45 protein-coding genes, 1 tRNA gene and 1 other RNA gene (1 of these 47 only partly in view) are annotated in these 57671 nt (G+C 37.0%); 35 read left to right on the top strand and 12 right to left on the bottom strand.

All coding sequences use genetic code 11. From position 1 onward, the window contains the following. Positions 1–822 precede the first annotated feature (822 nt). Positions 823–1659 carry a DUF1460 domain-containing protein gene (locus ACFIKQ_RS06870; RefSeq protein WP_375644799.1) on the bottom strand — a complete coding sequence of 279 codons (837 nt, stop codon included), beginning with the start codon at positions 1657–1659 and terminating at the stop codon, positions 823–825. A 757-nt stretch (positions 1660–2416) separates the two neighbouring features. On the opposite strand from ACFIKQ_RS06870, the gene ACFIKQ_RS06865 reads away from it, so the two are divergent. Then, on the top strand, positions 2417–3637 hold the full coding sequence (locus ACFIKQ_RS06865; RefSeq protein WP_375636138.1) for an MFS transporter: 1221 nt from the start codon (positions 2417–2419) through the stop codon (positions 3635–3637). 971 nt (positions 3638–4608) lie between these two features. Here the strand turns inward: ACFIKQ_RS06865 and carA are convergent. Continuing rightward, positions 4609–5805 carry a glutamine-hydrolyzing carbamoyl-phosphate synthase small subunit gene (carA, locus tag ACFIKQ_RS06860; protein WP_375656175.1) on the bottom strand — a complete coding sequence of 399 codons (1197 nt, stop codon included), beginning with the start codon at positions 5803–5805 and terminating at the stop codon, positions 4609–4611. A 257-nt stretch (positions 5806–6062) separates the two neighbouring features. On the opposite strand from carA, the gene ACFIKQ_RS06855 reads away from it, so the two are divergent. Continuing rightward, positions 6063–6515 carry a GatB/YqeY domain-containing protein gene (locus ACFIKQ_RS06855; RefSeq protein ID WP_015856668.1) on the top strand — a complete coding sequence of 151 codons (453 nt, stop codon included), beginning with the start codon at positions 6063–6065 and terminating at the stop codon, positions 6513–6515. Between the two features lie 675 nt (positions 6516–7190). On the opposite strand, the gene ubiC is transcribed toward ACFIKQ_RS06855, so the two are convergent. The 4 genes from ubiC to ACFIKQ_RS06835 form a co-directional block, all read right to left on the bottom strand. Further along, positions 7191–7700: a chorismate lyase gene (ubiC, locus tag ACFIKQ_RS06850; protein WP_375636140.1), complete on the bottom strand. Its 510-nt coding sequence runs from the start codon at positions 7698–7700 to the stop codon at positions 7191–7193. A gap of 1079 nt (positions 7701–8779) precedes the next feature. Further along, entirely contained in the window at positions 8780–9031 is a 252-nt protein-coding gene (locus ACFIKQ_RS06845) for a GlsB/YeaQ/YmgE family stress response membrane protein (RefSeq protein WP_375636141.1), read from the bottom strand. Positions 9032–9899: 868 nt separating this feature from the next. Next, positions 9900–11591 carry a Na/Pi cotransporter family protein gene (locus ACFIKQ_RS06840; RefSeq protein WP_375636142.1) on the bottom strand — a complete coding sequence of 564 codons (1692 nt, stop codon included), beginning with the start codon at positions 11589–11591 and terminating at the stop codon, positions 9900–9902. 70 nt (positions 11592–11661) lie between these two features. Continuing rightward, on the bottom strand, positions 11662–12879 hold the full coding sequence (locus ACFIKQ_RS06835; protein ID WP_375636143.1) for a mechanosensitive ion channel family protein: 1218 nt from the start codon (positions 12877–12879) through the stop codon (positions 11662–11664). A gap of 135 nt (positions 12880–13014) precedes the next feature. Here ACFIKQ_RS06835 and dnaG point away from each other — a divergent pair, with 135 nt between their 5' ends. The 3 genes from dnaG (at position 13015) to ACFIKQ_RS06820 (ending at position 18410) form a co-directional block, all read left to right on the top strand. Further along, positions 13015–14952: a DNA primase gene (gene dnaG / locus ACFIKQ_RS06830; protein ID WP_375656174.1), complete on the top strand. Its 1938-nt coding sequence runs from the start codon at positions 13015–13017 to the stop codon at positions 14950–14952. Between the two features lie 390 nt (positions 14953–15342). Next, positions 15343–17358: an RNA polymerase sigma factor RpoD gene (rpoD, locus tag ACFIKQ_RS06825; RefSeq protein WP_375636232.1), complete on the top strand. Its 2016-nt coding sequence runs from the start codon at positions 15343–15345 to the stop codon at positions 17356–17358. Between the two features lie 590 nt (positions 17359–17948). After that, a complete protein-coding gene (locus ACFIKQ_RS06820; RefSeq protein ID WP_015856661.1) occupies positions 17949–18410 on the top strand; it encodes a YcgN family cysteine cluster protein in 462 nt (153 codons plus the stop codon). A gap of 28 nt (positions 18411–18438) precedes the next feature. Here the strand turns inward: ACFIKQ_RS06820 and ACFIKQ_RS06815 are convergent, their stop codons facing one another. Further along, entirely contained in the window at positions 18439–19182 is a 744-nt protein-coding gene (locus ACFIKQ_RS06815; RefSeq protein ID WP_015856660.1) for an SIMPL domain-containing protein, read from the bottom strand. A gap of 172 nt (positions 19183–19354) precedes the next feature. Here ACFIKQ_RS06815 and ACFIKQ_RS06810 point away from each other — a divergent pair. Next, positions 19355–19431 (top strand) — tRNA-Ile (locus tag ACFIKQ_RS06810). 1705 nt (positions 19432–21136) lie between these two features. Next, entirely contained in the window at positions 21137–21319 is a 183-nt protein-coding gene (locus ACFIKQ_RS06805; RefSeq protein ID WP_015856659.1) for a hypothetical protein, read from the top strand. Here ACFIKQ_RS06805 and ACFIKQ_RS06800 read toward each other — a convergent pair. Then, the gene (locus tag ACFIKQ_RS06800) at positions 21243–21557 is read right to left on the bottom strand and encodes a helix-turn-helix domain-containing protein (protein ID WP_007347852.1); all 315 of its coding nucleotides are present in this window, start codon (positions 21555–21557) and stop codon (positions 21243–21245) included. The genes ACFIKQ_RS06805 and ACFIKQ_RS06800 overlap by 77 nt on opposite strands. Before the next feature lie 758 nt (positions 21558–22315). Here ACFIKQ_RS06800 and ACFIKQ_RS06795 point away from each other — a divergent pair. The 3 genes from ACFIKQ_RS06795 to ACFIKQ_RS06785 all read left to right on the top strand — a co-directional run bounded on the left by ACFIKQ_RS06795 (position 22316) and on the right by ACFIKQ_RS06785 (position 23419). Beyond that, positions 22316–22564: a hypothetical protein gene (locus ACFIKQ_RS06795; protein WP_026500332.1), complete on the top strand. Its 249-nt coding sequence runs from the start codon at positions 22316–22318 to the stop codon at positions 22562–22564. Between the two features lie 307 nt (positions 22565–22871). After that, positions 22872–23183 carry a hypothetical protein gene (locus tag ACFIKQ_RS06790; protein ID WP_375636146.1) on the top strand — a complete coding sequence of 104 codons (312 nt, stop codon included), beginning with the start codon at positions 22872–22874 and terminating at the stop codon, positions 23181–23183. A 53-nt stretch (positions 23184–23236) separates the two neighbouring features. Next, the gene (locus ACFIKQ_RS06785) at positions 23237–23419 is read left to right on the top strand and encodes a hypothetical protein (protein WP_375636147.1); all 183 of its coding nucleotides are present in this window, start codon (positions 23237–23239) and stop codon (positions 23417–23419) included. 507 nt (positions 23420–23926) lie between these two features. Here the strand turns inward: ACFIKQ_RS06785 and ACFIKQ_RS06780 are convergent. Both ACFIKQ_RS06780 and ACFIKQ_RS06775 read right to left on the bottom strand, forming a co-directional pair. Then, complete coding sequence (locus ACFIKQ_RS06780) at positions 23927–24106, bottom strand: DUF1508 domain-containing protein (RefSeq protein ID WP_015856658.1); 180 nt, start codon at positions 24104–24106, stop codon at positions 23927–23929. Between the two features lie 392 nt (positions 24107–24498). Continuing rightward, the gene (locus ACFIKQ_RS06775) at positions 24499–25038 is read right to left on the bottom strand and encodes a helix-turn-helix domain-containing protein (RefSeq protein WP_375644795.1); all 540 of its coding nucleotides are present in this window, start codon (positions 25036–25038) and stop codon (positions 24499–24501) included. Between the two features lie 361 nt (positions 25039–25399). Here ACFIKQ_RS06775 and ACFIKQ_RS06770 point away from each other — a divergent pair, with 361 nt between their 5' ends. After that, positions 25400–26452: a DUF475 domain-containing protein gene (locus tag ACFIKQ_RS06770; RefSeq protein WP_375636148.1), complete on the top strand. Its 1053-nt coding sequence runs from the start codon at positions 25400–25402 to the stop codon at positions 26450–26452. Positions 26453–26912: 460 nt separating this feature from the next. On the opposite strand, the gene pncA is transcribed toward ACFIKQ_RS06770, so the two are convergent. Both pncA and ACFIKQ_RS06760 read right to left on the bottom strand, forming a co-directional pair. Continuing rightward, a complete protein-coding gene (gene pncA, locus ACFIKQ_RS06765; protein WP_375636149.1) occupies positions 26913–27521 on the bottom strand; it encodes a bifunctional nicotinamidase/pyrazinamidase in 609 nt (202 codons plus the stop codon). A 46-nt stretch (positions 27522–27567) separates the two neighbouring features. Next, on the bottom strand, positions 27568–28104 hold the full coding sequence (locus tag ACFIKQ_RS06760) for a hypothetical protein (protein ID WP_375636150.1): 537 nt from the start codon (positions 28102–28104) through the stop codon (positions 27568–27570). A 162-nt stretch (positions 28105–28266) separates the two neighbouring features. Between ACFIKQ_RS06760 and ettA the strand changes: the two genes are divergently transcribed. From ettA to recN, 24 genes are all read left to right on the top strand, one after another. Next, entirely contained in the window at positions 28267–29916 is a 1650-nt protein-coding gene (ettA, locus tag ACFIKQ_RS06755; RefSeq protein WP_375636151.1) for an energy-dependent translational throttle protein EttA, read from the top strand. A 676-nt stretch (positions 29917–30592) separates the two neighbouring features. Beyond that, the gene (locus ACFIKQ_RS06750; RefSeq protein WP_375636152.1) at positions 30593–31531 is read left to right on the top strand and encodes an ArsR/SmtB family transcription factor; all 939 of its coding nucleotides are present in this window, start codon (positions 30593–30595) and stop codon (positions 31529–31531) included. A gap of 651 nt (positions 31532–32182) precedes the next feature. Further along, a complete protein-coding gene (locus tag ACFIKQ_RS06745; RefSeq protein WP_375640432.1) occupies positions 32183–32443 on the top strand; it encodes a hypothetical protein in 261 nt (86 codons plus the stop codon). A gap of 1577 nt (positions 32444–34020) precedes the next feature. After that, on the top strand, positions 34021–34398 hold the full coding sequence (locus ACFIKQ_RS06740; RefSeq protein WP_375656173.1) for a hypothetical protein: 378 nt from the start codon (positions 34021–34023) through the stop codon (positions 34396–34398). Between the two features lie 1288 nt (positions 34399–35686). Next, complete coding sequence (locus ACFIKQ_RS06735; RefSeq protein ID WP_375636154.1) at positions 35687–36196, top strand: lytic transglycosylase domain-containing protein; 510 nt, start codon at positions 35687–35689, stop codon at positions 36194–36196. Between the two features lie 83 nt (positions 36197–36279). Next, positions 36280–36670: RNase P RNA component class A (rnpB, locus tag ACFIKQ_RS06730), an RNA gene on the top strand. A 262-nt stretch (positions 36671–36932) separates the two neighbouring features. Then, positions 36933–37931, top strand: a complete 999-nt coding sequence (gene rsmH, locus ACFIKQ_RS06725; RefSeq protein ID WP_375656172.1) for a 16S rRNA (cytosine(1402)-N(4))-methyltransferase RsmH — start codon at positions 36933–36935, stop codon at positions 37929–37931. Continuing rightward, positions 37928–38332 (top strand): hypothetical protein, encoded by a 405-nt coding sequence (locus ACFIKQ_RS06720; protein ID WP_015856648.1) that lies wholly within the window; start codon positions 37928–37930, stop codon positions 38330–38332. The genes rsmH and ACFIKQ_RS06720 overlap by 4 nt, the downstream gene beginning before the upstream one ends. Next, positions 38332–40074 (top strand): peptidoglycan D,D-transpeptidase FtsI family protein, encoded by a 1743-nt coding sequence (locus tag ACFIKQ_RS06715; protein ID WP_375656171.1) that lies wholly within the window; start codon positions 38332–38334, stop codon positions 40072–40074. Before ACFIKQ_RS06720 ends, ACFIKQ_RS06715 begins: the two co-directional genes overlap by 1 nt. A 22-nt stretch (positions 40075–40096) precedes the next feature. Further along, positions 40097–41548, top strand: a complete 1452-nt coding sequence (locus ACFIKQ_RS06710) for a UDP-N-acetylmuramoyl-L-alanyl-D-glutamate--2,6-diaminopimelate ligase (RefSeq protein ID WP_375656170.1) — start codon at positions 40097–40099, stop codon at positions 41546–41548. Then, positions 41545–42966 (top strand): UDP-N-acetylmuramoyl-tripeptide--D-alanyl-D-alanine ligase, encoded by a 1422-nt coding sequence (murF, locus tag ACFIKQ_RS06705; protein ID WP_375656169.1) that lies wholly within the window; start codon positions 41545–41547, stop codon positions 42964–42966. Before ACFIKQ_RS06710 ends, murF begins: the two co-directional genes overlap by 4 nt. Positions 42967–42987: 21 nt before the next feature. After that, on the top strand, positions 42988–44058 hold the full coding sequence (mraY, locus tag ACFIKQ_RS06700) for a phospho-N-acetylmuramoyl-pentapeptide-transferase (RefSeq protein ID WP_375656168.1): 1071 nt from the start codon (positions 42988–42990) through the stop codon (positions 44056–44058). Positions 44059–44062: 4 nt separating this feature from the next. Then, entirely contained in the window at positions 44063–45457 is a 1395-nt protein-coding gene (gene murD, locus ACFIKQ_RS06695; RefSeq protein WP_375656167.1) for a UDP-N-acetylmuramoyl-L-alanine--D-glutamate ligase, read from the top strand. A 143-nt stretch (positions 45458–45600) separates the two neighbouring features. After that, positions 45601–46755, top strand: coding sequence for an FtsW/RodA/SpoVE family cell cycle protein (locus ACFIKQ_RS06690; protein ID WP_375636160.1), 1155 nt, complete (start codon positions 45601–45603; stop codon positions 46753–46755). Continuing rightward, a complete protein-coding gene (locus ACFIKQ_RS06685; RefSeq protein ID WP_375636161.1) occupies positions 46748–47884 on the top strand; it encodes a UDP-N-acetylglucosamine--N-acetylmuramyl-(pentapeptide) pyrophosphoryl-undecaprenol N-acetylglucosamine transferase in 1137 nt (378 codons plus the stop codon). The genes ACFIKQ_RS06690 and ACFIKQ_RS06685 overlap by 8 nt, the downstream gene beginning before the upstream one ends. Further along, positions 47868–49295: a UDP-N-acetylmuramate--L-alanine ligase gene (murC, locus tag ACFIKQ_RS06680; RefSeq protein ID WP_015856640.1), complete on the top strand. Its 1428-nt coding sequence runs from the start codon at positions 47868–47870 to the stop codon at positions 49293–49295. Before ACFIKQ_RS06685 ends, murC begins: the two co-directional genes overlap by 17 nt. Continuing rightward, positions 49273–50250: a UDP-N-acetylmuramate dehydrogenase gene (gene murB / locus ACFIKQ_RS06675; protein ID WP_375647238.1), complete on the top strand. Its 978-nt coding sequence runs from the start codon at positions 49273–49275 to the stop codon at positions 50248–50250. The genes murC and murB overlap by 23 nt, the downstream gene beginning before the upstream one ends. 238 nt (positions 50251–50488) lie before the next feature. Beyond that, positions 50489–51409: a D-alanine--D-alanine ligase gene (locus tag ACFIKQ_RS06670; protein WP_375644782.1), complete on the top strand. Its 921-nt coding sequence runs from the start codon at positions 50489–50491 to the stop codon at positions 51407–51409. Next, the gene (locus ACFIKQ_RS06665; RefSeq protein ID WP_375644781.1) at positions 51397–52308 is read left to right on the top strand and encodes a cell division protein FtsQ/DivIB; all 912 of its coding nucleotides are present in this window, start codon (positions 51397–51399) and stop codon (positions 52306–52308) included. Before ACFIKQ_RS06670 ends, ACFIKQ_RS06665 begins: the two co-directional genes overlap by 13 nt. Beyond that, positions 52305–53606: a cell division protein FtsA gene (gene ftsA / locus ACFIKQ_RS06660; RefSeq protein ID WP_375636166.1), complete on the top strand. Its 1302-nt coding sequence runs from the start codon at positions 52305–52307 to the stop codon at positions 53604–53606. The genes ACFIKQ_RS06665 and ftsA overlap by 4 nt, the downstream gene beginning before the upstream one ends. Before the next feature lie 63 nt (positions 53607–53669). Further along, entirely contained in the window at positions 53670–55442 is a 1773-nt protein-coding gene (gene ftsZ / locus ACFIKQ_RS06655) for a cell division protein FtsZ (RefSeq protein ID WP_375636167.1), read from the top strand. A 211-nt stretch (positions 55443–55653) separates the two neighbouring features. Further along, positions 55654–56538 (top strand): UDP-3-O-acyl-N-acetylglucosamine deacetylase, encoded by an 885-nt coding sequence (gene lpxC, locus ACFIKQ_RS06650; protein WP_375636168.1) that lies wholly within the window; start codon positions 55654–55656, stop codon positions 56536–56538. Positions 56539–56696: 158 nt separating this feature from the next. Then, positions 56697–57590 (top strand): outer membrane protein assembly factor BamD, encoded by an 894-nt coding sequence (locus ACFIKQ_RS06645; protein WP_015856633.1) that lies wholly within the window; start codon positions 56697–56699, stop codon positions 57588–57590. Between the two features lie 6 nt (positions 57591–57596). After that, positions 57597–57671, top strand: the beginning of a protein-coding gene (recN, locus tag ACFIKQ_RS06640) for a DNA repair protein RecN (RefSeq protein WP_375636169.1). Its footprint extends 1587 nt past the window's final position; only the first 75 of its 1662 coding nucleotides appear in the window; the start codon lies at positions 57597–57599; the stop codon falls past the right edge of the window.

Raw genomic sequence — 57671 nt, 5'->3', positions numbered from 1 at the left:
GTTATTGTTGCTAATAAATGTGTTGTTTTATCGATAAAATGTGTTCTATTTTAAATGTTCTTTATTGCATGAAGGATAGGGGGCTCATTAAAGAATAAAAAAACAAAAAATAATGCTCATATCTCTACTCTTTAAAGGATATTATTGTCGTTGCTTTAGAAAATCGCAAAGCTGAACTAAAGAATGATGCTAAAGATAGATACTGGTTTTTAATTGATGCCTTCATATTTTCATTCCAATCTAGCATCAAAAATTTTACAATGACGCGTACAGTACTGGTGCATCCTAATCATAAATATGCTGCTATATCAGGGCTATTTTAATGTATAGACAACAAGAAAAAGCAAAGACTTTATGAGGAAAATAATGCTATAAAGTCAAAAATTTATACGCAATAAATTAGAGAGATAGATCGAATTTTTATAAAATACTTTATGAGACAACAACCAAACATATCTGGCTTTACTTTTACTTATTTTACAAACGTTCGTTTATGTCTTTTGTGTTATATTCGTAAAGATCAGATTAGCGGTAATCTATAGATAACTCTTGGTTGAGAATATGAAAGGAAAGTGTGATACTATAGTAGAGTTTTGCCTGTCTTTATCGTTTAACCAGTAAAAGTGATCACAAATCCGTGATTTCGTCACAAGTGATTTTATCATACCTATAAACGAAGTTAGATCAAAACGACTTTTTTCTCTTAAAACTGTAAACAAATATATTGTATCCGTATAGCTTGAACGAAGTTAGATGTTTACCTGAATAACTACAGTATTTATTTTAAGAATAGAGAAGATATTTCATATCACTATGATGTTATTAAAGAGCTCTTAAAACAATGATTCCTGGTGTTTTTGCAACATAATCCATAAAAGGAGAATCAACGACTTTTTCGTTTGCTTTTCGTGAAGAAGCATTTCTTAACATTGGACCTTTATCTGTCATGATAAAGAAGCCTACGTGTGTTACATCCAATCCAGCAAGTTTCGTATAAATACCAATAAAATCACCAGACTGTAAACGACCTATAACCTCCTCATTAATAAAGTTGCTTGGAATATATGTTATCGTGCGTTTCACAACTGGCAACCCAAGTAGATAGCTTTCACCATCAGCTTTTTTGTTGAGATATTTTTCTATTTTTACCGCAAGGGGACTTATTTCAGCGGTAATATCAGTGGCGAGTTTATATTCTCTATAAGCCCAGTCTGTAAAAAAATGTTTGCGATTTAAAAAATGAACATTACCGTTAATATAACGCGTTTTTATGACGTTATTTATGAATTCTGGTTGGGATGTTGATTTGCGCAATGCTTCAACATAATCCAGATAAGTGAAGCAATCTAAGCCTCTAAAATCAATAATCAGTTTTTCTGGTGTATTTTCTGAGCCATGTAACATATTTGCTTGGTAAGGTGTCCCTAAAAAAGCTTCAGAAAGAAAGCCAATTAGTGCCCCTTTTTCCTGATAATTTGTTTCTGAACGTTTTTTGAGAAGAGCATTTAATTTATTTAGAGTATAAGGATCTAAGTTTACGTTGGTTGTTTGTTGTGTTTTTATTTTATTTCCTAAAATACTCTCTTGTGAATCAGAATCCTGAACATCACATCCTGTTACCAATATTAAAATGAGAACTAATAGGGATATTTTTCGCATTCTATACACCATTTTTGCATTAACAATTCATGACTAACTGTTTCTAAAAGTGCTATTTTTAAAATGCGTATCATGATTATCATTAGATTTAACGGTAGCATATAATCATTAAGAGCATCAATGAATATAAAGATATAATCATGTTTTTTAAGGTTACACAAATTGCAAGCAATATGAATAGTTTTTAAGATTATAGAATCAAAGAATATTTCTCTATAATATACTTATTTTTTAAATAAAATGATTGTCAAATGAATATTTTTAAAAAATATGATGAGCTTTTTACGTTGTTAAGCTATTCGGGTGATGCTGCTTTAATCTTATAGCACATTCTGAGGGTAAGAAAATTTTTTAAGAGCTTATCTTTTAAAAGGTTTCAATTGCTAGAGGATATCTAACGTATCAAGTGGAATTGAGATTTCTGAAAACGTTGGTATGAGAAGGGGAAATGATGTCTGATAAAATCTATCATAATGTCTCTAAAATTATTGGAAATGCTCTGTGTTTCATGAAATTTTGTTTATGAGTTGGTCGCACAAATATTTTGTTCGTATAATGCAAAAAAATATTTTTTATGCTTTGACAAAGATATACTAATTAAAATGTAATTTTATATTTTTATCTTGACTCTTACTTAAATTTTTACTTTGTTATTATTTTATATGTGACAAGTATATGGTATAGAATACTTTTAAAAGGAAAAGGGAGTAAAAAGATAGCGGGGGAGTAATTGTATGCGTAAAATAGTGTGTATGTTATGCAAGACCAAATGCTTAACCCGAATTTTGTTCAGCGTGGGCTCGTTTTAGTGTTCATCACTTTATTGTTAGATATTCTTGGCATTGCGATTATTTGTCCTGTTTTGCCTGAATATTTTTCTCAATTAACTGGAAAAGATATCAGTACATCTTTTGTAGAAAGAGGAAAATTACTTGCAGCTTATTCAGTGATGCAGTTTTTGTTTGCTCCTGTTATTGGCAATCTTTCTGATCGTTATGGTCGTCGTCCTATTTTGCTTCTCTCTATTATCTGCTTTGCTCTTGATAACCTCATATGTGCTATAGCATGGAGTTATTCTATGTTATTTATCGGGCGTCTTTTGTCAGGGATGAGTGGTGCTAGTTTTGCAACTTGTACAGCTTATCTTGCGGATATATCCGATGATAAAACCCGTACACGCAATTTTGGTCTGTTAGGCGTTGCATCCGCATTGGGGTTTATTTTAGGATCGTTTATTGGTGGTTTTTTAGGTCAGTTTGGTCCGCGTATTCCGTTTTATTTTGCTGCTGGTTTTTCACTTATTAATTTTATTTTTTCTTGGGTTATGCTTCCAGAAACTCTTTCTCTATGGAATAGGCGCTTTTTTGATATTAAGCGGGCAAATCCCTTAGGTGCTTTTTGGCACCTGAAACAATATCCGATGGTTCTTTGGGTGTTATTGGTCTTTTTTCTTTATTGGTTTGCGGAATCTGTATGGTTAAGCATTTGGGCTTTCATTGCAAAAGAACGCTATGATTGGAGTTCTTTTTCTATTGGGCTCTCCTATAGTGTTTTTGGGATAGGCCAATTTATTGTAGTCGCTCTCATTTTGCCTTATTTTTCTAAACGATGGAGTGATTGGCATATTGTTATAGTAGGGCTTTTGTTTGCCTCCGTTGCTATGCTGGGCTATACATTTGCGACGCAGGGGTGGATGGTTTATATGGTTTGTGCGTGTACAATGCTTGAATATCTTGTTCATGCACCTATACGTGCTATTGCTTCAGCGCAGGTACCAACAAATGTACAAGGAGAACTGCAAGGAGCGATGACATCTGTTATTTCGTTAAGTTTAATATTTGGTTCTGTTTTTTATGTGTTTCTTTTTGAATGTTTTACAGATAAAAATGCACAGTTTTATTTTTCTGGTGCTCCTTTTGTTGGAGGCTTTTTTCTTCTTGTCGTTGCGACAGTTATTTTTGTCTTGCGGGTACGTTAATTTGTTGAGGAGAGCTGGTACGTACTATTTTGCTAGAGAATGCACAAGATAAACAAAATGCATCATTTTATAGGTAAAAAGTTTTTTGTGATATTGTTTGTATAGTAGAGTCCGTATTTTTTCTGTTGCTTGCAAATTAATATTCAGTGCTAATGCAGCAGCATATTGAAAACAAAGATTAAAACGTATCTGCGTTAGATGTATTAGTACTGTGCGAACAATTCCAAATTTTATATGGCAAATTGGAAGTAAAATATTGCGTATATTTGTTTGCATCACTTCTAGAATCGAAAAAAACTCATTTTGGAAGAATATAAAGTTGTAAAATTGAAAAACCGTTTCCTGTTTTGCCATCACTTTTTTATTCGGCTTTACAGCTTTCAAAACCATCTATGGTAATATCTTTTTAAAAGTAGAGATTTGTTGCATGGTCTCACACTTTAGTTTTTTATTCTTTAATAGGAATTATGCTTCTCATGCAAAATATAATGCTTAAAATTGTATTGTGAATCCAATACTTATTTGAAGGAATAGCTTTCAATGTGTTTGCGCCAATTTCATGATAGTGCCAATAAAGAATATAAGGTAAAAGTCACTGTCAATGGTATAAGATCTGCCGTACACTACTCACTTTACGTATATAAAAGATGCAGCACCAATCATTCACTTTGCCAGTTTCCAATGTTCCGATAGCTCTGAGCTCTTGGTACGGTTAGGTGCTTTACTCTTTTTAAAAATGGTTTTTATCGACACACTTATCTTGCTTAGGGGGAAGCCAATGATTTTGATGAATACAATTCTAAGAGGAGAGGTCATGAGAAAAATTCAAGTTATTCAGTGCTCTCATCTTAGTTGCAAAATGATAAATAATAACACTTATTCAATAAGTTGTAGGTATACAAATAATATAGTTGTGTATGGGAAGATAATATAATTTAAAGGAGAGAAGCTAGAAAGTGAGATATTTTATTTTAAGATATTTTTTTATAATTCATAATGAGATCACAGAAATGCTGAAAGAGGTAGTGGCTATCTTGTGGTCCAGGAGAAGCTTCGGGGTGATATTGAACAGAAAAAACTGGTTTTCCAATGATTCGAATACCACAGTTTGAACCATCAAAGAGAGAAATATGTGTTTCTTGAACATGTTGTGGTAAAGAGGCAGAATCTACGGCGAAACCGTGATTCATCGATACAATCTCAACTTTTCCAGTGTTGAGGTCTTTAACTGGGTGGTTGGCACCATGATGTCCTTGGTGCATTTTCACGGTTTTTGCACCAACCGTAAGAGCAAGAAGTTGGTGACCAAGACATATTCCAAAAATTGGTAAATTATGATCAATTAATGTTTTGATCGTTGGAACGGCATATTGAGCCGTAGCTGCGGGGTCCCCTGGTCCATTAGAAAGAAAAACGCCATCAGGGTTCATTGCTAGAATTTCTTTTGCAGTTGTGTGGGCAGGTACAACAGTAATGCGTGCTTTTTGTGTTGCCATAAGGCGAAGAATATTGCGTTTAATACCATAGTCAATTGCAATGATATGAAGATTGTGCACATTGTTTGTACTGTATCCTTTATTCCAACTCCATGGTTTTTCATCCCATTGCATTGATGATTGAGATGTCACGTCTTTCGTAAGGTCAAGATTGACGAGACCGTGCCATTTTTGCGCACGTTTCTTTAATGAAGGAATATCAAAAATTCCATTAGAATCATGTGCAATGACAGCATTTTGCGCACCTTTTTCACGAATAAGAATTGTGAGCGCACGTGTATCAATACCACAAAGTGCAATAATTTTACGCGTTTTAAGCCATTGATGAAGATTTTCATTGGCACGATAATTTGAGGGATGTGTAATGTCTGCCTTGAAAATAGCGCCAACAGCACCATGACAATTGAGAGGGGAGAGATCTTCAATATCTTCGCTATTTGCCCCTACATTTCCTATATGAGGAAAAGTAAAATTAACGATTTGTTGTGTGTATGACGGGTCTGTGAGGATTTCTTCATAGCCTGTGATGGCGGTGTTAAAACACACTTCAGCTTCAGCGATACCTGTAGCACCTGCTCCTTTGCCTTCAATAACGGTTCCATCTGCTAAGACTAAGAGGGCTGTAGGTTTTTTGATACTCCAAGGGTGGCTGGATGAAGTCGCTTGTATCATAGTATGTATCCACAATTTATTCTCTGAAAGGTATAATGATCAACTTTACACAAAAATCATACCTTTAACAGATGCTGTGTATATTATTCTGGTAATGTTTCGCTTGAAATAGGCAGTATAAGTACATTCCATGAAGAGGTAAAGTCTTGTTTTAGCTTTTCGAAGATCGAGTCCTTAATTATTTTTTTATCCTCCATTGCAAGATGGATAAAGATTGGTTAAAAGGCTTTTTTTCTTGAACAAAATTGGATAAATTTATGTTGCGTAACCAGATTGATGGGGCACTTAGGGCTGCTTTGAAAGCGCAAGATAGTGCGCGTCTTGCTACACTTCGTTTAATGAATGCTGCAGTTAGGGATCGTGATATTCTTTATTATGATCAAGGGAAGTTAGAAGTGGATGATCAGCAGATACAGTCTGTTTTCACTAAAATGCTTCAACAGCGTGAAGAATTGATGCGAGTCTATAAAGAGTCTGGTTGCCTAGAATTGGCAGAGAGAGGACAAGCAGAAATAGAAGTTATTCGTGAGTTTCTTCCTTATCAACTTAAGGAGATGGAAGTAGAACAGGTTCTCTGTGAAGCTTTAGCACAAACAAAAGCTGAAAAATTACGCGATATCGGTAAGGTGATGGCATGGCTTAAGGAACGGTATGCGGGGCAAATGAATTTTTCTAAAGTGTGCAATAGTCTTCGTAAGAAATTGCAATAGATCTTATTAATTCAAGGGGATTGGAAAATATTTTTTATTGTGCTTCGCCTTTGTAAGTCAGTAGGATGTTGATAAATATCATTTATCTTGTACATATATACTATTATCAAAAAATATTTTTTTAAAATAAACGAATCTTTTTTGGAGCTCATAGGGCAATAAAAACATCTTTATGTATTATATTTTCTGTTCTTCAAAGCTGTTAGATCATTAACACAATAAAAAAATTATAGAGTCTCTACTTAAAAAAAATCTATTGTCTGCACTGTTAAAAATTTTAAAATAGGATGATTAAGCTAATTGATACAGATTTCCAATTTTGGGGAGTGTGTTGTTATCTTTTTTGCTGTTTCAAAGCATTTTTTTGATAAAGAGTTGCCGTATTTTTTAGAGTGGTGATTATTCGGTAAGAAATTTAAATGTAGATGATATTTATCAATATGGTGCGTATCTTCTTAATTCAAGCGCTGGTTTTAATGATAAGAAAATCAGAACTTTAAAACGTTTTTTCTATAGAAGACATTATTAAGCTGAGTTGATGAAATGAAAAGATATTTTTAAAATAAGTCTTTGTTTGTAATGTGTTTTGAGCTGATTTTGAAATTCTTTTCTCTGATTAAATCCCTTATAAGCTATATAAAATCTATAAATTATGCAGAATAAAATGAGTAACCTCTATTTGTGGGGATACAGTGGTGAATCTGTTAAAAATAGTTCAGTTAGCAACAATGGCTTACCCGTTAACCGTAAACGGGAACGGCGTGCCCATAGCACACCTTGTTGACCAATATGAATGTAATCGCGGGTTAATTTGTCATGGTTAAATAAATAATGTCCTAGAGGTACAGTTCCCAAATGCATCAAGGCTTGATTGTGTAGGAGGGTTTCTTGTGGAATTACAGTGCGTCCAAAAAGCCAAGGTTTATTATCTCCCATCAATATGATTTCGCGTAGCCAATAACGCGCACTTTCGGGGAGATGCTCTGCTTCGTCTGTTAATTGATCTCGCGTAATAAAACATTCGCGTTGTGGTTGAACTTGGAGGCAGGTACAATATTTCTTTAATCGAAGCGTCATTGAACCCGATTCCATGAGCCAATCGCGAATATTTTCTGGTATTGGAGGATTTTGATCAGAGAGCCACTTTAGAGGTGGTAAGATGGAATCTTCAAGATCAGACATCATTTTACTCCACATTTAAAGTCTTATTCCATATGTTATGTTGGGCGAACTAAAATAAATAGCTCTATTGTAATACAAGGAGTATAAAAGCAGCAAGATTTTAACAGGAAGATATCAAAGGTCTTTAAAAGAAGATATGCGGAAAATACATATTATAGGATCATTTTCATTAAAAAAGCAAAATAAGGTATTATGTTTTATCCAAGATGCTTTCACACAATGCATTACGGAAATTTCTTTATCGCATGAGAGCAATGGGAAAAATGTTTTGTGCTTTAAAATTCGTTTGTAACGCATATAAAAAATCATCTATGTAAGATGATATAAAGAGAAAACTGTAAGAGAAATAAAACTTTATTTTATACTTTGGAAAGTGAAGAGATATTCAAACCTTTTGAATTGAGATGTAAAGAAGATCGTATTCTTTATAATAAATAATTTTATAGTAATACATATATTTTTGAAAACTTTAAAATATATTATATTATTTAAATTGTAATAAATTACTTCATATTACAGAATGTGTAGTCATTTTATAATAAAGTTATATTCATATGTATTTATAGTATATCTACTTTAGATATTCTTTTATTTCACAGATTAGAAAAAATTTCTTTATCATTTTTTGCTTACCTTCTCTCTTTACTTCTTAAGAATGCAAAAGAGCTCCTCGATTTTTTCGGTAAAAAGGGTATTGTTGATGAAGTGTATAGGCGTTAAGTGCTATGCGGTAGAGTCTTTAATCATCGTTAGTGATTTTTGTAACCTTATGGATTGTTATTACAGTAAGATGAGCTAGATTTGCGCGCACTGTACAAAAATAGGTTCGTATTGCGTTAAAATAACGCAACATATCTCTCCTGATATGCGTAAGTTTATATAGGTATGAAATGGGTGCGTTATAAAGGTCTTTACTGCATTTCGTTTTAAAATATGGTGATGGTGTATGCCCAAAATCGCAGCTTAAGCACCTCACCATCATATCAAAACTGGTAACAACGAGTTACTGGGAAATATTTCAAATTTTTCTAGTTGTTTCCCAGTTTTTTATTGAATCCCAAAAGGTATAAAAAATAAATGCTCTAGGATCGAATTTTTTGTACTATCCATATAAGAATACAGGCTCCTATAAAACCTGAAATAAGATAGCCAAGCCAACCAGCAAAATTTACACCTAAAAGACTAAAAAGAAAGCTTGCTAGCGCAGCGCCAATAATCCCTAAGATAATATTTAATAATATTCCTGTTTGGCTTTTCATAATATACTGTGCAGCCCAACCTGCAATCCCGCCGATAATAATAGCAGCAATCCAACCGATGTTTGCATTTTCCATGATACTCTCCTTTGCCTGAATTTAAATTGTAACTAGAGTAAACTTTTTAAAAATCAAGATTTATCCCCTTTTTATCCAGTGAAAAGGATATTTCTGTTAGAAATTTTACTTATTATTTTCCTTTATATTAAAATAATATTTACATTGATATCATAATAATACTTAATAAGTATAAACATATAACACATTTTAATTTATAAATAAATTAATTAATTGAGAAATATGAATAAAAGAAGAAAATATTAGTGAAAATGTTTTAAAAAGTCATAAAGTTTATTTATAAGCTTTTTTAATCTCTCTCTTAAGTTTAAAAAAACAATTGTGATTTGTGATTAAAGCAATAAGTAAAATAGATATTTAAAAGTTTGGAGCTTGCCAATTGATATCAATGATGTTTGAAATGAAATTAAAACTGTTTTGTTGACACGTTATAGAATGGCTGTATAGGTTGAGTCTCTACCAATCTTGATATAAATGTTGCATTTTTGTGGGGTTTTGCATTCCTTATAGAGTATTTCTGTTTTTGCTGCTACTGTGGGGCAATTCCTTTTTACAAGGAGAGTTTAGGTTGGAACCATTATACTCTTGACTTTCTCTTTATGTGTTTAACAGTCTTGGCTTTGAGATGATTAGGCATTTTTACGTCTTTCTTCAAGAGTTCTATTCTACATGCTGCTTTGTTTATAATGTGTAAGCAAATGACTTTGAGTAATTCATCATGAATAGATTTTAAATGAAAGAAATTTACGATGCAGAAAGCTCATTTAAATTGTCAAATAATAAAATATTTTGATTAAATCAGTATCTTGACCATATTCAAAATCGAGTAATCGATGTGATGTATTTCTTATTCAAGTTATTTAAAAGTTTAAGGTTTTTCTGTTTGTTCTTCAGCAGGGTTGCGTAGGCGAGAACTTTGAAGAAGTCCCTGTTCTTCTAAAATGGGGTAGATCATTGAGGTCAAAAGAGAGTTGATTTGTTTGAGGTCGCGGACAGTGTCGAGATGAAGACTGGATGATTCTACATTTTTGAGATCCCCTTCACGCAAACGTTTAAAATGTTTTAAACTCATCTCCTTTTCTAAGTTTCGTAGTTGATCTTTTTTTTGTACCAATAGGTGTGCAGTGTGTGTATCACGTGAGACAAGAACGTTAAATGCTATATGCGCGTTGGCTAGTACAATGGCGTGGAAACGAAGGAGATCATTCCAGCCCTCGCTGCTGAACTGTAAACCTTTTTGTTGTTTCTTTTTAACCAGCATCAGCATATTATGAATAATGATATCGCCTGCTTGGTCTAATTTTATACAGGCGCCTAGAAGTTCTTGCGTTTGAAGAGCTTCTTCGTCAGATAATTTTTGTCCCGCTAATCGTGCAAGATAAAGTTTGATGGCGATATGTTTTTTGTCCAATATGGTGTTGAGTTGGTTGAGTTCACGAATAATATTGGGATCAGGATTTTCATAAAGTCCCATGATTTTTTCTAGCATGATGTCTACAAGATCACAAATATGAATGACTTCACGCATGACATTCGAGAGAGCGAGAGAGGGGCGTTCAAGCACACTGTCATCAAGAGCTGTTTGATCCGATAAATTGAGCGTTTTGTCGGCTTGCGTTTTTTTTGCACTTATATGAACAATTTGAGTGGTTAATTTTAAAACCCATTTTGAAAGCGGTATTCCAGCAAGGAGAATGAAAACATTAAAAATAATGTGGGCGTTGATCACTTGAGTAGGGGCGTTATTGCCAAGCCATGTGATGGGAGGGCGGAAGGAGAGAAATAAGATAAGTACAAGGATTGAACCTGCCCCACGCATGAGTAAATTTCCTAAGGGAACGAGGCGGGTATTAGGAGAGGCGTTGCGCGTTAAAAGTGGTGCTATAAGAGAAGAGCCAAAGTTGACACCAAGAACCATGACAACACAGAGTTGCGTATGGATAAGATCGTAGTTGGCAAAATTGACCAGCAAAATGATTCCTGCAATAGATGAATGTAAGAGGTAGGTTAAGCCAGCAGCCAACAAAAAAGTGGAAACAGGATCGGTTGAAAGATAACGAATGATGCTAGGCAAAATTTCGCTTTCACGTAAAGGTTCTGTCGCTGTACTTATCATCTCTAAAGATAAAATTAACAGACCAATACCGATGACAATACGTCCTATTTGACGCCACTCACGTTTTTCTGTTGTCATGAAGATACAAGTGCCAATTAAAAGACAAAGGGGCACAACAAGTGTGAGATCATAGGTGAGAATTTTAACAACGATTGCTGATCCTAATTCTCCTCCGCGTACAGCCATAAGTCCCGCTACTCCAGAGACAAAACCAGATTCAACGAAAGAACCAACAAGGAGCGTTATTGCTGTAGAGCTTTGTAAAATCATTGCTGTAAAAAGCCCAAAACTTACCGCAAACAATGGTTTTGAAATGACGTGGCACATTTTATATTTAAGTCTGTCACCATAGGCGCGTTCAATTCCTGTGCGCACCATGCGTGTGGCCCAGAGAAGTAAAGAAATAGCGCCGGCAAGATGAAGGAGTACCAATGAACCATTCATGATACTTTATTCTTTCTCTGTTGTTATGAGTATGTTTGCCTCAAAATTGATAAATTAAAGTTTATCGTTTTTATTTCGTTTTTGCTTTTAATACTTGATTAAAATCATAACCGCTTGGATTTTGAAAAACCTTTAGACCAAAACAGGGAAGAATGGAATAAAGGTGATCAAAAATATCACCTTGAATTTGTTCGTAGTCTATCCAAACGGTGGTGTTCGTAAAGCAATAAATTTCCAATGGTAAACCATTTTCTGTAGGAGGTAATTGCCGTGCCATAAAGGTCATATTAGGGTTGATGTTTATATGTTGTTGTAGATAAGCAAAAACATAAGCACGAAAAGTTCCAATGTTGGTTAAACGGCGCGTATTGGCTAAGACATCATGATTTTTATCTAATTGAGCATTCCATTGGTCAATTTCTGCTAATTTTTGCGTGAAATAATTTTCTAATAAATTAAATCGGGAAAGATATTTTTGTTCTTCTTCTGTGAGAAAATGGATACTTGATTGATCAATAAAAAGGGAGCGTTTGATGCGTCTTCCACCCGATTCTTGCATTCCACGCCAATTTTTAAAAGGGTCGGTCACAAGTTTACGGATAGGAACTGAGGTGATGGTATTGTCGAAATTTTGAACTTTAACAGTATGCAGGGCAATTTCAATAACATCACCATCGGCACCGAGATTAGGGATTTCAATCCAATCACCAACGCGAACCATATCAGTGGATGAAATTTGAATACCGGCAACGAGAGAAAGAAGCGTATCTTGAAAAATTAACATGAGAACCGCGGCCATTGCACCAAGACCGGAGAAAAGAATAAGAGGGGAGCGGTCAATCAATGTAGCGACCATTAAAACTGTCGCAACAGCAAAAAGTGCAATTTTAGCAATTTGAATATAGCCTTTTATTGGTTTTAACCGTGCTGTTGGTCGTTGTTCGTAGAGGATGTTAATGACATTCAGACAGGCAGAAATTGTCAGAACAACAAAAAAGATAATGAAGGCGTTAGCAACATTACCGATGATAGTACTGAATGCATTGGGCAATGTTGGTATAAAATTAACACCAACCGAAATAATAAAGGCTGAAATGATATCCGCTATGTATTGAATAGCATTATTAATATCGATCGTTGTATTTTTGGGGAGAAAAGAAGAGAGTTTTTTGGCTCCGTGAATAAGTAATTTTCGTCCTAGAAAGTTGACTAAAAGGGCAAATATAGTAAGAATAATAAGCCAAGAAATAGCCTCTAACCACGGATATTGAACAATAAATTCGATCACTTTTCCACTCTCCATTTCTAAAGTTATATGCAGTTAAGAGTTTAAAATTTTACAACTACTTAAGAGGAAGTATTGGAATTATGCTCTAAAGTCGTTAAATATGCAAAAAAGAATTTTCAAACTCTGTGAGAGATAATGCGTTTCCCGCCCGATTTCCTTAATGAACTGCGTACTAGACTCCCAATTTCAACAGTGATTGGTCAACGGGTGGATTTTGATCCTCGAAAAAGTAAGCCTTCACGGGGAGACTTTTGGTGTTGTTGTCCATTTCATGGTGAAAAAACGCCAAGTTTTCATTGTGATGATCATAAAGGGCGCTATTATTGTTTTGGTTGTGGTGTAAGTGGAGATATTTTTACCTTTTTGTGTGAGCTTGATGGATTGCACTTTTCAGAAAGTGTAGAGCGTTTGGCTGATTTTGCGGGAATGAAACTCCCTATTTTGGATTCACAAAGTCATAAACGTCAACTGGAAAAAGCTGAGCTTTATGATGTAATGAAAATTGCTACAGATTTTTTTCAATATAATTTACGCGATAAAGGAGGTGTGCAAGCACGTCGTTATTTGGATGCACGTGGTGTGACACCAGAGCTCGTAGAGCGTTTCCGCATTGGTTTTGCACCGGTAAGGCGTACAGCTTTGAAAGAAGCTTTGAGTGCACGGGGCATTTCAATAAAGCAAATGGAAGAATGTGGACTTCTCACAGTGCGTGAGGGGAGTGCGGATTCTTATGACCGATTTAGAAATCGCATTATGTTTCCTATCGAAGATTTGCGCGGACGTGTGGTGGCTTTCGGAGGGCGTGCATTAGAGAAAGAGACACGAGCAAAATATCTCAATAGCCCTGAAACAGTGCTGTTTCATAAAGGAAATATACTTTATAACGCGGTAGCAGCTCGCAAAAACAGTCGCTTTGTTGGCGATGAAAAAAATCATTCACTCCTTGTTGTTGAGGGGTATATGGATGTCATTGCATTGACTAAAGCTGGTTTTGAAGGAGTTGTAGCGCCCTTGGGGACAGCATTAACGGAAGCGCAAATTGAGCTTTTATGGCAGATGGGGAAGGAGCCCATTTTGTGTTTTGATGGTGATGATGCTGGTTTAAACGCTGCTTTTCGTGTTGCTGATCGTGTGTTGCCTCTTTTAAAGGCTGGGGTTTGTGTACGCTTTGTTTTGTTGCCACAAGGAAAAGATCCTGATGAAATTGTTTGTGCTGGTGGAGCACAACTTTTTTCTTCTTTTTTGCAAAAAGCAATTCCTTTGAGTGAGCTTTTATGGTGGCGAGCTACCTATGGAAAGCATTTTGAAACTCCAGAGACACGAGCAGCGCTAGAAAAACAACTAAAACAACAAATTTTTACGATTAAGGATGAAGATGTCCGTCGTTATTATTTGCAAGATGTAAAAAAACGCCTTTTTGATTTTTTTCGTCCCTCTTTTTCGAAAAAAAAGGGAGAAGGGCGATATGATCAATCTTCATCAAATAGGATCTTTAAAGATCAATCCTTTTCTCTGTTAGCAAATTCTGAAATAGTACGAAATTCTTCGCAATCTATTCCTTTGCGAGAAGCAGTGATTTTACTCACTTTAGCTTACTATCCTGAGTTGTGGTATGAAAATTTTGAAATTCTTTCTGAGTTAGAATTAAAAAATACTCAATTGATGTGCTTTCATCAAGCTATGTTGGAAATTCTTGGGAATCAACAGCTTCATGATGAGGAGACGATGGTTGCGCTCTTAGAAAAAAGAGGGCAAAAGGCTCTGTTAGAGCGTATGAAACATCTTGTGCAAAATATTGGTATGCGTATTATCTTTGGTATAGCTTCTATAGAGGATGCACGTGCGATATTAAAACAAGCTGTCTACTTGCATCTTCAAGAACACCACCTACATAAGAGATTACAGGATATTAAAGAGCAACTTGTAGAAAATCCTAGGAGTGAGGTTTTTGATCTGCTTCGTGAGGTAAAAAATGAGCTGGAGCAGATGCAGGCAACAGAAGCGTTAATTGAAGGGTTTGGAAGTTGGTTGGATGAAAAAATAGACGGGAATACACAAGATACGATAAAATGATTCGCTTTTTTAATGCGAATCAGTCACTTAAATTTTAGACGAGGAAGTTTATGGGAGTGACATTTTCATAAAGATGGCAATTAAATTTTAGGAAAAGCGGGTAAATTTTAGGAAAAGCGGGAAATTGGTTCTTACGATAGGGTACAGAGATTATCTCAGAAGGGCTGAGAGGTGTCGGGGAAACTTCTGGAGTTTTCCCGCGTTTTTGTCTGGATGTCAAGTTTGTCTGGATGTTAAGGCGTATACAAAATGTATTCTTTCCAATAGTAATCTCTTAAAAGGAAGTATATATGAGAAATTATTGGTAGATTTTAGTGAGAGCAAAAAAAACTGGTCACATGGAAACTATGGTTACATGGAAACTGTGAAGTGGTCGAGTGGAGTTATGGTATGGCAACAAAGGTTAAACAGAAAGATAATGCAGAAGTAACAAGCCAAGCGAGTTTGGATGGTCCTCTTCTTGATTTTTCTGATGATGCCATCAAGAAAATGATTAAACTTGCCAAAAAAAATGGTTATGTAACAATGGATGAACTCAATGCTGTTCTTCCTTCTGACGAGGTTACATCCGAACAAATTGAAGATATCTTGGCGATGTTCTCTGAGATGGGGGTTAATGTTGTGGATGATGAGGATGAAGTTGAGTCTGAAAATTATGAAGAAGAAGTTACAGTAGAGGGTGGTGATTTAGTAGAAGCCTCTAGCCACGCAATTGCAACGACAACGAATAAACGCGAAGTAACAGATCGTACGGATGATCCGGTGCGTATGTATTTGCGTGAAATGGGAGCTGTTGAGCTTCTTTCACGGGAAGGTGAAATTGCCATTGCTAAGCGTATTGAAGCAGGGCGTGAGACAATGATTGCGGGACTTTGTGAGAGTCCTTTAACTTTTCAGGCTCTTATTATATGGCGTGACGAGTTAAAAGAACAGCGTATTCTTCTTCGTGAAATTATTGATCTTGAAACGACTTATGCTGGTCCAGAAGCAAAGCAGGCTCCTGTTATTGAGCGAAGTGAAGTGAATAAGACAGAAGAAGAAAAAATGTCTTCTGGTATACGTAATATGGAGGAGAGCGCAGGAGAGAGAAACATTGAAGACGATGATGAAGAAGACGATGACGATGTTAACTTATCGCTTGCTGCAATGGAAAATGAACTTTGTCCTCAAGTTATGGAAACATTGGATTTTATTGCTCAAACCTATGTGAAATTACGAAAATTACAAGATCAGCATGTTGAAAGCAGTTTGGCAGAGCGTAAAGAGGGGGCCCTTACATCTTCTCAGAAGAAAAAATATATTCAATTAAAGGGTGAGTTGATTCAAGCAGTAAAATCTCTTTCTTTAAACCAAAATCGTATCGAAGCTTTGGTTGAACAGCTTTATGACATCAATAAGAGATTGATTCATAATGAAGGTAAGCTGAAACGGATTGCCAACAGCTATGGCATTGGCCACGAGGATTTTTTAAAAGAATACCAAGGGCGTGAATTGGACGCAGATTGGATGAATTATATTGCTGCTTTGCCTACACCTGGTTGGAAAGAATTTTCGATGCGTGAAGCAAAAGAAATCCAAAAACTGCGAAGTGAGATACAAAATCTTGCGCAAGAAACGGCTATTTCGATTGGTGAATTTCGTCGGATTGTTATGCAGGTGCAGAAAGGTGAACGCGAATCAACAATTGCGAAAAAAGAGATGGTAGAATCTAATTTGCGTCTTGTCATTTCAATTGCAAAAAAATACACTAATCGTGGTTTGCAGTTTCTTGATCTTATTCAAGAGGGTAATATCGGTTTGATGAAGGCTGTGGATAAGTTTGAATATCGGCGCGGCTACAAGTTTTCAACTTATGCAACATGGTGGATTCGTCAGGCTATTACACGTTCAATTGCTGATCAGGCGCGTACTATTCGTATCCCTGTTCATATGATTGAAACAATTAATAAAATCGTTCGTACATCGCGTCAGATTCTCCATGAAATTGGACGAGAACCAACACCAGAAGAATTGTCTAGCAAGCTTTCTATGCCGTTGGAAAAAGTACGAAAAGTTCTTAAAATTGCAAAAGAACCCATTTCACTCGAAACGCCTGTTGGTGATGAAGATGATTCCCATTTAGGTGATTTTATTGAGGATAGGAATGCGTTATTACCAATTGATGCAGCTATCCAAGCTAATCTGCGAGATACGACAACACGCGTTCTTGCTTCATTAACACCGCGGGAAGAACGTGTTTTGCGGATGCGTTTTGGAATAGGGATGAATACAGATCACACGTTGGAAGAAGTAGGACAACAATTTTCAGTTACAAGAGAGCGTATTCGTCAGATTGAAGCAAAGGCACTTCGTAAATTAAAACATCCTAGCCGTTCACGAAAATTGCGTAGTTTTCTCGATTCTTAAATAAAGAAATTCGTGTGTATTTTAATAAATCCCTCTTTCTTCTTAATGAAGGGGAGGTGTGTCACATTGTACTTTGATGCTTTTTTGAGAAAATATGGGAAGAATTTGAATAATCCAGAAAGTTTACGATGTTTAATGTTTTTCTTAGCTTTTGAATTTTGTATTTCTCTTTCTGAAAATAACAGATGTAGGGTAAATACTGGTGTGGTAGTCATTTGAAAAAATGAACGAAAAACATTATCTTGCGTGTAGCGGCTCGTTTCTTAAGAAATAGGATCTATTAAGAATAAACTTATATTGCAACATACGGACTTTTTGATGAGAAATGTGTATTCGTTGCGGAATTTTTATCATTTTAGGTGACGCATTTTATTCTTCGTCAGTTTATAAAGGAATGTTTCAATAGATTATGTTCATTTATATGCGCTATTTTTTGAATATTCTCTTTTTATTCAGATAGATTTTAAGAAAACGGTTTAAAGCATACATTGAGTTGAATCTTTTTAAGAGACAGAAATAGATGAAATTATAGAAATTAAACGTTTCATTTTTTATAGATCGTCTTAATTAAAAAAGGTGTGTCTGAGTTTATGAGTGGAGAGCTTCCCTTTTGGAAAGTAAAAAAATTAGAAGAGATTTCCATTTCTGAGTGGGAGAGCCTTTGTGATGGCTGTGGTCGTTGTTGTCTCCATAAAGTTGAGGACGATGATACGGGTGACCTTTATGCAACCAGTATTGCTTGTCGTCTTTTAGATGGGGAAACTTGTAGGTGTCGAGATTATGCTCATCGCAAATCAATTGTACCAGATTGTATATCGCTAGACATTACGACAGTTAAAACAGCGCGTTGGCTTCCAGAAAGTTGTGCTTATAGATTAATTTATGAGGGAAAAGATCTTCATTGGTGGCATCCATTGGTATCAGGAGATTGCCAGACGGTACATACAGCGCATATTTCTGCACGCGGACAGATAGAGGTTTACGAAGACGAATTATTATCTGAGGAAGATTATCTTCATCACATTACTGGTCTTCTATGTAAAGGCCAGTAATATGATTTTTTATACAACAGTTGGCGACTTAATCGATCGCAAAGACGACAGTGACGCTCACATTATAAGTTAATTCACCACCTGCAAAATTTGTATTTTCGTAGCTTGCATCTGCTGCTCTACTCATGAGACGTGGTGTTGGGTGGTAGTAATCATCCCTTTCATTGATTTCAATAATTTTTCCTAATTTTAAATCGGCTGCTTGCGCTATCGTTTGCGCTTTTTCAATGGCTTCAGTAATGGCTTTTTTACGTGCTTCTTGATAAAACGGCTTTGTATCTGCGTTGGTAAAAGTAATGCCGTTGACTGAATTAACACCTAGAGTCATCGCTTGATCAAAGATTTTACCAGCATTATTAAGATCACGAATGCGCACGGTTAAAGAATTTGAAACATGATAGAGTTTTTCATTATTCTTTTTTTCGTGGTGTTTATCAGAAGTCGACTGATAAATGGATAAACCTGATGTTTGCAAATCATTTGCTTGGATGCCATCGTTTTTAAAAGCTTTTATAATATCATTGATGGATTGATTATTGGAAGCTAATGCCTTTTGGGCAGTTTTGTCATAGGTAACAACGGCTAGATTAATAATTGCCATATCCGGTGCAGCTTGACTTTCTCCGATTGCAGTCACTGTAATAGTTGCATTTTTCATTTTATTTTCTTCAGCATAAGCACGTACAGTCAACGATGTGGCTAAGAGTGTAAATGCTAATATAACTGCTTTAACCAGAGAACCCTTCAGTGGTTGAATTTTCTTTTCTATCATATCTATACCTTTATATTTGTCAGTTAACTATTCTCTCATTTTTAAGAGTTCTTGTAAAGAAATTAGGGCACTGAAAAAAAAACCAATAGAAAAGAGAAAAAGATGGGTTATAATCTTCGTCAGCTCTTGTATCATAGGGCATTTTAGTTTAGAGAGAAACAACCTATATATGGGGCCTGTAGCTCAATTGGTTAGAGCCAGCGGCTCATAACCGCTTGGTTGGGGGTTCGAGTCCCTCCGGGCCCACCAATAGGGAAATGGCCAATAGAAAAATGGGTAGCTTATATAAAAATTTTGGGATTCTACCTTTTTCGTTTTTTATTTATTTTTCTGTTTGTTCTAAAATCCTTTGTCATTGTTTATTGCTGTTTTTTTCTATCAGTCGCTTTAATATAAAGTGATAGTATGTTTTTTAGTCTCATTAAAGAAGTGCTCTCATTTGAAACATTGTAGCATTTGGATTAACTGATATGTGGCGCTATTTACTTTCTTAATTCATATACTGTTTTGTACTTTTTCTGTATGATGTTCTTCATAAAATAGAAGACTAAAAGCTTCATTGGATAAGTTTATTTATGCTTGTTCTATAAATAAACAGATCCCAATAAAACCAATTTTAAAGATTGTATCTGTTTAGAACAAATGGCTCAAAAAACATTTAGTGTAAATTTGCTTTTTTCTGAGTGATGTTAATGTCTTTTAGACGTTCGAATAGCATTATCGTGATGAAAGGTTGTATATAAGAGGATGTAATCCATAGGTGCTCATATGTATCATGGGGTCAACGATAATAACATTTGTTGATATTTTCTTTTTCCCAAGAGAGGAGTTCTATTTGATTTTTGAGAAATATTGTTCATAGTGACGTTGGCGTGTTCTCTGAAAAGAATCTCATCAATTGTTCTTTGAAAAGTCAATTGAGTGGTTTTTTCTATCGCTTTGCATCATCCAGATTTTATTGTAATAAGCATTTTATTTATTCTGTAAAAAATGTTTTCTATGATATTGGAAAATTCGTTAAAATGCCATTTTCTGTTTTTGTGTATTTTTCGCTTAATGCTCAAATTATAGAGTTTTCATGTAAGCCAAATTATTATTGAAGAGCAGAAGTCTTTTTTGATTTTACTCTCATAGGGGATTGGCAATATTTAGGTCAACCTAGCACTTTTGGGTATTGCTAACATTTTTCTCGTATTGATTGTGTAGAGAGTTTTATCTTTGTTGTGAGTTTTCTCTCTTATGAAAAATTATTGGCAGAGAGGGTAATTTTTTTTGGAAAAGTATACTTTTCTTCAAAATCATACTTTGAAAATATAATTCTTCATTTACATAAGGGAATTTCTCTCTTGTTGTAAATCTGCAATACAATTTACGTACAAGGATTATGCGTGGTGATTCGTTTTATTTTTTAATAGTATCATTTTTGCTTATGATAGAGACTTAATATTAGTATTTACAAGGTGCGTTTAGAGGGGAGGTTACCTATAAACGTGTTACAGAGTTTTAGGTAGTGTGGCTCTGTTTATAAGAATTTATTCCTATAACATTGTTATATTCTTGCTTTGCAATATTGTTTAAAAAACATAGACGGTGCTATGTAGAATAAAATTGTGATATATTTTTTTTCAAAAAAGCTTTTTCGTGTTCTCTTATATAGAGTTCAGGAGTGTCTTCAGGGATATTTTCACATTAGTTTGTTACTGGTCCGAATCACAAGATATGCGTAACATTATTCGCATTTTTGATAGATTATACCAATTTTCATAAGAAGATCTGGATCGTGTGATGCTTTCTGTTTCACCATGGTACATGACTAATAGAACTTCATCTGATTTTGTAAAATAAGTTTGTACACAATTGCTTCCATACTGCCTATTGCAAATATTTTTTTCTAAGGTATGAGATATATTTAAACGCTTTAGCGTTATATAGTTTGACTACATGGAGTATGACTATGAAGAATGATAAAAAATTTGAAACAACTTTATCTGATATTATTGTAAAATGGGAGTCTTTATCGACGTCTCAAAAGCAAGCGATATTGGATAGAGTAGAAAATTCTACAGATTCTGCTCATTCAACAGAACATTTAAGGCTTCAATCTTCTTTTTATCTCCAGACGAAATCAAAGTTATGAGTTTTAAGTCTTCATCGGAGATGTTGAAACCAGTTATTACATATATGGCACTAGCATTTCCCAGTGTGTTCAAAATAGCCATGAGTTTATCTACTGAAGGCCTCTTTCCTCCATTTATCATTTGTTGGACGTAATTTTGTCCACAGCCTGCAGCTCTGCTTATTTCAATCATTGTTCGTCCGTCACTTTTAATCAATTCAACTAAGCGTTGGAACCAATCTTTTTCAGTCTTTGTCATTTTTAGACCTTTACATATTTACGCTATAGCGTTAATATTGCGTTGCGAATCCAGAATATATGATACAAGGAGCGTGAAAATATCCATGTGTAGCTCTTCGCTAATGAAGCATATAGAGTTGTTTTTAACTAATAACAAAATGTCCCCATACACTTTCAGATTCGAATCAATAAAAAATGGTTGCTTAGTTCCACGGTTGTGAAAAAATAAACGTGTATACCAGAAATGGCGATACACACTCGTATGTTTATGAGATTTCACTGTGATAGTATACGTAGCAGCATTATAAATCAAGATATACCCCAACATCAGAATTTGTAAAAAAATTCTGTGTTGAGACGGTGTGTGAGTATAACGAAGCTTTAGAGCCTTAAGAGATAGGATAATGGCTGTAGAAAAAATGTAAATTCATAGGCAAAGAATACTGATTTCTCCTTTATTGTAATAAATTAGATCACTATCAGATGGTATATCGTATATATGCGTTAAAAAATTTGGAAAATATCAAAAAAGTGATCTTGGATATTTTATTAAACAGGAAGGTAATCTGAGTCACATAGGTGGTTGTTTGGTAGGGTGTATACATTCGATCAATGCCCTTACGGGGATGAGTGTGTTTTAAGGCAGCTGCAGTTTATAATGAAGTCTGTATTTACAATGATATTGTTATTTATAACAATGCATTAACATATGGTTGTGTAGTCGTTCGTAAGAGTTTGCATGTTTATGAAAGATAAGAACTTTATAGTTATTCGAATATGAGTGGAGATGCATATGTTTACGCTAATGCGGTCTTTTTTGATCAAGTTTTGAATGCTCAATGTATTGAATTTTATGGTGATACTCGTGATTATAGAAAGGCTCGAGTTTATAGTGATGCTTTAATTTATGGTGATGTAAAGATTTTTGGGAAGGCAAAATTTTACAGAAATGCTGTGCTTTGTGACACTGATGATTTTTGTAATAATGAAAAACTTTCATATATAGCCGCATTCCCCATGGCGTAAAAAGGAAGATAGGAACGATTTGGGCAAGGCTTGTACGATTGCGTTGCGTCGTTAGTTTTATTTGACGTTCCTTATTTTTGTTTTTTGTGTCAATAAATGTGTCGCAAATAATTGGTGTAAGCGTGTAGATTTAGCCGCTTTCAGAGATTTTTTTGCGTCATTTATCAATGGCTTTAATGGAGAAAATAAGAATGCCGAGAGTGATTGTTCACACTTGGAACATGCGGTTTATTGCATTCTTTTTTTGATTGAGGATGAAACAAATTGGTCAAGATGATCACTTGAGCGACAATTAAGGGAGATCCAAATGAGTGTAAACGAAATTTTATTGGGAGCAATGGTTGTTGTTTTGTTGTGCAGTGGGGTTATATTTCGGTTTTCTTTATATTATCGCAGTCAAGTGAAAGTTTTAAAAGATGAATCTAGAAGAATAAAGCATGAGTTTTTAAGAGATTCTATGAAGATGACTGAAGAACGAGATAGAGCTATTAGAGAGCAAAGTATGGTGATTAAAAGACGTGACCAAGCAATTGAAAAACTGAAAAAACAAATTAAACAATATGAAAAAAATGAAAAGAAATATCAAAAAATGCTTAAATCTGAAGATGATAAAGAGTGATATGTATTCATATTTTGCATTAAAGGGCTTGGAAATGTGTTAGGAAGATTGGAATGACGAGAGAGATAAACTTTAATGAAGCCAATTATGGTGCTGATGGAGAGATTGTATTGAAAGAGAATATTCAAGTTTACTCTGATTTTATGAAAACATTTAAGTTTATAAGACAGAGCGTCTTTGATTATAAAATAAGAGGTTATGGTGATAAACCAGTTTATAGGTATGCTGGTTATTAAAAAGCGCGTCTATACAATCCAGTATGCTGGAAACAATTTTGCACGTTCCTTTTAGATATAAGGTATAAATGCTACGATAGTTTCAGCTAATATGTCTAAAAAATTGCATGATAATAGAAAGAAAGAGATATTTGCTTTTTATGAAGATGAAATGGGTAAGTCAGTTATGATTATCAAATGCAGAAGAGGAATATGAGCATAAAAGATATTAATATCTTGTAAAGTAATTATATTCTCATTGATAAATTATCTTTTCTTCATGTGTGTTTATTTTTTATGAAAAATACAAGACTTAAGAGACTTTCTTTTTGATAAATGCTATAGAGACTTAAGTATGATTGAAAACAAACATAATAAACTGCAAGAATGTGATTGTTATTTGTGAGTATCAGAAATAATACAAAAACCTCCTCCCGCTGAGGGAAAAACGATCACTTTTTATTTGTCACAAAAGCAACTCACCATACCATTACACAAAATAAACGTTTGTTTTAATGGTAAAGAACGTCAGGACTGTAGTTCTCTAATAAGAGCCTTATGTGTAATTTCTTTGATTTGTTCAATATTGACTAGGATATCTTGTTTTGTTGGATAACCTTTACTAGAAAAAGCAATTTTTTGTGCATCTCCTGAGATTAAACGCCAGTACCATTGATTGTGAACTCCTTGAAACACCTCAAAATACATGCTTCCCACCTCATAAAATAGCTGATAATTTTCAGGATAAATATTTAACTAATCCGTCTGTGAACACTAATGTATGTCTCTATAGGAAGTCGTCAATATATTCCCCTTAAATTTTCTGACCTTAAAAAATAATTTCTATGAGAGCTATTATTCTTTTAACAAGAAAAAAATTCTTGTCAATAAGATATGAATGAGAATTTTATACTATAAAATTATTTTTTTTAATTTAAAGACACTATACTTTCATTTAAAATGCGAATATTTTTATTGTCAGTACAGAAATAAATTTTATAAATTATACAAAATTTCACCAGCATGGATAAAGTAAAAAATACTCTTCTCCATACTGGTAGAGTTTTATCATTTCTTGCTTTTTCTTTTGAAACAGACGTTTATTGATTGGCTATAACCTCTTTTTGGGATACGCTTCGAATGAGTAAATCAATGAATAAGCTAAGAGTATAAGAATTGGCCATTTTAGCTTTCATATCGATCAGAGAGGTTGTAGTCTTGGGGTTAAGTCCATTTGATAAACCTTGTCTTGACAAATATTGCTGCAATTTTTCATAAGAACTGTCGATTTTTTCTTGATTCGGTTTTTCATCACGATCACTATTGGCAAGTGTTTCTTCCAGTCCTTCGATTTTTTTAATAAAATAATTCCAGTCAAAATCACCTTTTGTATATTCGGTGTCAAACATTTTTCCTTGTCCAGTTAAAAGCCAATTAATATTGACACCATATAACGTGCGGTATGTTTGTAAGACACTAAGATTGGGTTCTCTCTCTCCACGCTCATAAAAAGCAATGGAATTTTTTGTCATGCTAAAATTTTTAGCTAAGGTTTCACGTGATGGATCGCCTAAAGCAAGACGTACATAACGTAAACGTTTTCCAAATATGGTTTTTGATTCAGTTTCAGGACGTGCCACGAATTATCTCCCTCAGTAAATCATCATGGTATAAATCATTAAATAATAAAAGCACACTATGTATTAATATTCTATGATATAATGTCAATATTTATAGCTTTAATTTCTTTTTATTTTTTTATTTTCGTGGATAGAAAGAAATCTTTCGCTTGTTGTATTGACAATTGATATTCATTTCAAAACAAAATTCTCTGTTTGCTACATTTGTCTCTTGCTTTTTTTGAGAGAATTTTCATGTAACTTTACCATATATATTCTATACACTTTTGCATCAATAGATGCAACTTTAAAGAGATGCAAACTTTGGATTTGGACTGGGTGTGTTTTAGATGAATGAGAAAATAAACTTTGAGGAATGATCATGGCCCTATTACGCTATTTTGGGTTTGCTTTTTTTTTCACGATTATTGGTGTCTTTTTAGGAGGGGTTATTGGTTGGTTTGAAACGGAAAGTATTATTGGTTTTCTTAAATATTTTTTTATTTGCTTTGTTTTAGGAGTTTTGGAAATTTCTTTATCTTTTGATAATTCTATTATCAATGCGCGTGTTCTTAGTAGAATGGATCCGTTGTGGCGTCGTCGTTTTCTTATATGGGGCATTTTGATAGCTGTATTTGGGATGCGAATTGTTTTTCCATTATTGGTGGTTGTCGTTGCTGTTGGGATTAATCCAATTGCGGCAGTCAAATTAGCTATATGGGAACCACACCGATATGCGGAAGTTTTAACCGATGCACATATGGGGATTGCTGCTTTTGGAGGCACTTTCCTTATGATGGTTGGCTTAAAATATTTTTTTGATTCTGAAAAAGAGGTACATTGGCTTAATGTTATAGAGAGACCTGCTCAAAAGTTTGGGGCGCTTGTTGGGATTGATATTGCAATTGTTTTGATTTTGATCTTATTTGTTTCAGGTCAGATTGACACAGAAGATAAAATAACTTTTTTATTGGCAGCCCTTTATGGACTTTTGACCTTTATCGGTGTTGAAGTTGTCGGTCATCTCTTGGATACCCCTCAAAAGACTTTAACAACAGTAACTCACGGGGGAGTAGGGGCGTTTCTTTATTTAGAAGTTCTTGATGCTAGTTTTTCTTTCGATGGCGTGGTTGGTGCTTTTGCCTTTTCACACAACCTTTTTATTATTGCGATAGGTCTTGGTATCGGTGCATTTTACGTTCGTTCTATGACAATTATGTTGGTTGAATCAGGAACATTATTGCATTATCGTTATTTGGAACATGGTGCTTTTTATGCAATTTTAGTTCTTGCAGTGATTATGTATCTGCAGACGATTATATCGGTTCCTGAAGTCTTAACAGGACTTGTGGGAGTCTGTATTATTGGAATGGCATTATATTCTTCGATTCGTTTTAAGCATCGTCAGGTGGATAAACATGTTGTGTCTAAGTAATGGAGATTTCTTATTTTCTTACGCTTTTGTTTATCGCATATCTTTGAATAGAAAGAGGTCTTTTATGCAAAATAAAATACTATTCTATTTTATTGCTTATTTGCGTTTTTGTTTTAAAGTTGAGTCCATTGCATGATACTACTCATGAAGGGAATAGTGTACAATCTCTAAGGTGCTTTTTGACCTAAATTTAAGACAGAAAGCTGATGCTATACTTTTTACTAGCTTTCAATATTATGACAAGCTCTTGCATCTAATGGTTCATAAGAAGTGTTTTTACTGTTTTTTTGAATGATTTTTATTCATACATTGATTCTCTTTGTAACGTGTAGGAGAATGGTTTTGAAACAGGTTTGAAATGAGAGAATTTACGATATTCTAGACTCTCACTTAAATATGTGAAAAATAATTTATCCTTTATAAATCAGTATATTATAGTAGTAGATTAGAGAAGAATATTTTAAGAGACCATTAAAAGCTCTATACCAGCTTCGTTCATAGTTTTAAGCATAGTGTTTAGTGATCCATTTACATCAATACCAGCACAGGCATTTAATGAAACACTGACTTTAAAACCGCATTGTATAGCGTGAAGAGCAGAAAATCCGACACAAAAATCAGTTGCTAAGCCACACATAATGAGCTTGGTAAAACCATGTTCTTTGAGATAAACTTGTAAACCTGTTGGTGTTTTTTGATCATTTTCAAGAAAAGCAGAATAGCTATCCATTTTTTGATTATAGCCTTTTCTAAGGATAAGTTGTGCCTTTTCCACTCTAAGAGATGGATGAAATTCTGCTCCTTGTGTTCCTCGTATGCAATGATCAGGCCAGAGTATTTGAGGACCATAGTCAAGAATGATGGTATCATAGGGCTTTTTTTCAGGATAGCAGGAAGCAAAGCTGCAATGGTTTTTTGGGTGCCAGTCTTGGGTTAAGATAACGTGGTCAAAATGATTTATGAGATTATTGATGGCGGGTAAAATAGCATCACCTTGTGGTACGGCAAGTGCTCCACCTAGTAAGAAGTCATTTTGAACATCAATGACGATTAAGGCTTTTTTTTCCATAAATATATTCCTATATGAGATGATCTTTTATCGTATTTTTAAAAAGCTATATTTCGTCTTGAAGTTTTGAAATGATTTGCTGAATATTGATATTATTTTTATAATTATCAAGCCAAAAGAGGGGGATGGATAAGTTTTTACAATTGGTTTTATAGTTTTTTACGAATTGTAACCACGTACCAATGGGAAGTGCACTGTAGTCATTTGTTGCTACGTGTTGATGCAAAGCTTTCATGATCATTGGGCTTGGGACGTCAGATCCCATAAGGCGGCGATCATTTTGTAAACGTAATTTAAGCCATATCAAGGCAAGGGGGGAAGACCATTGTTTCCCGTAGCAAAAAATCGATGAAAAAAGGGAAGGATTTTTTACTGCGTAATATAAAGCCCATAAAGCAAAAAAAGAAGGCGCATAGAGAATTGCTTTTCTTTTTGGTACCATATTACATTGATAAGTTGGTTTAATACGATAAAAATACAACGTTATATCTGGTATGGAAAAGAGAGGCAATGTTTGATAACAGGTTTCAGGTACAGCTAAAAAGATTTGCTTTTTGCTTTTTTGGGGGATGTTTTTTTGCATTCAGGACCATACTGGGGCTTGTGAGATTAGAAAAAATGTACCAATATAAAGTGAAAAGCTTTTGATACGATGTAAGTGCTATTTACTGTACAGTTTCAAAAAGCAAAAGCAGTTTTTTTCAAAATCCTAATCTTTAATATCGCACAATATAAAGAGAAATTTATGGCACGTCAATTTATCTATCATATGGCTGGGCTTAACAAGTCTTACGGCAATAAAAAAGTTCTAGAAAATATTCATTTGTCTTTTTATCCAGATGCGAAGATCGGTATTTTAGGGCCGAATGGTGCAGGGAAGTCAACTATTTTACGTATTATGGCTGGGCTAGATAAGGAATATACGGGAGAAGCATGGATTTCTGAAGGAGCACGCTGTGGCTATCTACCACAAGAACCTTTGCTTGATGCGAGCAAAGATGTGCGTGGCAATGTGATGGAAGGTGTTGCAGATAAACAAGAAATTCTTGAGCGTTATAACGAATTGATGATGAATTATAGCGAGGAAACGGCTGATGAAAGTGCACGGCTTCAGGACATTATTGATAGTCAGAATCTTTGGGATTTAGAAAGTCAAGTGGAAATGGCTATGGCTGCTCTTGGTTGTCCGCCAGCCGATGGGGATGTAACAAAACTTTCGGGTGGTGAGAAGCGGCGTGTTGCACTTTGTAAATTGCTTTTGTCAAAACCTGATTTGTTACTTTTGGATGAACCGACAAACCATTTAGATGCTGAAACGACGGCTTGGCTTGAAAGGCATCTACGTGAATATCCTGGGGCTGTGCTTTTGATAACCCATGATCGTTATTTTCTCGACAATGTAACGGGTTGGATTTTAGAGTTAGATCGCGGGAGAGGTATTCCTTATGAGGGAAACTATTCTGCTTATTTGGGGGCTAAAGCCAAGCGTTTGGCTCAAGAAGGACGTGAAGAGGCAGCGCGTCAACGTGCTTTATCACGTGAGCAAGAATGGATCGCTTCTAGTCCAAAAGGGCGACAAGCAAAGTCAAAAGCTCGGATTAAGGCTTATGATGAGTTGGTTCAAGCAGCACGTGAGCGTCGTCCTGGAGAGGCACAAATTATTATCCCTATTGGAGAAAGATTAGGACAGGTTGTTATTGAAGTTGATAATCTCTCTAAAGCTTATGGTGAGCGTGTATTGATTGATTCTCTTTCTTTTAAACTTCCTGCTGGTGGTATTGTCGGCGTTATTGGGGCCAATGGTATGGGAAAGTCGACCTTGTTTAAAATGTTGACGGGACAGGAACAGCCCGATTCAGGTCAAATACGTATCGGTGAAACAGTTCACATGAGTTATGTGGATCAGAGTCGCGATTCCTTGGTGGGGAATAAAACTGTTTGGGAGGAAATTTCTGGTGGAAATGACATTATTAAATTAGGCAAATATGAGATGAATAGTCGCGCTTATTGCGGGGCTTTTAATTTCAAGGGGGCAGATCAACAGCAGAAGGTGGCAAATTTATCAGGAGGGCAGCGCAATCGCGTACATTTGGCAAAACTTCTAAAAGAGGGGGGGAATGTGCTTCTTCTTGATGAACCGACAAATGATCTTGATACTGAAACATTGGGTGCATTGGAAGATGCATTGGAAAATTTCGCTGGTTGTGCAGTTATCATATCGCATGACCGTATGTTTCTTGATCGATTGGCAACACATATTTTAGCCTTTGAAGGTGATGGTCATGTAGAATGGTTTGAAGGTAATTTTGCTGAATATGAGGCTGATAAAGTTCGTCGTCTTGGGGCGGAATCTCTTAATCCTAAGCATGCAAATTATAAACCTCTTACACGCTAGAATTTTTTATCTTATCTCAACGTTTTTGAAAAAATGGTGTATTTTATTGCATTTGTTATTTCATAAATAAAGTGTGAGTGTACTCTGTGGAAGTTTTTATTCATTGAAAATAGTAAGAGATACTTTATGAAATTACGACCTAGATAGGGTTATTCTACTTATGATATATAACCGACTATTGCTTGTAAAATTGTATTGTAATGAAAAGGAGGGGATGAAGAGTATAGCGCTATTTCTACAAATGCTCTAGTCATTGAGCATTATCATTTTTACTTAATAAAAATGCAAGCTGGCACCATCATGTTATTTATTTTCTCTCAATAGTGTGCAGTTCTTGTTTTGAGATGACCATAAAAGGTATTTTTATCCATATGTCTCCTCTGTTTATGAGCTGTAAGAGAATAATTTGGATTGATTTATCATGAATAGGTTTGAAATGAGAAAAATTTACGGTACTCCGATGTTTTATTCAAGTTGAAAATGATGAATTGTTATTATAAATCAATGCATTATCATTATAACGAGAAGCAGGGGGATAATCTGTTCGTTTTTTACAGTAGCCTATTTTTTTCATAGTATAATAAAATAGAGAGAACAAAATAGATGAGAATATGCGTTTTATGCTTGACTTTTTTTTCTGTAAACAAATGTTTATAGGAATGTTTAAGGGATAATTATGAAAAAAAGTGCAAGTTTAGATGCAATGATTGTGCTGCTAAAAGCGGTCGCAGAAATAAACCATTTACGTGTTCTTACGCTCTTGCGTCATGAAGATTTAACAATTTCTGATTTTATTTTTATTCTTGATCAGTCGCAAGCGTGTATATCACGATATTTACGTTTGTTGTACGAAGCACGATTGATTGAGCGTTATCAGAAGGGAGATAGCCTTTATTTTAAGCTTTGTCATGATTTTTTGGGTAAAGACATTGTGATGGGTGTTCTTTCGGCTTTGCCAAAGCATGATATGTTGTTAGCGCATGATTTAGAACGTTTGAAGGATGTTAAAAAGCAGCGTCAAAAAACGAGGAAGAAGCATTTTTTACAAAATACGTTGCAATGGGATGTATTACGGTCATCCTATATGGCAGATCATGGTGTGGAAAACGCTTTACTTGAAATCATTGGCGATAAGCCATTTCAAACGATGCTGAATATTGGAATAGGTGGAGACTCTGTCTTAAAATTGTTTTCTAATCTTTATACGCATGCGGTTGAAGTTGTGCTTGATAGCAATGTTTTTCACTTGTCTGTTGGAGATACAACTTTTGATTTAGTTATTCTTCATTGGGTTTTACATTTTCTTGAAAATCCTGAAATGTTTCTTCATGAGATATCAAGTGTTTTGCGTCCTCATGGACGTTTATTGATTGTGGATTTTGGTTATCATGAAATTGAGTCTTCATATTCTGATCAAGCACATATACGTTTTGGATTTTCGGCTTTACAAATAGAACAATGGCTTAAAAATACGGGACTTGTTCTAGAACAAACGGTTTGTCTTACTCCTATACAAAATGAAAACAGTGAGAAGGGTATGGTTACGCTTTGGCTTGCTCGTGATCCGCGTTTATTAGTTGACGATATCAAAGATAAACAAGTCGATTTTGCATAAATCGCATTTGTTGACCTGCTTTATTCTCTGATTTTTCTTAAGGAATAGCGTAGAGATAAACCTTTATTCAATCATTGATAATCTATTGTTTTTTACATGTGTATTATGTTTTTATATGAGAGTATTGGTGTTTTACAGGGGCTTGGTGGCTGTGTACTGTGTAATGAAAGCACCTTCTATAGAGATAAGCCTATGAGGATCGTTATTTAAGGTGTCTTGATATCATATTTGTTTTATTAGCCAATATATTGATTTTTTAGACTTCAATGAGAGGCTCGAATATAGGAATATTTTTTCATTTCAAATTTCCTGTTTCAGAATCCAAAAGAGTCTGTTTGTTTGTTACAAGAGAAGATATTTATCTAAATAATACCGTTTGTAAAAGGAAATACATATTTCTAAATATGAGAGCGGCGGCGATATGATGTAACAGCGCACAATACAATATAGTGATGGCTCATACCTTCATAAATGTCAAAAATGGTGGTACCCAATAGATCTTACGATGTCTCTTTAAAACAGGTGCTTAGATAAGAAGTACCTTGGAATTTTTAGTGAGGGGTGCAAAAAGATGCTCTAAAAAGACGAAGGGGTAAAAGGGTAAGACAATGCATGATTTTCATTATTTAAAACACAGCGTTATGAGCGTGTTTGAAAGTCGTAAAGGCAAATGAAAGGGATGGTAAAGATGGCAATAGGTTTTTATCTTTGGGCTTTTATGTTTCGTTCAAAATAAATGATGGCTTTTTTAAGATTACTCAAACAGACGTAAATATTTTTACTCTAATTGGGCATATAAAAGCTGGGACTGTTTACATGGTTCTCATTTGCTCTAGTCTTTATCTCAAGCATATTGCCATGTTAGGAGCAGGTGTTGATTTACAAGTAATAGCAAACGTAAAAGCTTGGTAGATGACGCCATAAAATTACTCATAAATTAGTAATGGATTGGAGTGATATTCTGAATTTTAAAAACATTTTGTACAACAATGGTTATAATAGCGTATCTGACTTTACGTTTATTTCTTCTTACAAGCTTCATATATGGCGTTCGTCTATGTGTTTTTTATTATATTCATAAAAATAAGATTGACGATAATCTATGGATAGTCCGTGGCTGAAAGTAGAAAAGAAAAGCGTGATATTACACTAAAGTTTCGTATCTCTTTATCATGAGAAGTATGAAGGTTATTAAAAAGGTTATTAAATAAGTCCATTTTTCTTGCCAAAAGTGATTTTTTCTTTTTATGCTTACTGCTCATTTTATGACGCAGCCCGTTAGTATAGCGTAAAATTGATAGGGCATCATCGTTTTATGTTTTTTATCCATATGCTTTTTCTTGTTTGTGATGTGCCATAGTATGGCTATTCATTGATTCAATAGACGAAGATTTAAAATAAGGGAATCTTACGTTCTTGAGATCTCTCATGTAAGTTGTAAAATGATGAGTTATGATTGTAAATCAATGCATTATTTACGGTAGAAGAACAGACTATAACAATTTTTGAGCATAGAAACTACTGTGTGTATTATTTTACGGGATCATTTAAATGATAGAGATTAAGAGAAACTGTCTGCATTGATCTTGGTTTGTTATGTTAAAATGCGTTAGAGCCTGTTGGTTATTGTAAAATAGTTTATCGTTATTTGGAATGATTATAGGACGTGATTCGAAACAAATACCTTCAGAGTTCTCATTTTTTCATAAAATTAAGCTGTTTAAATTCTTCATTGATTGTTACATGAGAGATGCGACGATATTTTAATGATCATTTACAGAATTTTTTATGAAGATGGATAAGATTTTAAAAATCTACATTTTTATTTTTGTGGTGATTGCTGTTGGAAAAGTGATTCTACTTTTACATGGTTTGATTTTTATAGGGTGGATACGTAGAAATTACGGTTTTTTTAATTATGATCATCAGAGTTATGAAAGAAAATATTTAAAAGTTATAATGATCGTAGATTCTAATTGATGCTTCTTGAAATAAAATTGCTTCAAATTGGGTCATTTTAAACTTTTTTTGCCTAAATTTAAACATTTTTAAACAATTTATAACTCTTTTATGTTTTTTTGCGTAGAAGATGATAAGAATTTCTTGTTGTTTAAAGAATTTTATTCCATAGCAAGAATATTGCATCGGCTATCTTAGTGGTTGATGTGAGAGGACGATCGGGGAACCTCCTCCCCCCCCCCCCGCGTGGATCCCCTAGATTGTCTGGCCTGACTGAGGATTTCCTCAGTCAGGCTTTTTGTAATTGTTTTTGGGGGTGTTGTAGCGTGTTATTAGGGGGAAGTGTAAGATCTGTTGTTGTTTCGCCTATACTACCTAAAACATAGAGGGGCGGTTCTTATTGGGCGGATAGTGTTAGCGTATTCATTTTCAATAATTTGATTTTTCTTTATTGAGACATTGTTGAATGTTATAAGGGGAATCATAAAAGGAATCTATGTTTGTGTTCTGTGATCTTTAGGTAAGAGATAATGGAATCTTTTTCGCGTCGTATTGTTTTTATTTTATTTATGTTTTTTATTTTTGGCGCTGTCTTTTTTGCTTCTCGAAGCGGTGCTGTTTATCAGTTTTTTTCCGGCCGCTCTTCTTTTTCTTCTCAGAAGCTTGATGTAACAGAGGAGGAGTTGTTAGAGAGATTGTCTGTATCTTTTCCAGATATTATCAAGCATCTTTCTAAGATGAGTCCTCAACAGCAAGAGTTGTTTATTGCGCAGCTGCGTCGTGATGTAATTGCGCTTGCTTTTAAAAGTGGTCAGAGTCGTGAGCAGGCTCACAAATCTGGTGAAACTGTTGCTATGGCTCTTTCAAAAGCGATTTCTCGTCCTTCCATTGCTAATGCTTATTTTTAGCTGTTTTTTTAATCGCGCTTTTGGGTTTTATTTTGAGGAGAAAGAGCTTTTTGTGAATTTTTGAAAAGTGCGAGGAGATAATCAATTTGTAAGATAGTTAGCAAAATTTATCTTACTCAAAAGGTAAGCAATCGAAGTATAGGGATAATGGTGCAATCATTACAGGAGTGATAGAAAGTCTATCAAGGGTGTTGGTCAAGTTAATTGCATTATCAATCGCTACAATGACAAAAGCAGTATTGACTATAATAAAACACGTTAATCGCATTTTATATGCCAGTTGTTTTTTATTTGATATGGGCAAATAAAAAAAATTTAAAGGATTTAGGCTTCCTTTGTTCTACGGATTTTAGGATATTTATTCACTTGTATGATTTCTGAAAATGGGGTGCAAGGCTGATAAGATGATAGTCTGTGGCAAAGAAAAAAATATTTGAATGAAGATGAGAAGTCTATTTTTATTTAAAAAGGCTTTGGGGGTATTGAGTTTTCTAACATTTTCAAAAAACAGACAAAAGTAATTGTTAAGCTTTGTTGTAGGGACAAAGACGGATATAACTTTTTTAGCATATTGTTTTATAATGAGAATTTGTCATTTTCATATTGAGTGAGAATCTTAGGAATTGTAAAATTCTCTCGTTTTAAATTTATTCATGGTGAAAAAATCAAAATCAGCTTCTTGTGCACTACAAGTGAGAGGCTTGTGTGAATAGAGGCTCTTAAAAAAAAGAAGTAAAAAGCTTATTTGAGGAATCTTGAGAGCTAAAAGCCTGTTGCAATATTTTGAATTGGTAAAGAGTATGATGGTTTTAGTATATTTATGAATTTTTTATTGCGCAATGATGGGGGTAGGGATTTGTTTTGTGATTTGTTGAGGTTTTATCGGACATAAAGAGTGCTGTGGGTGTTTATTAACCAGAGAGAAGCGTTGATAACGGTTTATATTTTTTGTGAAACTTTTTTGATATTGAGGATCTTCGGTAAAAAGATGCTATTTTTTTAATATAAAAATTGAGTGATACAATAGTGATAGCAGAAATTTGTAGGTTATATCATTTTATTTAATACGCTATAAGATTAATTATATTCTCTTTATTTTTTTTATTTTATGATATAGAGAAATCTATAATTTGTGCATAAAGAGATTTTCTTTTGTTGCAGAATTTTATCTTGAAATTGTCTTACTCTTTCCTTTTTCAAGCCGTTCTTTTGCTTTCTTTTTTTGTACAATACATTTGCAAATTATTTGCAGCTAGAATTTGAGAATGTTTGAGTGAAGAGAAAGAAAATGCAATTTTTGAAAATCTTGTTAAGTACAGCGTGTGCTGTATTTTTTGTAATTGATATAAGTTGGACTCATAGTGTCTTAAATGTTGCGGAATCAGGAGAAGCTTCAGTAATTGTTGCTTCTAAGATTTCTGATCGTCCTTATGAGTTTCTTATTCAGAAACTTGCGAATAAATATAATGTTCCCGTTAATTTAGCACATGCTGTTGTAAAAGTTGAAAGTAATTATAAGGCAGGTATAAAGGGGGCTGCTGGCGAAATAGGTTTGATGCAAATTAAACCCTCTACGGCACGAGGGTTGGGCTTTAGTGGTTCTGTACAGGATTTGTACGATCCTGCGACCAACCTTGAATATGGTATGCGTTATTTGGCACGGGCGTATAAACTCAGTGGTGGAAGTACGTGTGGTACAATCCTTAAATATAACGCAGGTCATGCTGCAAAAAAAATGAATTCCATTTCGGCGAAATATTGCGCAAAAGTGAAAACTTATCTGGCTTCATTAAAATAAAAACATCTTTTTAGACAGGTTTGTTGTAAAATATTTTAAGATCCTATTTTCACGGAGCTGAAAATGTTTTATAAATTAATGCGTCAGTCGGCTGGGCAGCCGCGCTTGTCTAATGCTAAAATGCGGCAGGTGAGGAAAGTCCGGGCTCCATGGAAAGACGGTGCCGGGTAACACCCGGCGGGGGTGACCCTAGGGAAAGTGCCACAGAAAGTAAACCGCCTATTTTTATAGGTAAGGGTGAAAGGGTGGAGTAAGAGCCCACCGCGCATTCAGTAATGAATGTGGCAAGGTAAACCCCACCGGGAGCAAGACCAAATAGAAATGACGTGCAAAATTTAATTTGCAGCCGATTTCCGGGCGAGTCATTCGGGTAGGTTGCACGAGGCGGATGGTAACATCCGTCCCAGATGAATGGTTGCCATGTAAAGTGTAAGCTTTACTCTACAGAACCCGGCTTATAGGCCGACTGATATTTCATGATGATACGCGATATTTTATAAGATCGATTATATGATCTTTTATGGAGTCTATGTGTTTGAAATGGACACTTGAGAAAAGAGTATTTTAAAAAATTATAACATTTCTTTAAGTATAATGCGTTAGGATCTGTCTTGGGATAACTTTAGTTTTTTCGTTCATTGTGATTAATATGAAAGTTGAAGGCTAGGTTACTCTAAAATCAGTTGCTATGAGAGAGCTGTTGATTTGAGACAGCATAACTTCAAGACGGATTATTTTGATAAAGCAGGATCAAAGAGCTGAACGCCATATTCCAGTGTTGTTGCAGCCAGTTTTGGCTGGGCTTATGCCATTGGTTGGAGCAAAAGTGATTGATGGCACCTTTGGTGCTGGTGGTTACACGTGCGCTTTGTTAAAGGCAGGGGCGGAGGTGATCGCTCTTGATCGTGATCCTCATGCTATTAGTGCGGGACAATCGCTTGTTGAAGAATTTTTTCCACGACTTCGTTTGGTGCAAATGGAATTTTCACAGTTGGATCGCGTTGTTGAAGAGAAGGTAGACGCTGTTATTTTGGATATTGGTGTCTCTTCAATGCAGCTTGATGAAGCTGAAAGGGGATTTTCTTTTCAAAAAGATGGTCCATTAGATATGCGAATGGCTCAGACTGGTTTTACTGCTGGCGATGTTGTAAATCACTTAAAAGCAAGGGATTTGGCACGTATCTTTAAGATATTAGGAGAAGAGCGTTATGCGGGGCGAATTGCACGGATGATTGAAAAGCGTCGTGTTGTTCAGCCTTTTTTGCGTACAGGTGATTTGGCGTATGCTATCGAAGCGTTGATAGGACGTAAGTCGGGAGATCGCATTCATCCTGCAACACGTGTATTTCAGGCTCTTCGCATTTATGTTAATGATGAAATTGGTGAACTTGCACGTGGCTTATTTGCTGCTGAACGCATTTTGAAACCGGGTGGTCGTTTGGGTGTTGTCAGTTTTCATTCTCTTGAAGATCGTATGGTCAAAAGATTTTTTTCTTTTCGTTCAGGAGAGTGTATGAGATCACGCTATCTTCCTGAAATAAAAACGGCTCCAGCAACATTTTTCCCTTTGTTTAAGGGGGGGATAACTGCAAGTGAAGAGGAGTTACAGCAAAATCCTCGTTCACGTTCTGCGCGGTTGCGTATTGGTGTACGAACTGAAGCAGAGGCTCTTGCAGCAGATATGAAATTATTTGGTTTAGCAGAGATTGCCAGTTTTGAAGGCGGCAAGAAATGACAGTTTTTCGTACATTTGATATGATCTTAGTGATGATTATGATTTGTATGGCAGGTCTTACTTATAAAGTAAAATATGATGTTCAAAAACGAATGAACGAAGTTCGTCATCTTGAGCATGAAATTGCTGCAGCAAAAAATACGGTAAGTTTGCTTCGTGCTGAGTGGGCTGTGATGATAAGGCCTTCACGCATGCAAAAACTTGCAAAACGTTATCAAAAAGAACTTGAGTTAGAGGTTATACAGCCGCGTCAAATCGTGGCGTTTAAAGATATTCCGGTACGGATACATGATCAAATTGAAGAAGTGATTAAACAAAATATCTTGGAAGATAATCAGGATATTTTGACAAATAATCGGGCTTCTCAGATAAATGGTGTTGTCCAAAAAGGCGCGCAGTAATGAAATCGACTTTTTTATTCTCACAGAAGAAAAAGCGCTTAAAGAATTCGTTGAATAATCATAATGTTTCTGTTCGTCGTCCCTATTCTAGTCGTCCACGTTTGCTTTTTTCGTTGTTCTGCTTTTTAATTTTATATGGCATCATGGGGGCTTGCCTTATTTCTTATGGGTTGGAAGGTGGACAGATTGAAGAAGCAAAGGGGCCAGGAGTTCTTCAATTGATGGCACGGCCTGATATTGTTGATCGTAATGGTCGTTTATTGGCAACAGATATTAAAACGTATTCACTTTTTGCTGAGCCACGACGTATTATTGATGTGGATGAAACAATTGAATTGCTCTCAACAGTTTTGCCTGATCTTAATTGGCAGGAAACCTATAAGCGTTTAAAAAGAAAATCTGGTTTTTCTTGGATACAGCGTGGGTTAACACCAATGCAGAAGACGCAAATTATGGCTCTTGGTATACCAGGAATTGGTTTTCGGACTGAAATTCGTCGTTTTTATCCTGATGGACCTGTAACTTCCCATATTCTCGGTATGGTGAATGTTGATAATCAGGGCATTGCAGGTATGGAAAAATATATTGATGATGCGGGGTTGAGTGCTTTGCGTGCCGCTGGTCTTGCCATGGAAGAATCATTAAAACAAGTTCAGCTTTCGATTGATGTGCGTGTTCAGGCAATTGTTCATGATGAACTTATTCAGGCTATGAAACGTTATAGGGCAATTGCTGCAGGAGCTGTTATTTTAAATATACATACAGGGGAAGTTTTGGCTTTGGCATCACTACCAGATTTTGATCCTGGAAATCCTATTGAAGCTTTAAAAAGTGATCGTCTCAATAGGATAACGGCAGGAGCTTTTGAAATGGGATCAATCATTAAAAGTTTTACGACCGCCATGGCTCTTGATTCCGATATTTTTCATTTAAACAGTATTATTGATGCTTCAAAGCCAATAAAAGCAAGTAGTGGGTATACTATTCATGATTTTCACGGAAAAAATCGTCCCTTAACGTTATGGGAGGTTTTTATTTATTCTTCCAATATTGGTTCTGCTAAAGAGGCATTGGCGATAGGGATTGATAAACATCGTGGTTTTTTGCAAAAACTTGGGTTACTGGATCGTCTCACAACAGAGTTGCCTGAAGTTGCCCATCCTATTGTGCCACATCATTGGAAGGATATCCATTCTATGACGATTTCTTTTGGGCATGGTATGGCAACAACACCCTTGCAAACAGCTGTCGGGGCTGCTGCTTTAATGAATGGTGGTCGGTTAATTGCTCCGACATTTTTAAAACGTACAAAAGAACAAACTTTGCACCATGCAAAACGGGTTTTGCAGGCTAAAACAAGTCAAAATATGCGTTACCTTTATAAATTAAATAGTGATATTGGTTCTGGACGTAATGCAAAAGTGGAAGGTTATCGGGTTGGTGGTAAGACAGGAACAGCTGAAAAAGTTGAAAATGGAAAATATTCTAAAACAAAAAATTTCAATAGTTTTCTTGCTGCTTTTCCTATTGATGATCCTGTTTACGTTGTTTTAACAATTATTGATGAACCAAAGCCTGAAGAAGGACAGCGTTCAGCAACAGCGGGGATGAATGCTGGACCAATGCTTGCTAATATTGTTCGTCGCACAGCTAGTTTTCTTGGTGTAAAACCCGATTTTAAAAAAGAATATGAGCCTCTTTTAACTAAAAAGAGCAATTCAAGTTTCGTTAAACAACGGTAAAATGAATAAAAGGTGTATCGTTATGTTGTTTGGAACAGTTTTTACAGAATGTCTTGAAGATCAGAATCTTTCTTCAATGGAAATAACAGGAATCAGTGCAGATTCTCGACAAGTCTTGCCAGGCTATGTTTTTGTCGTTGTTCAAGGAAAAAAAAGTGATGGAAGACACTATATAGATGATGCGATAAAGCGTGGCGCACGAGCAATTGTTACAGATTGTTATGCTGTTCTTGAGGATTTACCTGTTCCCATTTTACGTGTTTCTAATGTTCGTCATAGTTTAGCGTTGGCAGCTGCACGTTTTTACGGTTCTCAGCCTGAAACGGTCGTTGCTGTGACTGGTACAAGTGGTAAAACATCTGTTGTCTCTTTTATTCGGCAAATTTGGACTCATGTTGGATTTTGTGCTGCGAGTATAGGAACGGTTGGTGTTGTTTCTCCTAAACGGAATGTTTATGGTTCTCTCACAACACCTGATCCGGTTGCCTTGCACCGTCTTCTTTGTGAAATTTCTCATGAAGGTGTGACTCATGCAGCTCTTGAAGCTTCTTCGCATGGGCTTGATCAAGGACGACTTGATGGAGTTCGTTTAACGGCTGGTGCCTTTACCAATTTAGGGCGAGATCACATGGATTATCACACGGGGGTAGAGGATTATTTGCGAGCTAAAATGAAGTTGTTTGATACACTTTTGCCTGTATCTGCTCCTGCTTTGATTTTTGCTGATGATGTCTATTCACAAAAGGTTATTGATGTTGTTACACAAGCGCGCCGCCGTGTCTTGACAATTGGCCGTAAGGGGAAATTTATCACGATTAATCGTGTTGAACATCAACGCTCAAAACAGTGTATTGAGTGTCGTGTGGAAAATAATATTTATACATTTGATTTGCCTTTGGCTGGAGATTTTCAGGTAGCCAATGCGCTTATGGCAGCGGGGTTAGCGATTGCAACGGGTGTTTCACCTCGTAAGGTTTTTTCTGCGCTTGAAACTTTGCAGGGGGCACCTGGGCGGTTAGAATTTGTCGGAAAGACAGAAAATAATGCGCCTGTTTATATTGATTATGCCCATAAACCAGAAGCTTTGGAGCAGGTTTTGCTTTCTGTTCGTCCCTTTACGCAAGGGCGTTTGATCGTTGTTTTTGGTTGTGGAGGAGATCGTGATCAAGGAAAAAGACCTTTGATGGGAAAAATTGCGGCGGATAAAGCGGATATTGTTATTGTAACGGATGATAATCCTCGCACAGAAATGCCAGAAAAAATACGCAAGGATATTTTACAGGCAGTGCCAACAGCAATAGAGATAGCAGATCGTGGTGAGGCTATTTCTTACGCGGTGGAGCTTTTGAAAGTTGGTGATACATTAATCATTGCTGGAAAAGGTCATGAGGATGGCCAAATTATAGGGCAGACAACTTATCCTTTTTCAGATCGTCTGAAAGCGATAGAAGCTCTAGAGAACCGAAAGAAATGACAGCTTTATGGGATAAGAAAGCACTTGTTGCTGCAATTAATGGTGTTGTAATAGGAAGCATGCCAGAAACTTTTTCTGGGGTTTCCATTGATAGCCGTACTCTTGCGGAAGGTGATATTTTTTTCTGCATTAAGGGGCATCATCTTGATGGTCATGATTTTGCTGCGCAAGCTTATGAACGAGGTGCAGGGGTTCTTATCGTTGCGGAACACCGTTTAAGGGATATGAAAAAGATATCGGCTCCACTTATTGTTGTTCCTGATGTTTTGCAAGCCTTGGAAAAACTTGCACAAGCTGCACGCAAACGTTCAAGAGCTAAGATTATTGCGATAACAGGATCGGTGGGAAAAACAACGACAAAAGAAGCTTTGAAACAAGCACTTGCAACGACTGGGAACGTTCATGCGAATCTCGCTTCTTTAAATAATTGCTGGGGGGTTCCACTCACTTTAGCGCGGATGCCTATGGAGAGTGATTATGGTATCTTTGAAATTGGCATGAATCATAGAGATGAAATTCGCCCTCTGGTCAAACTGGTTTGTCCGCATGTTGCTCTCATTACGCATATTTGTGCAGGACATATGGGTTTTTTCAAAAATCTTGAAGAAATAGCAAAGGCAAAAGCTGAAATTTTTGAAGGATTAGATGAGAAAGGCATTGCCGTTTTAAATGCGGATAGTGATTTTTTTTCTTATCTCATTCAAAAAGCAAGGAAATGCGGTGTAAAGAATATCTTAAGCTTTGGTGAGAGCAAAAATGCTGATTATCAAGCGCGAGATATACGTCTTCTAACTGATCGTTCTTCTATGATTGTACGTATTAGGGAGCGGGATAGGGAGGTTCAAATTGGTGCTCCCGGACGCCATATTGTGCAAAATAGTTTAGGGGTTATTGCTGCTTGTGATGCTATGGGAGTTGAGTTAGAGCCTGTTCTTCTTTCTTTTCGCCATTTTTCTTCTCAAAAGGGGCGAGGTGTTCGTTATCGACTGTCTTTATCAAATGGGGGTGAATTTTATCTCATTGATGAAAGCTATAATGCAAATCCTGCTTCTATGCGTGCTGCGCTTGAGCTTCTTGCTACAGGACCAGTCGGGGAAGAGGGGCGGCGAATTGCTATTTTAGGAGATATGCTAGAGTTAGGGGAGTATAGTGAAAAGCTTCATCGTGATTTAATAAAGCCAATACGTCTTTCCGGTGCTAATCCGGTTTTTCTATTTGGTGAGGCGATGAAATCTTTAGTCAGTGATTTGTCTGCTGGTGTTAAGGTTCATTATGCTGAAAATATTGAGAAAATTTTATCTCTCCTTTTAGCAGAAATTTCTTCTGGGGATCTGCTTATGGTTAAATCATCCAATAGCCTTTGTTCATCAAATATTGTGACTGCATTGCTTGACCGCTATAAAGCGGTTTCTTCATAGTTTTAAGAGGTTTTTTGTACCATGATGCTGTTTTTTTCTTCGTTTAGTGATTGGCTTCCAGGTGTGAATGTATTTCGTTATATTACTTTTCGCACGATAGCGGCTATGCTTACTTCGGGGCTCATCGTCTTTTTGTTTGGACCTAGCATCATTGCTTCTCTTAAATTGCGGCAGGGTAAGGGGCAACCGATTCGTGCGGATGGTCCTCAAACACATTTTAAAAAGGCTGGAACACCTACAATGGGTGGATTGATGATTTTAACCGGCATTGTGGTATCGGCATTTTTGTGGTGTAATTTATCGAATATTTATTTTTGGGTATCGCTATTGGTTATGCTTTCTTTTGGGGTAATTGGATTTTATGACGATTATCTTAAGGTCACAAAACAAACAGACAAAGGATTTTCTGGGAAAGCACGGTTAAGTTTGGAGTTTTGTGTTGCCGCAATTGCTGCTTTTGTCATCCTACAAATTGGCTCATCTGGATTCGCTTTGCCTTTTTTAAAAGATTATCTTATCAATTTGGGCTGGTTTTTTATTCCTTTTTCTGCTTTTGTTATTGTCGCGACGGGTAATGCGGTTAATTTGACGGATGGACTTGATGGCCTTGCTATTGTTCCTGTGATGGTTGCAGCCTTATCTTTTGCTCTGATTGCTTATCTTTCTGGTAATATGAATTTTGCTGATTATCTCCAAATCCATTATGTATCGGGAGCAGGTGAATTGGCTGTTTTATTGGGAGCTGTTGTTGGGGCAGGGCTTGGTTTTTTATGGTTTAATGCACCACCTGCAGCTATTTTTATGGGAGATACTGGTTCGTTGGCTCTTGGAGGATTATTGGGGACTGTTGCGGTCGCTACGAAGCACGAAATTGTTTTGGCTCTTATTGGTGGGCTTTTTGTTGTGGAAGCTTTTTCGGTCGTTATTCAGGTTGGTTATTTCAAATTAACAAGAAAACGAGTGTTTCTTATGGCACCGATACATCATCATTTTGAGAAAAAAGGCTGGACTGAAAGCCAAGTCGTGATACGCTTTTGGATTATTTCAATTGTTCTTGCTCTTATTGGTCTTTCAACACTTAAATTGCGGTGAGATTTTGATTTCTGTTGTGTGTTATAAAGGACAAAAAGTTGCTTTATTTGGATTAGGAAAGTCTGGACTAGCAACGGCACAAGCATTGATGCGTGGCGGTGCAGAAGTGGTGGCGTGGGATGATAGTCCTTCAAGCGTGCAAATGGCTTTTCGGCACAATATTCCAACGCGAGATCTCCGTTACGAAGATTGGTCAGAATTTGTTGCATTGATTGTAGCTCCTGGAGTTCCTTTAAATTATCCTCAACCTCATTGGGTTGTTGAAAAAGCACGAAAAAAAAATATAGAAATTATCGGTGATATTGAATTATTTGTTCGTGCGCGCCATCATTTTTTACAGCATTATGGTTTTTGTGACCAAGATGTTCCTTTCATTGCGATTACGGGGACGAATGGGAAGTCAACCACAACGGCTTTACTTGCGCATTTGTTGGAAAAAATGGGTTATGATGTGCAGATGGGGGGAAATATCGGAAAGGCAATATTGACGCTTAAGCCATTTGTTAAAAAACGTATCTATGTGATTGAATGTTCATCATTTCAAATTGATCTTACACCCTCTCTTCAGCCGACCATTGGACTTTTATTGAATTTAACACCTGATCATATTGATCGACATGGGAGTTTTGCCTGTTATGTGCAAACCAAAAGGCATCTGATTGCTCAGGCTTCACAGGCTTTTATTTCAGTTGATGATGCAGCTTGTAGGGTTTTATATCAACAGTTGCTTCATGAGGGAAAAAAAATTTGGGCAATTTCCAAGGATCATTTTGTTGAAAATGGTTTTTATGCAGATGGGACTAAGCTCTTTTCTGTTTATCAAGGACAGCGTCATATGCTTGCAGATCTGACGTCTATGACTGCTTTGCGCGGACGTCATAATGCGCAAAATGCCCTTATGGCATTAGCAACGTTGCAGGCTTTAAAAATAACCGATCCTTCTATGAACAAGCATTTAGCAAGTTATAAAGGGCTGGATCATCGTATGCAGCAGGTGCGTAAAATGGGGGCGGTTTTGTTTATCAATGACAGCAAGGCGACTAATGCAGATGCAACAGCTCCTGCGCTTTCCACCTTTAATGATATTTTTTGGATTGTTGGGGGACAGGCAAAAAAGGGAGGAATAGAGTCTCTTAGAAAATTTTTTCCTAAAATTCGTAAAGCCTATTTGATTGGGAGCGCGGCGGAAGAATTTGCTCGCACTATTGGATCTGCTTTTCCCTTTTCTATGAGCTTAACTTTGAAAAATGCGGTGCGTGAAGCAGCTGTTGATGCAATGGGTTGTAAGGAAAAAGAGGTGACGGTTCTTTTGTCACCTGCTTGTGCAAGTTATGACCAATTTAAAAATTATGAAATGCGAGGCGAAGAATTTGTCTCTTTTGTGATGCAGTTACAATAAAAAAATCATCAGTTATAAAAAAATATTTTGCGTTAAGACTCCAGAATCTTTTTTTGTGTAATTTAGTTTTTAAAGTGTTTGTTAAATAGGCTGGGGAACCATATCACTTTAAGATAATTTATAAAATGGATAAGGTGGATACCATGGTTACGCGTGCAGATAGAGATCCAATTGCTAATTGGTGGTGGACGATTGATCGCTCTATCTTTGCAGCTTGTTTAATTTTAATGGGAATTGGCATTATGCTGTCTTTTGCTGCCAGCCCTATTATTGCAAAAAAAATCGGAATTGCTGATAGTTTTTATTTTGTTCGGTGGCATATCATTTTTAGCATTTCAGCATTTTTTACGATGGTTACCATTTCCTTTTTTTCGCTTTCTAATATTCGTCGTTTATGTGCTCTTTTGCTCATTGTAACGCTTGCTCTTATGGTTGCAACCTTATTTTGGGGTCCAGAATTAAAGGGAGCACGGAGGTGGATTCTACTATTTGGTTTTTCTGTACAGGCTTCAGAGTTTATGAAGCCAGCTTTTGTGGTTATGTCTGCTTGGCTTTTTTCAGAACAGATACGCAGGAGGGGAATTCTGGGTTATACGTTAGCGATTCTACTTTATGCCATTTGTTGTGTGCTTCTGGTTTTGCAGCCTGATATTGGACAAACAGTTTTAATAAGTGCAACATGGGGGGGGCTGTTTTTTATTGCTGGTGTACCTCTTACCATTATTTTTCTCTTTCTCATTTTAGGCGTTGTAGGAATTATTTTAGCTTATCTTTTTCTGCATCATGTACGCGAGCGTATCAATGGTTTTTTGACAGGTGAAGGGGATACGTTTCAAGTGGATGTAGGACGTGAGGCTATTTTGAATGGTGGTTGGTTTGGGCAAGGTCCTGGGGAGGGAACAGTAAAACGTATCATTCCTGATAGCCATACAGATTTTGTATTTTCCGTTGCTGCTGAAGAGTATGGTATTATTCTTTGTTTATTAATTATGATGCTTTTTGGCTTTATCGTTATGCGTTCATTGTATATAGCCATGAATACACGTGATTCCTTTATACGTCTTGGTATTACTGGCATAGCAATGATGATTGGCTTTCAATCAGCTATTAATATGGCCGTTAATCTTCACTTAATTCCTCCAAAAGGCATGACATTGCCTTTTATTTCTTATGGTGGTTCTTCGATGGTGGCGATTGCGTTTTCAATGGGCATTTTGCTCAGTTTAACACGTCGTTGGCCAGAAGCACGCCTTTCAGCTTTTTCTTCCTCTTCTATCTTGGATACCCCTTATGAATGATAAAAAAGTTATTGTTTTGGTGGCTGGTGGTACAGGTGGACATCTTTTTCCTGCTGAAGCCCTTTCTGTTGAATTAAGGCAGCGTGGATATGATGTTCATTTAATAACAGATGAAAGAGCACGACCTTTTGTTCGCTGCTTTGATGAAGAGCATATTCATATCGTTTCATCGGCAACATTTACACGACGCCATCCTTTTGCTCTGATAAAGACGTTTTGGTCTTTGCTAAGGGGGATGGGGCAATCGTTGGCGTTGTTTTATAAATTACGTCCTGTTCTTGTTGGAGGATTTGGAGGGTATCCGAGCTTTCCTCCTCTTTTTATTGCGGCCTTAACGAGGCGTGTAACATTTATTCATGAACAAAATGCTGTTATGGGGCGTGCCAATCGGGTGTTGGCAATTTTTGTGCGTGCAATCGCTGGTGGTTTGTTGTCGCCAAATGGCGCTTATGCTCATAAAATACTTTTGACGGGGAATCCTGTTCGTGAGGCTGTGTTGAAGGCGGCCAAAATTCCTTATCATCCCTCAACTGGTGAAGAGCCATTTCATTTTTTGATTTTTGGAGGTAGCCAAGGGGCTTCTGCTTTTTCACATATTGTTCCAGAAGCTATTGCTTTATTCGATGATAAGAACCGTAAACGTTTACGAATTGTGCAGCAAGTTCGAGGTGAAGCAGAAGGGTTGATCAAAATCTATCGTGATATGGGCGTACAAGCAGAGGTAGCTCCTTTTTTTGATGATATGGCTGAACGTATGGCACATGCCCATTTTATTTTGTCGCGCGCTGGGGCTTCATCTGTTTGTGAGATAGCGGTGATTGGTAGACCTGCTTTGCTTGTTCCCTATCCCCATGCTTTAGATCATGATCAGGCTGCCAATGCAGCTCTGCTTGCTCGTGTAGGTGGTGCGCAAATTGTATCAGAAAAAGATTTAAATGCACAAAAGCTTTTTTCTCTTTTAATGCACGCTTGTTGTGCGCCCCATTTATTAGAAAAACAAGCGCTTTCTGCAAAAAAAGTTGGGCAACCTCATGCAACCCGTTGTCTTGCTGATATGGCTGAATCCTTAATTTCAGGGCGATTGTTGTCAGATATAAAAGAGGAGCTTTTTAATGAAAATGCCACTTGATATAGGCGTTATCCATTTTATCGGAATCGGGGGGATCGGTATGAGTGGAATTGCGGAGGTTTTTTATAATCTTGGCTATAAAGTTCAAGGGTCAGATCAAGTTGAGAGTGCGAATGTTGAACGTTTGCGGAGAAAAGGAATTAACGTTCATATAGGTCATTGTGCTGAAAATTTAGGGAATGCAGAGGTTGTTGTTTTTTCTACTGCCGTTAAAAAAACAAATCCTGAGTATATTGCTGCAAAGGAAAGACATTTACCGCTTGTCAGACGTGCAGAAATGCTAGCGGAGCTGATGCGGTTTCGGCGTGCAATTGCGGTGGGTGGTACACATGGTAAAACAACGACCACATCAATGGTCGCAGCTCTCCTTGATGCTGGTCATTTTGATCCAGTGGTGATTAATGGCGGTATTATTAATGCTTATGGTACGAATTCTCGTACAGGAGATGGCGATTGGATGATTGTTGAAGCTGATGAAAGTGATGGTACATTTTTAAAGCTGCCTGCTGATATTGCTGTTATTACTAATATTGACGCTGAGCATTTAGATCATTATGGAAGTTTTGATGCTGTGCGTGAGGCTTTTCGGCAATTCGTAGAAAATGTTCCTTTTTATGGTTTTGCTGTTTTGTGCCTTGATCATCCAGAGGTTCAGTCATTGGCGGGCCGTATTGATGATCGTTGGGTGATCACTTATGGTGCAAATCCACAAGCGGATGTTCGTTTTCTTAATCTTTCGATGGATGGTCAAAAAACGCATTTTGATGTTCTTGTTCGCTCACGCAAAACAGGAAGAAAAATTGAGTTGAAAAATTTGCTTTTGCCCATGGCAGGACAGCATAATGTTGCTAATGCAACGGCGGCGATTGCTATTGCGCATGAACTAGGCATTTCAAATGAAGCTATAAAAAGGGGCTTAGCAGAATTTGGCGGAGTAAAACGGCGTTTTACGCGAACAGGAAGTTGGCGGGGTATTGAAATATTTGATGATTATGGACATCATCCTGTTGAAATAAAGGCTGTTTTGCGTGCAGCACGTGAGAGTGCAAAAGGGCGTGTTATTGCGATTGCACAACCCCATCGGTATTCACGTTTGTATCATTTATTTGATGATTTTTCTGCTTGTTTTAATGATGCAGATACAGTGTTGATTACGCCCGTTTATGCGGCTGGTGAAGAGCCTATTGTAGGATTTGGTTCTCAAGAATTGGTAGAGCATATTAAAATGGCGGGTCATCGTGATGTGCGCTTGATACATAGTCTGGAAGATGTTGTGTCTTTTGTCTCAAAATTTGCTCAGGCAGAGGATTATGTTGTTTTTCTTGGTGCTGGCAATATCACACAATGGGCTTGTGCGTTGCCTCATCAATTAGCGGTATTGGATGGTCATGGTAAATTTTCAGCACATTGATGGTGAGGCGCTATTGGCGCAATTGCAACCGCTGTTGGGTGGCGTGAGAGGCAAACTTACACCTAATGTTGAAATGCGTAAGGTAACGTGGTTTCGCACGGGTGGGTTGGCAGAGCTTTTTTATCAGCCTGTTGATGAACAAGATTTGGCTTTCTTTCTTCAAAATTTGCCTGAATTTGTTCCTGTAACAATTGTCGGTATCGGTTCTAATCTTCTGGTGCGTGATGGGGGCGTTCCTGGTGTTGTGATTCGTCTTTCGCCAAAAAACTTTGGGCAAGTGCAGCAAGTTTCTCCAAAAGGCTTTTTAGTTGGTGCTGGTACGGCGGATAAACATTTAGCTGTTGCCGCTTTAAAGGCAGGAATTGCAGGTTTTCATTTTTATCATGGTATTCCTGGTGCTCTTGGAGGAGCTCTCAAAATGAACGCGGGTGCGAATGGTATTGAAACCGCAGCGCGTGTTGTTGAGGTCTATGCGCTGGATCGTAAAGGGCAACGTCATATCTTGAGTTTGAAAGATATGCATTATTCCTATCGCCATTGTGATATTCCTAAAGATTTTATTTTTACAGCTGCTTTATTGGAAGGAAAACTTGGTAATAAAGATGATATTCGTGCTGCTATGGATGAAGTTTCCCTCCACAGAGAAACAGTACAACCCATTCGTGAAAAGACAGGAGGATCAACGTTCAAAAATCCTGAGAATGGATCTGCGTGGCGCGTGATTGATGAAGCAGGGTGTCGTGGTTTACGGATTGGTGGCGCTCAAATGAGTGAAATGCACTGTAACTTTATGATTAATACAGGGCAAGCAACAGGATATGATCTTGAAGCATTGGGAGAAACAGTGCGTGCGCGTGTTTTTGCAAATTCAGCCCACCTTTTACAGTGGGAAATAGAGCGTATCGGTCAATTTGAGCGTGGTCGAAGTGTTTCTCCTTTTGATCCATTTCATTGATTTATTGTTCACTAAAAAAGTGCAAATAAAAAATTGAGTCATTTCAAAGAGATAATAAAAAATTTCTATTAAGAATCAATAAATTAACAAAGAATCTCTTGCATCAGGCTTTTGAGTCTGATTCATTATGCAAAATGCTAGGTTATTGATTCGCAAGGATAAACCTTGTTTTTTCTGTATGTGGTGCTGATGTATTTTATATAGACTACATATAGTATGCGAAAGAGGGTGATTTATTATGAGAGATAAACATATAGCTGTGTTAATGGGAGGTTTTTCTTCTGAACGGTCTGTAAGTTTATCTTCAGGGGCGGCTTGTGCTGATGTTCTAGAGCTGCAGGGGTATCGCGTGAGCCGCGTGGATGTTGACGCTCATATTGCTTCTGTTCTTGAACAGTTGCAGCCTGATATTGCCTTCAATGCATTGCATGGTCCATTTGGTGAAGATGGCCGGATCCAGGGGATTCTTGAATATTTAAAAATTCCTTACACCCATTCTGGTGTGATGGCATCCGCTTTGGCAATGGATAAGGGACGTGCAAAAATTATCGTTGCAAATGTTGGGGTTTGTGTTGCTCCTTCTCGTATCATGAGCCGCTTTGCTTTGGGACAAACGCATCCCATGGAGCCTCCTTATGTAATTAAACCTGTGTGTGAAGGATCAAGTTTTGGTGTTGTCATTGTCCAGGAAAATGAAGCAGCACCGCCGCATAATATTGGGGGAGCTGAGTGGGGGTATGCCGATGAGGTGATGATTGAAAAATATATTCCTGGTCGTGAATTGACTTGTGCTGTTTTGGGGAATGAAGTGCTGGATGTGTGTGAAATTCTTCCCAATAAACACTTTCCATTCTACGATTATGACTCGAAATATAAAACGGGTGGTTCTCTTCACATTTGTCCTGCACAACTTTCACTAAATATTTACCAAAGTGTGCAAAGAATGTCTTTAGCAGCCCATCAGGCGATAGGGTGTCGAGGTGTTAGCCGTTCTGATTTTCGTTTTGATGAGAAAACGGGAGAATTGGTTTGGCTTGAAATTAATACGCAACCCGGTATGACATCGACGTCTCTTCTTCCTGATATTGCAAAAGCGAGCGGCCGTACTTACGGCGATATTGTTCAATGGATGGTGGAGGACGCATCATGTATGCGTTGAATGTTAATAAAACAAATGTTCCGATGGAGGTGCTTTCAGTGCCGGCTTTGCCACGTCTTTATCGTCGTTTCCTCCGGTTTATGTTTGAGTTTGTTTTTGTCAATATTCATATTCCACGCCATTTCGGTTCTTTTGCGGTGGTATGGTTTTTCTTTGTTACGGCTTTTTATGGACTTTCATCAAGTGGTCAGATGGCTGTGATCGTAAACACGATCATATTAGATAGTAGTTTTGTGGTCACTCATGTCGATATAAGCGGCAATAAGCGCTTGACAAAGCAGGATATTTTTAAAATTTTAAAACTTGATGTTGCACCTTCTATATTCACTTTTGATGTTGAAAGAGCACGTTCTCTTTTGGAAAAACAGGCTTGGGTGCAATCGGCTAATGTTCAGAAAATTTATCCTAATAGAATGCGCATTTCCATCGTGGAGCGTGAACCCTATGCTATTTGGCAACATGATAGCATAGTGGATATTGTTGATAATACAGGTCGTGTCATTGTGCCCTTTAAAGGGGAAATTGTTCGGGATTTACCTCTTGTGGTTGGGCAGGGTGCGCAAAATGCTGCTAAAGTGTTTATTCAAGCGCTGTCGGTCTATCCGGAAGTATATGATCGTATTCGTGCTTTCGTGCGGGTAGGTGATCGACGTTGGGATCTTGTTTTGGATAATGGAATGCGCGTTATGTTGCCTGAAAATGGTGCCCTTGAAAAGCTTTCTTCTCTTGTTTCGTCCGGTATAATGCAAGATCTTTTATCTCGCGATATTCGCAGTGTTGATTTACGTCTTGCTGATAGAATTACTGTTTCTTTATCAGATGAAACGTTGGAGCGTTATCATGCTACTGTGGAAGAAGAAGAACGTATTTTAAAGACACGAAAGGCAGGAAACCCATGATGTTGCTTAGATCACATCATCTGGGAGGGCGTAAAACACGTTTTTTAACGGTTCTTGATGTCGGTTCAAGTAAGATTGTTTGTCTTATTGCTTGTTTGCGTCCTTTAAAGCATGCGCACTATTTACATGGTCGTACACATTCTACGGAAATTCTAGGCTTTGGAGTGCAGCGTTCACGCGGTATTAAATCCGGTGTTGTCATGGATATGTTTGCAGCAGAACAATCAATAAGATTGGCTGTTGATGCGGCAGAAAAAATGGCTGGTTTGGTGGTGGATTCAGTGATTGTGAATTTTTCCTCAAGTCGATTACAAAGTGCTTTGATTAATGGAAAAGTTCATTTGAATGGTCGTGAAGTCACCAAGCGTGATATGCGTATGGCCTTTTCAGATGTTTCGCGTAAAGCTTTTGATGCTGAACGTCATGTTATGCACTCAGTTCCAGTTTCTTATGTATTGGATGGAGATAAAGGAATTTCTGATCCTGTCGGAATGGCAGGGGAAACATTTGGTGTTGACGTGCATGTGGTAACAGCTGAAACAGCTTCTTTGCGTAATTTAGAAACTTGTGTTAATCGTGCACATTTGAGTGTTGAAGCAATGGTTGCTACTCCCTTTGCAAGTGGTCTTTCTGTCTTGATGAATGATGAGGCGCATTTAGGGGCTGCATGTATTGATTTTGGTGGTGGAACAACAACATTTTCAGTGTTTTTTGAGGGAAAATTTATTCATGCGGATGCTCTTGCTGTTGGGGGTCATCATGTCACTCTTGATGTTGCGCGCGGATTTTCTATGTCTCTAACAGAGGCGGAACGTTTAAAAGTTGTTTATGGTTCAGCACTTTTAACAAGTACCGATGAGCGGCAAATGATTAATGTAGCAGAAATTGGGAGTGAACAGCGTGAAACTCAATATCCTCGCGCGGTTCTTGGGCGTATCATTCGTGCGCGTGTTGAAGAAATTTTAGAAATGGTCCGTGATTGTTTAAATCGTTCTGGTTTTGGTCACATCATTGGTAAACGTGTTATTTTGACTGGGGGAGCAAGCCAGTTAACAGGATTGCCAGAAATGGCACGTACTATATTAGGAAGAAATGTTCGTATCGGGCGGCCTTTAGGTATTTCGAGGCTTCCTTCTCTTGCAAAAGGGGCGGCGTTTACATCTGCTGTTGGGTTGTTAATTTATCCGCAATTGGTGGGTTTTGAAGAAAAAACAATGCAGGCGGCAGGAAATCATTTGTCGATGGGCACGCGTGGGTATTTTCAGCGTGTTGGTCAGTGGTTGCGTGAGAGTTTTTAGTTAAGTCTAGTTGGATAAATTTCATCGCTTTGGCTTGCGGTGTCTTATGAGAAGGAAAAGAAAATGACGATTAATCTGCATCGGCCAGATATCGCGGAATTGAAGCCACGCATTACCGTTTTTGGTGTTGGAGGTGGTGGCGGGAATGCCGTGAATAATATGATAAATGCTGGTCTTCAGGGAGTTGACTTTGTTGTTGCAAATACGGATGCACAGGCTTTGGCTATGTCAAAGGCTGAACGTGTTATCCAACTTGGGGCAGCTGTGACAGAAGGTTTGGGTGCTGGTGCTTTACCGGAAGTTGGACAAGCGGCGGCAGAGGAATGTATTGATGAAATTATCGATCATCTTGCAGACTCTCATATGGTTTTCATTACTGCTGGTATGGGGGGAGGAACTGGAACAGGGGCTGCTCCCGTTGTTGCTCGCGCAGCGCGTGAAAAAGGTATTTTGACTGTTGGTGTTGTGACAAAGCCGTTTCAGTTTGAAGGCGCACGTCGTATGAAAACGGCAGAGGCTGGTATTGAAGAATTACAAAAGTCTGTCGATACATTGATTGTTATTCCCAATCAAAATCTTTTCCGTATTGCAAATGATAAGACAACGTTTGCTGATGCTTTTGCTATGGCTGACCAAGTGCTTTATTCTGGTGTTGCTTCCATTACGGATTTGATGATTAAAGAGGGTTTGATTAATCTTGATTTTGCTGATGTTCGCTCTGTTATGCACGAAATGGGTCGAGCTATGATGGGAACGGGTGAGGCATCTGGTGATGGGCGTGCTTTGGCTGCGGCTGAAGCTGCTATTGCAAACCCATTGTTGGATGATACCTCTATGCGTGGGGCGCGTGGTTTATTGATTTCTATTACGGGTGGTCGTGATATGACTCTTTTTGAGGTTGATGAAGCTGCTAATCGTATTCGTGAAGAAGTGGATGCTGATGCGAATGTGATCTTTGGCGCTATTGATGATGAGTCATTGGAAGGCGTTATTCGTGTTTCTGTGGTTGCCACCGGTATTGATCGTGAAGTTAGTGATGTGGTTCAGTCCTCTCATCCTCAGCTTCAAAGGCCTGTTTCTTCAATGCGCAAGAGCGATCCTGGAACGCCACACAGTTCTTTTCATGTTCAGTCATCGCCATTGCGTTCTGAGTCAATGGTAGAAGTGATCGAATCACTTGAAATAGAGAAGGGTAAATCAACCGGAGAACAGTTCCGTCCCAAAAGTCAAATTTTTGCACATCCTACAGAAGCAATGACGACACGAAGTGCGACGAATGCTGTTACGTATGGTTCAAATGCTGTTCAGGAACAGAGATCAAATGTGCCCCGTATGCAAGTAAGTCGTGGTTCTCAACAGGCTATGACTGCTCCCGTGAGTATGGAGGCAACAGCGCATGTTCTTGATGAGATGACAGGGGTTGTGAAGCAAAAAGAAAAGCCAGTGCAACCAAAACAAATGCAACAAATGCAAGCGCGCGCTCCAATGCGTATGCCTGAGTTAAAGGATTTTCCTCCTGTTGCTCATGGACAAAGTCAAAGGACATCTGTGACTGATCAAGGTCCTCGTAATCTTTGGCAGCGTTTGAAACAGAGCTTGACGCATCGTGAAGAAGCAGAGCCAGAAGCGAGGCTGGAGCCTGCTGTTAGATCGTCTCAGCAGCAAGAGTCTCATGTTTACAATAAAAATTCTCAGGCGCTTTCTCAAGATGCTTCTGTTTATGTTCCACGTCGTTCTGGTGAGCTGCACCCTCAGGTACCACAAGATCAGCGTACTTTTATAAGTGAAGAAGATCAGTTGGAAATACCAGCATTTTTACGTCGTCAAGCAAATTAATTGATGAAAAATGAGGCAAAGTAAGCAATTTTATTACCTCTTTTATGATCAGTCAAAAATTATACAGTAAAATATATTGCTGTTTTTTGGATAAAATACTTTTTTTAAAAAAACCGCTTATACTAAGCGGTTTTTTTATTATTTACTATGAATATTTTTTATGATTTTATAAATTTTGTTAAAAGATGTAAAAGCAATTCAATAAAATAATATGATGAACTTGGTGCCAAAATATCAGTCTACTCTTAAAAAAGCAGTAACATTTAAGGGGATTGGCGTTCACAGTGGCTGTTTGTCAGTGGTGAAGGTTTGTCCAGCGGATGTTGGGTGTGGTATTATTTTTAAGCGTTGTGGATTAGACGGAACAGAGAAAATATTTCAAGCCCATGCATCGCAAACAGGAGCAACTGAATTATCAACGGTACTTGGAGATGGAGATGTAAGGGTTGAAACAATTGAACATTTGATGGCAGCAATTGTTGCTTATAATTTGGATAATCTTGTTATTGAAATGTCACATAATGAGATTCCTATTTTGGATGGTTCAGCGTGGCTATATTGCCAAGCTTTTGAAGATGTTGGCATTGTACAGCAAAATGCGTTACGTTCTTATTTCATTATAAAAAAGCCGTTGCGGGTTGAAGAGGCTCATGGTGTTGCAGAGCTTTTGCCATTCGATGGACGTCGTTTTGATATAACGATCTCTTTTCCTTCTTCTGCTATTGGTAAGCAACATTTCAGTTTTGATCTTACCACACGAGGGTTTAGAGATGATTTGTCACGTGCGCGCACTTTTGGTTTTCTCAAAGACGTGGAAAAATTAAGGCTTTCTGGAAAGGCGAGAGGCGCTTCTTTGGAAAATTCTCTTGTTATCGACCTTAATGATAAAATTTTAAATCCCGATGGTCCTTATTGGGAGAATGAATGTGTTCGGCACAAGATGCTTGATGCGATTGGTGATACTGCTTTGCTTGGGGCGCCTTTTATTGGATTATTTCGTTCTTATTGTAGTGGACATAGAATTAATGCGCAATTGGTGAAGGCTGTTTTGGCAGACGAATCACATTACGAAAAAAGCTTTTTAGAGAAAGAGTAAAAAAATTGACAAGATTTTTTTATCGTTTATTTGATTTTTAAGGGGATGATTGACCTAAACTGCTAAATTGGTTATGTGGATTTTAAAGTGATATGGTATAAGACCTTTGATAACTTGTTTTTGCTACAAGGTGATATTCTGTGGAGGCCGGAAAAACTATGAAAAAATCTCATGTGTGCATTGGAAATATGACATATAGAAAATTTAACATTGTACGCAAGATATTGGGGGTGGTGCTTTTGGGAAGCACCTGTATGTTGGCGGGATGCCTCTTTAAAGAGAAAAATACCCTTGATCCATCTGCTTATGTTTTGAAAATAGAGCCACCAGATGTTTTATATAATCAGGCGCTTGCTAGCCTTGAGAGTGGGAAGCTTGGGGATGCATCGAAGAAGTTTTTGAAGATTGAAAAGCAGTATGCTTATACAGACTGGGGGCGTAAATCTTTGGTCATGGGTGCTTTTACTAATTACCGACTCGGAAAGTATGATGATTCAATTAGTATGGCTCAACGCTATATTACTCTTTATCCAGGGTCGACTGACTCGGCTTATGCGTACTATATTATTGGTCTTTCTTCTTTCCGTCGGATTCCTGATGTTACGCGTGATCAACGTGATACGAAACGTGCTATTGCTGCTATGCAGCTCCTTATAGAGCGTTATCCTAATTCTGAATATGTCAAGGATGCTAAGGATAAAATACGTTTTGGGCGCGAACAGCTGGCTGGCAAAGAAATGCAGATTGGTCGTTATTATGAAGAGGGGCGGCGCTATCTTGCGGCAAGTAGACGGTTTCGTACCGTGGTTGAAGAGTATTCCGATACAAATCAAATTGAAGAAGCGCTTTTCCGCTTGACGGAAGTTAATCTTGCTCTTGGCTTAACGGCGGAAGCGCAGACGGCAGCAGCTATTTTAGGACGTAACTATCCCAAAAGTGAGTGGTATAAATTTTCTTATAATCTCTTGCAGAAGAATAAAATATCGCCACGCGAGCATAAATCTTCTTGGATCTCAAATGCTTTAGGTGGTGATAAGAAGAGGGTACGTTGATTCTCTATGCTGGTACAGCTTTCGATTCATAATATTGTTTTGATCGAAACGCTCGATATTCATTTTACGGCGGGGTTGACG

This window comes from Bartonella sp. MR63HLJHH (assembly GCF_042194155.1).
GTDB classification, from domain to species: Bacteria; Pseudomonadota; Alphaproteobacteria; order Rhizobiales; family Rhizobiaceae; genus Bartonella; species Bartonella grahamii.
The sequence above is the reverse complement of the archived record's forward strand: the minus strand, read 5'-3'. Positions and strand labels throughout refer to the sequence as shown.

Bases quoted from the DNA above. Each gene is read 5' to 3' on its own strand.
- murB (WP_375647238.1), top strand. From the start codon at position 49,273: ATGGTAAATTTTCAGCACATTGATGGTGAGGCGCTATTGGCGCAATTG.
- ACFIKQ_RS06740 (WP_375656173.1), top strand. From the start codon at position 34,021: ATGGAATCTTTTTCGCGTCGTATTGTTTTTATTTTATTTATGTTTTTT.
- ubiC (WP_375636140.1), bottom strand. From the start codon at position 7,700: ATGATGTCTGATCTTGAAGATTCCATCTTACCACCTCTAAAGTGGCTC.
- ACFIKQ_RS06840 (WP_375636142.1), bottom strand. From the start codon at position 11,591: ATGAATGGTTCATTGGTACTCCTTCATCTTGCCGGCGCTATTTCTTTA.
- pncA (WP_375636149.1), bottom strand. From the start codon at position 27,521: ATGGAAAAAAAAGCCTTAATCGTCATTGATGTTCAAAATGACTTCTTA.
- ACFIKQ_RS06760 (WP_375636150.1), bottom strand. From the start codon at position 28,104: ATGCAAAAAAACATCCCCCAAAAAAGCAAAAAGCAAATCTTTTTAGCT.
- dnaG (WP_375656174.1), top strand. From the start codon at position 13,015: ATGCGTTTCCCGCCCGATTTCCTTAATGAACTGCGTACTAGACTCCCA.
- ACFIKQ_RS06715 (WP_375656171.1), top strand. From the start codon at position 38,332: ATGAAATCGACTTTTTTATTCTCACAGAAGAAAAAGCGCTTAAAGAAT.
- ACFIKQ_RS06805 (WP_015856659.1), top strand. From the start codon at position 21,137: ATGAAGAATGATAAAAAATTTGAAACAACTTTATCTGATATTATTGTA.
- carA (WP_375656175.1), bottom strand. From the start codon at position 5,805: ATGATACAAGCGACTTCATCCAGCCACCCTTGGAGTATCAAAAAACCT.
- ACFIKQ_RS06800 (WP_007347852.1), bottom strand. From the start codon at position 21,557: ATGACAAAGACTGAAAAAGATTGGTTCCAACGCTTAGTTGAATTGATT.
- ACFIKQ_RS06685 (WP_375636161.1), top strand. From the start codon at position 46,748: ATGAATGATAAAAAAGTTATTGTTTTGGTGGCTGGTGGTACAGGTGGA.
- ACFIKQ_RS06865 (WP_375636138.1), top strand. From the start codon at position 2,417: ATGCAAGACCAAATGCTTAACCCGAATTTTGTTCAGCGTGGGCTCGTT.
- ACFIKQ_RS06710 (WP_375656170.1), top strand. From the start codon at position 40,097: ATGTTGTTTGGAACAGTTTTTACAGAATGTCTTGAAGATCAGAATCTT.
- mraY (WP_375656168.1), top strand. From the start codon at position 42,988: ATGATGCTGTTTTTTTCTTCGTTTAGTGATTGGCTTCCAGGTGTGAAT.
- ACFIKQ_RS06780 (WP_015856658.1), bottom strand. From the start codon at position 24,106: ATGTATTTTGAGGTGTTTCAAGGAGTTCACAATCAATGGTACTGGCGT.
- lpxC (WP_375636168.1), top strand. From the start codon at position 55,654: ATGATGAACTTGGTGCCAAAATATCAGTCTACTCTTAAAAAAGCAGTA.
- ACFIKQ_RS06795 (WP_026500332.1), top strand. From the start codon at position 22,316: ATGAGTGGAGATGCATATGTTTACGCTAATGCGGTCTTTTTTGATCAA.
- rpoD (WP_375636232.1), top strand. From the start codon at position 15,343: ATGGCAACAAAGGTTAAACAGAAAGATAATGCAGAAGTAACAAGCCAA.
- ACFIKQ_RS06785 (WP_375636147.1), top strand. From the start codon at position 23,237: ATGACGAGAGAGATAAACTTTAATGAAGCCAATTATGGTGCTGATGGA.
- ACFIKQ_RS06665 (WP_375644781.1), top strand. From the start codon at position 51,397: ATGTATGCGTTGAATGTTAATAAAACAAATGTTCCGATGGAGGTGCTT.
- ACFIKQ_RS06855 (WP_015856668.1), top strand. From the start codon at position 6,063: ATGTTGCGTAACCAGATTGATGGGGCACTTAGGGCTGCTTTGAAAGCG.
- ACFIKQ_RS06690 (WP_375636160.1), top strand. From the start codon at position 45,601: ATGGTTACGCGTGCAGATAGAGATCCAATTGCTAATTGGTGGTGGACG.
- ACFIKQ_RS06645 (WP_015856633.1), top strand. From the start codon at position 56,697: ATGAAAAAATCTCATGTGTGCATTGGAAATATGACATATAGAAAATTT.
- ACFIKQ_RS06735 (WP_375636154.1), top strand. From the start codon at position 35,687: ATGCAATTTTTGAAAATCTTGTTAAGTACAGCGTGTGCTGTATTTTTT.
- ACFIKQ_RS06790 (WP_375636146.1), top strand. From the start codon at position 22,872: ATGAGTGTAAACGAAATTTTATTGGGAGCAATGGTTGTTGTTTTGTTG.
- ftsA (WP_375636166.1), top strand. From the start codon at position 52,305: ATGATGTTGCTTAGATCACATCATCTGGGAGGGCGTAAAACACGTTTT.
- ACFIKQ_RS06820 (WP_015856661.1), top strand. From the start codon at position 17,949: ATGAGTGGAGAGCTTCCCTTTTGGAAAGTAAAAAAATTAGAAGAGATT.
- ACFIKQ_RS06770 (WP_375636148.1), top strand. From the start codon at position 25,400: ATGGCCCTATTACGCTATTTTGGGTTTGCTTTTTTTTTCACGATTATT.
- murF (WP_375656169.1), top strand. From the start codon at position 41,545: ATGACAGCTTTATGGGATAAGAAAGCACTTGTTGCTGCAATTAATGGT.
- ftsZ (WP_375636167.1), top strand. From the start codon at position 53,670: ATGACGATTAATCTGCATCGGCCAGATATCGCGGAATTGAAGCCACGC.
- ACFIKQ_RS06815 (WP_015856660.1), bottom strand. From the start codon at position 19,182: ATGATAGAAAAGAAAATTCAACCACTGAAGGGTTCTCTGGTTAAAGCA.
- ACFIKQ_RS06750 (WP_375636152.1), top strand. From the start codon at position 30,593: ATGAAAAAAAGTGCAAGTTTAGATGCAATGATTGTGCTGCTAAAAGCG.
- ACFIKQ_RS06845 (WP_375636141.1), bottom strand. From the start codon at position 9,031: ATGGAAAATGCAAACATCGGTTGGATTGCTGCTATTATTATCGGCGGG.
- ACFIKQ_RS06670 (WP_375644782.1), top strand. From the start codon at position 50,489: ATGAGAGATAAACATATAGCTGTGTTAATGGGAGGTTTTTCTTCTGAA.
- murC (WP_015856640.1), top strand. From the start codon at position 47,868: ATGAAAATGCCACTTGATATAGGCGTTATCCATTTTATCGGAATCGGG.
- ettA (WP_375636151.1), top strand. From the start codon at position 28,267: ATGGCACGTCAATTTATCTATCATATGGCTGGGCTTAACAAGTCTTAC.
- ACFIKQ_RS06720 (WP_015856648.1), top strand. From the start codon at position 37,928: ATGACAGTTTTTCGTACATTTGATATGATCTTAGTGATGATTATGATT.
- ACFIKQ_RS06870 (WP_375644799.1), bottom strand. From the start codon at position 1,659: ATGCGAAAAATATCCCTATTAGTTCTCATTTTAATATTGGTAACAGGA.